Source organism: Clostridioides mangenotii TR (assembly GCF_000498755.1).
Lineage (GTDB): Bacteria > Bacillota > Clostridia > Peptostreptococcales > Peptostreptococcaceae > Metaclostridioides > Metaclostridioides mangenotii_A.
Genome location: NZ_AXUS01000022.1, coordinates 1 through 57,671, shown reverse-complemented (window position 1 = coordinate 57,671; position 57,671 = coordinate 1). Strand labels below are relative to the sequence as shown.

Genomic DNA, 57,671 nt, shown 5'->3' with positions numbered 1-57,671 from the left:
TAATGATCGATGCAATATCTAGACTTATTCCTGGAGTTTTAAACCAAAATGAATCTTTTGAGGAAGAATCTTTCAAAGATGACTTACTTGAATATCCACATTATACAAGACCTAGGGAGTTTAAAGGTTTACATGTTCCAGATGTATTGCTATCAGGAAATCATAAAAATATAGATGAGTGGAGAAAAAACGAGTCTATAAAGATAACCAAAGAGAGAAGAGAAGACTTGTACAAGAAGTCTTTAAAACGATAGAATCCACAAATTATAAAAATTTTATATAAATTATTTTTAATTGCAAATATTTCTAATAAGAGTATTTATTATCGTAAAACGCTTGTAAATAGGTACTTTATGTAGTATAATATAAAATGTTGAAAATACGGGCGTTCCTCTGTTTACAATGGTCAAGTAGTTAAGAACGTCTATGATATCAGGAGGAAGAAAGATGAACGAATTATTAAAATCATTAGAGCAAGAACAGTTAAAAAGTGATATCCCTAACTTTGGACCTGGGGACACTGTAAAAGTACACGTAAGAATAATAGAAGGTAAAAGAGAAAGAGTTCAGATATTCGAAGGTGTAGTTTTAAAGAGACAAGGTGGAGGAGCAAGAGAGACTTTCACAGTTAGAAAAATATCTTTCGGTATTGGTGTAGAAAGAACTTTCCCAGTTCACTCTCCAAAATTAGAGAAGATAGAAGTAACTAGAAAAGGTAAAGTTAGAAGAGCTAAACTACATTACTTAAGAGGTAGAGTAGGTAAAGCTGCTAAGATAAAAGAAGCAAGAAGATAATTTTAGAGGCTTTACTTTAAATAGGGGGGACTGATTTTTCAGTCCTTTTTCTGTTTTAATTGATAGAGTAATGTTTAATTAATAAGCTTTTAGTATAGATATTATTTATATAAATAGGAGTATTTAACGCTTCTAAACTTACGAGGAGGTAGTAAGATGTCTAAAGATTTCGATGAGTATTTATTGGACGACAACCTGCATATAAACTGGTACCCTGGGCATATGAAAAAGACGAAGGAATTGGTTCAAAACAACTTAAAGCTTGTTGATGTGGTTGTGGAGCTTTTGGATTCGAGAATACCGTTTAGTAGTAAAAATCCAGAAATAGATGAATTAGTAGGAAATAAACCAAGAGTAGTTGTTTTAAACAAGATAGATATGGCAGATAGAGAGAAGACAGATAGATGGATCAAGTACTATGATAAATTAGGTATAAAAGCTATTCCTGTAGACGCTATGAAGGGAACTGGAATAAACAAAATCATAGATGAGTGTAAAAAAGCGAATAAGGAAAAAATGGATCACCTTATAGAAAAGGGAAGAAGAGAACGTGCTGTTAGGCTTATGATAGTAGGGGTTCCTAATGTTGGAAAATCGTCGTTAATAAATAAGCTAACAGGAAGAAGAAGCACTCAGACAGGAGACAAGCCTGGAGTTACAAAAGGTAAGCAATGGGTGAGGTTAAAAGGAAACTTAGAACTTTTAGATACACCAGGAATCCTGTGGCCAAAATTTGAAGATCAAGAAGTAGCTCTGAATCTTGCTTTTAGTAGAGCTATAAAAGATGAAGTGTTAGATGTAGAGACTTTAGCACTTAGACTTATTGAAAAACTTATGTTAATAGAGCCTGAAAAGCTTAAAGAAAGATATAAATTAGATTCATTAGGGGAAACACCTATTGAGACTATGGATATGATAGGTATAAAAAGAGGATTTAAAGCTGGAAAAAATGAGTTGGACTACACGAGAATAGCGACTACAGTTTTAAATGAATTTAGAGAGGGAAAAATAGGAAAAATAACTCTTGAAGATGTAAACGATATTAAAAATATGTAAAAAGTATATAAAAAATTTAAAAAATATATAACAATTTAATACGAACAGTATAGTGTAGAAGTTAAGGCAATTTTGTCTTAACTTCTATTTTTATAATTTATTATATTATTAAGACAAAAAATTTTATAAAAAAAATTTAAAATGAAAATTTTCATACTTAAAATGCTATTGGGAATTTTTTAACAATTCAAAACCTTCTTGACACTTTAATTTCAAAACTATATAATAATCTTAAAATGTTAAGAAAACGTTAACTAGTTAAATTGATATTAATACAATTAACAAAATTGACTGTTTTTTAATAAACGCATTTATAATTATTAAACTTACTTAAGGCAACTTAAGTACAAAAAAAGAGGAGGTTTACAATGGAAACGACCAGTGTAAGGGGAAAAGACGTAATAGTTTTTGGATTTGCTTTATTTGCAATGTTCTTTGGAGCAGGTAACTTAATATTTCCACCGTATTTAGGAATTATAACAGGACCAGAATGGTTGACAGGATTTATAGGATTTACACTAGCAGACGCAGGGCTAGCTTTATTGGCTGTAATGGCTACTACAAGGTTTAACGGTGATGTAAACAAAATGTTTGAAAGATGTGGTAAGAAACTAGGTATAGCTATAGCGTGTGCAGATATCCTATGTATAGGACCTTTCTTGGCTATTCCGAGAACAGGTGCAACAACGTTTGAAATGGGTATAACTCCACTATTTGGAAACTCAATTCCAGTATTAGCATTCTGCATAGTATTCTTTGTATTAACTTATTTACTTACGATAAAGCCATCAAAAGTTGTTGATATAGTTGGTCAGTTCTTAACACCAGCATTATTTATAGCACTTACAGTAATTATAATTAAAGGTATAGTTGATCCAATAGGTCCAATTATAGATAAGCCGATGATAGATGGTGTATTTGCAGAAGGTATAGGTCAAGGTTACCAGACTATGGATGCGTTTGCAGCTATTGCTCTAGCATCTGTACTTATAGTATCTTTAAACGAAAAAGGATATAAAGGGTCAAAAGTTAAATTGAAAGCAATACTTATATCAGGTATAGTTGCATGTGTTGGTCTTGCTCTTGTCTATGGGGGTCTATGTTTCTTAGGGGCTACAGTATCTTCTATGAATGATGTAAATGCAGTTCAAACTCAAGTTATAGTTAATATAACTTTCCAATTACTTGGAAGCGTTGGTAAATCAATACTTGCAATTGCAGTTGCACTAGCTTGTTTAACTACATCTATAGGTTTAACTTCAGCGACAGGACAATACTTTGCAAAGCTTACAAATGGAAAAGTTACTTACGAAAAAGTAGTTTTAGCTGTTTGTATATTCAGTGCAGTAGTTGCATCTATGGGTGTAGGAAATATTATAAAATTAGCTTCTCCAGTACTTAGTGTGGTTTACCCACCTTCTATAGTACTCATAATATTGGCATTCTTTACTGAAAAAATTAAAAATGATAATGTATTTAAATTCTCGGTTTACATGTCTCTTGTAGTAAGTATAACGACTGTGTTAACTACTTATGGAGTTAATATACCGATAGTAAATACTTTACCATTTGCTCCTCTTGGATTTAACTGGGTTGTACCTGTTATTATAGCTGGTATAATAGGAAACTTTGTTCCGTCTAAGAGTCAAAAAAGAGCATATGTAATAGAGGAAGCGTAAATATACAGATGCATAATAGTTTAAGAATTAGCGATTGAGTCTAATTAAATAAAAGATGATTTCTCAAGTTAGAAATCATCTATTTAATTTATATAAATAATGAAAAACCTAAAATATAATAGGCTACTTTTAATTACTTTGTATTTTAATTACTTTGTAATAAAAGGTAGCCTTATTAATTGGGAAGTTATATTAAATTAATTAACAGCCTTAGCCGGTAATACGTTATTAGCACTGTCATTAGTAGTCAATACGTCTTTAACACAGCCTAAACTTATGCTGACGATATTATCAACTGCTGTAGTAGTGAAATAACCGATATGGTGAGTAAATAATACATTTTCCATACTAAGCAATTTCTTTATTTGCGGATCAGTTAGATCGTGGTGAGGAATTATTTGGTTTAAGAAAGCCCCCTCAGTCTCAAATGTATCTAGAGCCGCACCACATATGATACCGTTTTCCAGAGCGTCGATTAAATCATCAGTATTTATAATTCCGCCACGTCCGGCATTTACTATAAATGAGTCCTTTTTCATAAGTTTTAGATTATCTTTATTTATCATGTGTTTTGTACCTTCAGTAAGCGGTGTATGAAGAGAAACAACATCTGCTTCTTTAAGAACCTCTTCTAAAGTATTTTTATAAGTTAAAATATCTTTTAAAGAATCGTTTTCGTATGCATCATAAGCGATTACATTGGCTCCTAAACCTTTAAATAATTTAGCAGCAGTAGAACCTATTTTACCAGTACCAACTACACCTACAGTTATTGATCTTATCTCTCTAGCTATTAGATTAGCTGACCATCTGAAGTCACCAGCAGATACATTTCTGTTAATTAGGTGCATATTTCTAAGAAGATTCATTGTTTGTGTTACAGCTAACTCTGCAACAGAGTTTGGAGAATAAGCTGGAACATTAGTAATTATAAGTTCGTTTTTTATAGCATGATCTAAGTCGATCATATCAACTCCAGCTGTTCTTGAAGCTATTTGTTTTATGCCAAAATCTTTTAACTTCTCGTAAACTTCTATTTCGTTGATCGGATTAGTTTGTTGGATAGAAATTCCATCATACCCTTTTGCTTTATCTACAGTTGCAGCAGATAAACCTTCAGCAATCGTGTCAACTTGAATTTTGCTTCCATTTTCCTCAACCCACTTTGATATTGCTGGTAATTCATGTTCACGTGTACTAAACATCAATATTTTCATATTAAAGCCCCCTTATTGTTTTGATAGACAAGCAATCATACAATTCAATTAAAAATATAAACGTAATAAATACTTAAATAGAAACTATATAGACATATGATTTATGCTTTATCTATTTATTAATATTTTTTTAATGATTCTAAATGTAGTTTCTAAAAACTTAGAATCACTATTTGAAAAAATGCACATTGCTAATAACTAGCACATTGGAAAAATAAAAAATTAACCAAAAATGTGATTTGATGATTACATAATAGCATGTAGTTGTTAAATTTACAACAAGATAAATGTTAAATATTTCAACAATATATTCTAATATATGTAAACAAAAAATCTATATACTGGAAAAATATTGCATGATGCAAGACTAAACTGGTCTTTTGCAATGAATATAGATTTTATACCGATATTTAAAAAAACCTTAAAACCCACGAGAATGTGTAAAAATTAACGATATCTATAGAAAATACCAAGTTGGCACGTTAAATGCTTAACAGTATTGTGAGTAAAATAAAATTATAGCTCAAAATATAAAAATTTTATTTTTAAAAAGTTCTTAATTACAAAATTCAGTATTATATAAATTTAAACTATGTAGGAGGTTGGGTCATGGAAAACAATGGATTATTAAAAGGTGTAAGAGTTGTAGAGCTTTCAAGTTTCGTTGCAGCTCCTTGCTGTGCTAAGCTACTAGGAGACTGGGGAGCAGAGGTAATAAAAATTGAGCCACTTGGTGGAGATGGCATAAGAGTTATGGGTGGAACTTTTAAATCGCCATATACAGATGAAGAAAATCCAATGTTCGAACTTGAAAATGGAAATAAAAAAGGTATAAGCGTAAACGTTAAAACAAAAGAAGGGGTTGAAGTACTTCACAAACTGCTAGAGAAATCAGATATATTTGTTACTAATGTAAGAGAGCAGGCTCTTGCAAAAATGGGTCTTACTTACGATCAACTTAAAGATGCTTTCCCAGGACTTATTCATGCACACATATTAGGGTATGGAGAAGAAGGTCCATTAAAAGATAAACCAGGATTTGACTATACAGCATACTTCGCTAGAGGTGGAGTTAGCCAGTCATTAATGGAAAAAGGAACTTCACCATGTAATACAGCAGCTGGATTTGGTGATCACTATGCAGGTATATCTCTTGCAGCTGGAATCATGGCAGCTCTTTATAAGAAACAAATAACTGGTGAAGGAGACAAAGTAACAGTAAGTTTATTCCACACTGCACTTTATGGAATGGGAATGATGGTTACTACATCTCAATATGGAAATGAAATGCCAATATCAAGAGCAGAGCCAAACAGTCCACTTATGACAACTTACAGATGTAAAGACGATAAATGGATACAACTTGCTCTTATCCAATACAATAAATGGCTTCCTAAATTCTGTGATGTTATAAACAGAAAAGATATTATGGAAGATGATAGATTTAACGATATAAGTGTAATGCCACTACATGTAAATGAAATGGTTGAAATAGTAGAAAAGGCAATGCTTGAAAAAACTCTTGATGAATGGTCAGTACTTTTAGATGCAGCAGACCTTCCTTTTGAAAAAGTTCAAAGTTGTGAAGATCTACTTACTGATGAACAAGCATGGGCAAACGATTTCTTATTTAAAACTACTTATGCAAATGGAAACGAAGGTGTACTTGTAAACGGACCAGTTAAGTTTAAAACTATGGGAATAAAAGAGTACTCACCAGCTCCAAGAATAGGAGAGCATACAGAAGAAGTGCTTAGAGAGTTAGGATACAACGATGATGAAATATCAGCTATGGTAAGCTCACAAGCTATAAAAGTAGATGCTGTAAAAGAATTAGTCTAGATTTATAAAGGAGACATGAAAAATGTACACAATGGGATTGGATATAGGATCGACTGCATCTAAAGGACTAATTTTAAAAGATGGAAAAGAGATCACGGCTTATTCAACAATTCCTTCAGGTACAGGAACTAGCGGGCCTGCTAGAGTTCTTGAAGAGTTGTTTTCAAAGCTAAATATAACTGAAGGTGATATCGAAAACACTGTAGTGACTGGTTATGGTCGTATGAAATACGCAGATGTTCATAAACAGATAAGTGAGCTGAGCTGTCATACAAAAGGCGTAAAGTTTTTAATACCTACAGTTAGAACAGTGATAGATATTGGAGGTCAAGATGCCAAAGCTCTTAAATTAGATGAAAATGGGGTAATGCTTAACTTCTTGATGAACGATAAATGTGCTGCAGGTACTGGTAGATTTTTAGATGTAATGGCTAAGATTGTCGAAGTAGATGTATCTGATCTTGGTAATATATCGATGAAATCTCAAAAAGAAGTACCTATAAGCAATACTTGTACAGTATTTGCTGAGTCAGAAGTTATATCACATTTATCAAACGATATAGCTATTGAAGATATAGTAGCGGGTATTCATACTTCAGTGGCTAAAAGGGTTGCCAGTTTGGTAAAGAGAATTGGCGTTAAAGAAGATGTAGTAATGGTTGGGGGAGTAGCTAAAAATCCAGGTGTAGTAAAGGCTATGGAAAAAGAATTAGGAACAAAGATAATAGTTCCAGAGATACCTCAACTTACAGGTGCCTTAGGGGCAGCTATATATGCTTATAATGAAACAAAAAAATAATAATAAAGAGGGATGAAAATGTCTGAAAAAAAAGATGCTAAAACAGTAATCAATGAGCTCTTAGCTGAGCAGTATGCAAATGCTTTTAAAGCAAAAGAAGAAGGTAGACCAGTTGGTTGGGCAACTTCAGTATTTCCTCAAGAATTAGCAGAAGTTTTCGACTTAAACTTATGCTATCCAGAAAACCAAGCAGCAGGAGTAGCAGCTAAAAAAGAATCTTTAGAGTTATGTGAAAAAGCAGAAGCGGAAGGATATTCTATAGACTTATGTGCTTATGCTAGAACAAACTTTGGTTTCCTAGAAAAAGGAAAAAGCGATACTTTAAACATGCCTACACCAGATTTTTTACTATGCTGTAACAACATATGTGACCAAGTTATCAAATGGTATGAAAATATCTCAAAAGAGTTAAAAATACCTATGATAATGGTAGATGTTCCTTTTAATAATGAAGATCATGTTACAGAAGAGAGAATTGAATACATTAAAGCTCAGTTTGAAGAAGCTATAAAAGAGCTTGAAAAAATATCAGGTAAAAAATTTGACCCTAAAAAATTCGAAGAAGTTATGAAGATATCTTCTGAGAATGGTAGACTTTGGAAGTACTCAATGAGTTTACCAGAAGGTTCTGATCCATCTCCAATGAATGGATTTGATCTATTTACTTACATGGCAGTTATAGTATGTGCAAGAGGTAAAAAAGAAACTACTGAAGCATTTAAGATATTGATAGAGGAATTAGAAAGCAATAAAGAGAACAAAGTATCTTCATTTAGAGGTGAAGAAAAGTACAGAATAATGATGGAAGGTATACCTTGTTGGCCTTCTATTGGATATAAAATGAAAACTCTAGCAAAATACGGAGTAAATATGACTGGTAGTGTTTATCCACACGCATGGGCACTTCAATATGAAGTTAACGACCTAGATGGAATGGCAAGAGCGTACAGCGGAATGTTTAATAATGTCAACCTAGATAAAATGACAGAGTTTAGAGTTAACTCTCTAAGAGATGGTAAATGTGATGGAGCTTTCTATCATATGAATAGAAGTTGTAAACTAATGAGTTTAATCCAGTACGAAATGCAGAGAAAAACTGAAGAAATAACTGGTATACCATCAGCTGGTTTTGACGGTGATCAAGCAGATCCAAGAGCGTTTACAAAAGCACAATTTGAAACTAGAATACAAGGTCTAGTTGAAGTTATGGATGAGAGAAAAAATCTTAATAGAGGTGAAATATAATGGAAGCTATTTTATCTAGAATGCAAGAAGTAGTTGATAATCCAAATGAGGTAATCAAAAAATTTAAAAAAGAAACTGGAAATAAAGCTATCGGATGTTTCCCAGTATACTGTCCAGAAGAAATAATACATGCAGCTGGAATGCTACCTGTAGGTATATGGGGAGGACATACTGAATTAGATTTAGCAAAACAGTACTTTCCAGCATTTGCCTGTTCAATAATGCAATCAGCATTAGAATTTGGACTTAAAGGGGCTTACAACGAACTTTCAGGAGTAATAATTCCAGGAATGTGTGATACATTAATATGTTTAGGCCAAAACTGGAAATCAGCAGTGCCACAAGTTCCTTATATAGCGTTAGTATATCCACAAAATAGAAAATTAGAATCAGGTGTAAAATATCTTGTAAATGAATATAAAAATATTAAAACTAAACTTGAAGAAATATCTGGACATGAGATAACAGAAGAAAAATTGCAAGAAAGTATAGAAGTGTACAACGAGCACAGAAAAGTTATGCAGGAATTCGTTGAGCTATCTCCTAAATATTCTAATACTATAAAACCTTCAGTTAGAAATTTAATTATAAAAAGTGGATTCTTTATGAAAAAAGAGGAGCATACTGATCTAGTTAAAAATCTAATTGCAGAATTAAACAAAAAGCCAGTTGAAGAGTGCACTGGAAGTAAAGTAATACTTACTGGTATATCTCTGGATTCAAAAGATATATTAGAAATATTAGAAGAAAACAATATGACTGTTGTAGGAGACGACTTAGCTCAAGAAACTAGACAATTTAGAACTTTAGTTCCAGATGGAAAAGATGCTCTAGAAAGACTGGCTAGACAATGGTCAAACATAGAAGGATGTTCATTAGCTTATGATCCAGATAAAAAACGTGGATCTATGATAGTAGATGAAGTTAAAAAGAAAGACGCTGATGGAGTTGTATTCTGCATGATGAAATTCTGTGATCCAGAGGAATACGATTACCCTGTAGTTAAGAGTGATATAGAGGCTAGTAATATTCCAACTCTATATATAGAAATAGATCAGCAAACTTCAAATAATGAGCAAGTTAGAACAAGAGTTCAGGCCTTCACTGAAATGCTTAGCTTAGCATAAACCATATTTGTAACAATCGAAATCTCTATGCTTAATAAACTAAGACATAAATTATAGGCAAATTTGAAGATAGCTATTATTTATAGAGATTTCGTTTTTAATAATACCTCATATCAAAAATAAGAGAATATAAAAATGGAGGAGACTATGTTATTTAATAAAGAGCAAGAACTTTTAAGAAAAGCCGTAAGAGACTTTGTAAGTAGAGAATTAGCGACATTACCAGAAGAAATAGATAAGACTGGTGAAATGCCGAGAGAGCTATTAGACAAAATGGCACAAGCTAAATACACAAGCTGTACTGTACCTGAGGAATACGGGGGGGCAGGTGCTGGATACGTATCGTATGCAATAATAATGGAAGAACTTAGTAGAAGATGTGCTTCTACTGGAACTTATGCAACTGCAGCAGCATCTCTAGTATCTTTACCGATACTTAACTATGGAAATGAAGAACAAAAACAAAAATATTTAAGAGGTATTGCATCAGGTGAAATGATAGGTGCATTTGGTCTTACTGAGCCAGGAGCTGGATCTGATGCTTCAGCACAACAAACTACAGCAGAACTTGATGGAGATCATTATATATTAAATGGTAGAAAAACATTTATAACAAATGCTCCTATATGTGACGTTGCTATAGTAATAGCTGTTACAGATAGATCAAAAGGATTAAAAGGAACAACAGCATTTATAGTTGAAAGCAAATGGGAAGGTTTCTCTTGCGGAGCTCATGAAGATAAAATGGGTATCAGAGGAACTCAAACTTCTGACTTAATATTTGAAAATGTAAGAGTACCTAAAGAAAATCTTCTAGGAAGAGAAGGTATAGGATTTAAAATAGCTATGAATACTCTTGACGCTGGTAGAATAGGAGTAGCTGCTCAAGCTCTAGGGATTGCTCAAGGGGCGCTTGATGAAGCTATAAAATACACAAAAGAGAGAGTTCAATTTGGAAAAACACTTTCAAAATTCCAAAATACACAATTTACTTTAGCTGATATGGAAACAAAAGTAAGTGCAGCTAGAGGGCTAGTTTACGATGCAGCACAAAAGAAAGATGCTGGAATAGAAATGACTAAAGAATCAGCGATGGCTAAATACTATGCAGCTGAAATTGCCAATGAAGTAGCGTACAAAGCGCTTCAATTACACGGTGGATACGGATTTATAAAAGATTATCCAATCGAGAGAATATACAGAGACGCTAGAATAATGTCTATATACGAAGGTACATCAGAAGTTCAAAAAATGGTAATCTCTTCAAGTATTTTAAAATAAACTCAGCATTTTAAAATAATTTATACTAGTTAAATGGAGGTAAAGACTTTGAAAATATTAGTTTGCGTAAAACAAGTTCCAGATACTAATGAAGTTAGAATAAACAAAGAGACGGGGACACTTATAAGAGATGGTGTTCCAAGTATACTAAATCCTGACGATGCAAATGGATTAGAAGAAGCTCTAAAATTAAAAGATAAACACGAGGGTTCAACTATAACTGTAATAACAATGGGACCTCCTCAAGCAGATTTTATGCTTAGAGAGTGTTTAGCTATGGGTGCTGACGAAGCTATACTGCTTAGCGATAGAGCATTTGGAGGAGCTGACACTTGGGCAACTTCAAATACTATAGCAGCAGGTATCAAAAAAATCGGCGACTACGATATAGTATTTGCAGGAAGACAAGCGATAGATGGAGATACAGCTCAAGTTGGTCCACAGATTGCTGAAAAACTTGATATACCTCAAGTCACTTATGTACAAGATTTCTCTATAGATGGAGATACAGTTACAGTTCAAAGACAGTTAGAAGATGGATATGAAGTTATAAAAGTTAAAAAACCAGTTCTTTTAACAGCTGTCAAAGAATTAAATGAACCAAGACATATGTCTGTTGATAAAATAGTAAAAGCATTTAAAACAGAAGTAAAAGTTTGGTCAATAGATGATTTAGATGTAGAAAAAGAAGAAGTAGGATTAAAAGCATCACCAACTAAAGTATTTAGATCGTTCACTCCTGACCCAAGAGGTAAGGGAGATATACTTAGAGGCAATCCAGAAGATATTGTCAATACAGTACTTGTAGGACTAAAACAAAAGCACATTATATAAGTTGGAGGTTAAGATGGATACAAAAATGAATGAAACTATAAAAGACTTTAGCTCATACAAAAATGTTTGGGTATTTGCGGAACAAAGAAATGGTGAAATAACACCAGTTGTTATAGAGTTACTAGGTGAAGGAAGAAAGTTAGCTGATGAAATAGGAGTAGGCCTTTGCGCTATACTACTTGGAAAAGATATCGATGGCTTAGCCAAAGATTTAGTTGCTTATGGGGCAGATACAGTTTACACTGCTGATGATGCACTTTTAGAAAAATACACAACAGATGCTTATACAAAAGTTATAACTGATGCAATAAACGAAATAAAACCAGAAATAGTTCTTTATGGAGCTACACATATAGGAAGAGACTTAGCACCTAGAATTGCATCGAGAGTAAGTACAGGCTTAACTGCAGACTGTACTAAATTAGAAATAGATCCAGAAGATAAAAAACTAAAACAAACTCGTCCTGCTTTTGGTGGAAATATAATGGCTACAATTATATGTCCTAATACAAGACCTCAAATGTCAACAGTTAGACCAGGAGTTATGGATAAAGCAGATAAAGATACTTCTAGAGATGGTAATATAGTTCCAATCGCTTTCAATATTAGCAAAGATGATATAAGAGTAGAAGTAATAGAAACAGTAAAAACAAAGAAAGATCTAGTATCTTTAACAGATGCAAATATAATAGTATCTGGTGGACTTGGAATAGGAGGTCCAGAAGGATTCGATATGTTGAAACAGTTAGCCGACAAATTAGGTGGTGTAGTTGGAGCATCTCGTGCAGCTGTAGATGCTGGATGGATAGATCACTCTCACCAAGTTGGACAGACTGGAACTACTGTTAAACCAAACCTTTATATAGCTTGTGGTATATCTGGAGCTATACAGCATTTAGCTGGGATGCAGTCTTCTGACTTTATTATAGCTATAAATAAAAATGAAGTGGCTCCTATACTTGATGTAGCAGATTATGGAATTGTTGGAGATGTTAAAGAGATAGTTCCTCTTCTTATAGAAAAACTTGATAGTGTTGACGATTTAGTAGCGCTTGTTAATGCTTAGAATTTGATAGAATATGTATAAAATTTATACTTTATAGGTAGGCCTAACCCAAATAATCCTTGTATATAAGAAGTTTTATTATTATATACAAGGATTATTTGATTCAGTTTCTAAATATATAGTTAATCAAATACAAGCTAAGTATTTACAATTAATTATATAAAAAACATAATAAAATATAGTAAATTCGACAAAATAACAAATTTAATAATAAATTAACAGTAAGAGCAAATATAAACATTTTAACGTGCTATAATATTGTTAAGTCTTAAAAGTTGTATTATATATTTCAACGGTTGATGTAATTTACTAATTTAGGAAGGGCTGAATAAAGTGTACAATGATTTTAGAGGCTTTATTAATCATTTAGAAAATCCAGCAATTTTATGCAGAGAAACTGGTGAAATACTTGAATTCAATGCACAGATGAAAAAGATTTTTAATTTTGTAGATGTGGACAAGCCATCGAATATAGGCGAATTAGACAGTACTTTTAATGGTAATGATTATTTTTCTAGCAATAGAAAAAAGTAAAACTTAGAGATTTAAATATGTTTGTAGATGTATACTCAATTAGAGACTATAAAAATGAGATCAAGTACATTTATCTCTTTGAAAAATCAATTATAACAGATAGTGTTGTAGAGGATATTATTGAACATATTGATGAGGTTATTGTTATATTCAATAAAGATGGTGTTATTGAAAAAATGAACAGTATTTGTGATGAGATATTACCTTTTAGAAGAAAAGATGTTCTGGGACGAAATATAAACAAGTTGGTTTATATGGGAATGGTAGAAGATCCAATAATTCTGAATATGTTAGATATTAAGAAAAAAACATATAAAAATATAATTTATCCTGGTGGAAAAGTAATAGCGTACACTGCTGTTCCTATATGTGATAATAAGGGAAATGTAAAGGGCGGAGTTCTTACAGGTAGAGATATATCTAGGGTTATAAATCTAGAATCACATGCCAAACACCATGGAGTAGTTGTAAATTCAGAGTACATAAGTAAAAGTAAAGTTATGGAAAATATTAAAAATGTTGTCAAAAGAGCTGCAGCTTCTGATTCATCGATATTTATAACAGGTGAATCTGGAGTAGGCAAGGAGATAATAGCTAGAGAGATATGTAAGTATAGCCCTAGAAGAGATAACCCATTTATAGCGATTAACTGTGGTGCGATTCCAAATGAGTTGCTAGAATCAGAGTTCTTCGGATATGAAGAGGGATCGTTTACTGGAGCTAAAAAGAGTGGAAGAAAAGGATTATTTGAACAAGCTAATGGAGGGACTATCTTCTTAGATGAAATAGGTGAGTTGCCACTTCAAATGCAGAAGAAGCTACTTAGGGTAATTCAAGAAAACACTATTACCAGAGTAGGAGGAAGCAAACCTATAAAAATTGACGTAAGATATGTTAGTGCTACAAATATTTCGAATGAAGATCTTCACGACAACTTAAAATTCAGACAAGACTTATACTACAGGCTTAGTGTAATTCCAATAAAAATACCGCCATTAAGAGAGAGGAAGGAAGACATAGTTCCTTTGGTAGAACATTTTTTGGAGCTGTACAATGGCAAATACAATAGAGAGATAGAGATTTCTCCTGATGTAATGAATTTATTAAATGAACATTCATGGCCAGGTAATATAAGAGAGTTAAAGAATATAATAGAAAGGTTTATAGTATTGTCAGTTAAAAATACTATAGGCGAAGATGAGTTTAACATGCTTTTAGATCTAGACAACTTATCGGAGGAAAACGATTTGACATCGCCGATCGTTATCAACGGTATTGTAAATCTAAATGATGCTTACAAGATAGTAGATCAAATTATAATACCTCGAGCTATTGATAGGTATGGCTCTATTACTAAGGCATCAGAGAAGATAGGAATAGATCCTTCAACAATACACAGAAAGATAAAAAGTGGACATATTAGTCTTTAGAATAATAGATCATTTTAATAGAGCAATACAAATTTTCGCGTTCTCGTGTTCTACTGATATTTTTGATGTATAACAAAATGTATATAGATACGAAAATATTATAAATTGTACAAATTTTGGAGTAAATTATAAATTAAAGGTATTTTAAAGAATTGTGCGAAAAATTTAACAAAAGAAATATAAGCTGCATAAATTTATTGACAAATACTTCGACAAAACATTATAATATTACACATGATCCTTAAGCTTGGCTTATGGATCATGGTATTATTTATAAAAACCAAATTAAGTAATGAGGAGGAATTTTATGGGTGGTAAACGAATGAAAGATATGATGGTAGTAGGATTTGCTCTGTTCGCTATGTTCTTTGGTGCAGGAAATCTTATATTCCCTCCATATCTAGGAGTTCTAGCGGGTACGCAGTGGTGGATCGCATTTTTAGGATTTGTTTTTGCAGACGTAGGACTAGCGTTACTTGCAGTATTAGCTGCGACGAAATTCAATGGAAATACGGAAGAGATGTTCAAGAGAGCAGGAAAAGGTTTGGGGATATTACTAGGTTGTGCCATAGTAATATGTATAGGTCCACTTTTAGCTATTCCTAGAACAGCAGCAACAACATATGAGATGGGTATTGTGCCAATCTTTGGAAGTGGATTTAGTCCGATTTTATTCTCGGTTATATTCTTCACTATAACTCTATTTTTAGCGATAAGACCTTCAAAGGTTGTAGATATAGTTGGACAATATCTTACACCAGCACTACTTGTAGCTTTAGCAATACTTATTATAAAAGGTATCTTTGCACCACTTGGTGAAATCAGGAACAGCACCTTGATAAACGGAGTATTTGCAGAAGGTATAGCACAAGGTTATCAAACTATGGATACGCTTGCAGCGATAGTATTCTCTACTGTTATTATACTTTCGGTAGTTGGCAAAGGTTATACTGAAGAGAAGGACAAACTAAAGATGACTGTAGGATCTGGAGTAGTAGCAGCTATAGGTCTTGCTCTTGTATATGGCGGTCTTGCATACCTTGGAGCAACAGTTTCTAAAGTATATGGTCAAGACATAGCTCAGACAGAGTTAATAGTTAGCATCACAGCCTCTCTACTTGGAGATACTGGTAAAATACTATTGGCGTTAATAGTTGGACTAGCATGTCTTACAACAGCTATAGGGCTATCATCTGCAGCCGGTCAATATTTCTCAGATATAACTAGAGGAAAGTTAAAATATGAGTATATTGTTATATTTGTCTGTGTGTTTTCAGCTATAGTTTCAAATTTTGGAGTAAGCACAATTATAAAATTTGCAGCTCCAATATTAAGCATAGTATACCCAGCTACACTTACTTTAATAATACTATCTTTATTTGGCGATAAAGTTAAAAACGATAATGTATTCAAGTGTTCTACATACATGGCGTTACTAGTAAGTGTCCTAACAGTTGCTACAGACTATGGAATCAATGTTCCATTTATAAATAGTTTACCATTACATGAAATAGGATTTAACTGGGTAGTACCTGTTCTAATTGCAGGAATAATTGGAAGCTTAATTCCTTCTAAAAGCTCTTTAGCTAAATCCAATTAAACTAAGTGAAATAAGATAATTTATTATAATCGTCGATACTAAAAGTATTGACGATTTTTTTACCTTATATAGCTTCATATTACACTTTTTACAAGCTAATTTGAACATATATAACAGATGTTTAAAATAGTTAACACAAAGTTAACCTTTTAACACAATGTTAACGCTATATGACAATACTCCCGTAAAATTACATGATATAATATTATTGCCACGAAAAAGCAAGAAAATATTCAAAAAAACTCAATATTAATAAATAGTGCTAAAGTTAGAGCTTTGGTTTCGGTTTATCATAATCTTGTAATACTACTTATAGTCTTAAAATATCTGAAAATTTTGAGAGTATAGTATTATTTATAAAAAATAAAGAAGTAATAGGGAGGAAATTTTGTATGGGTGGTAAACAAGTAAAAGACATGATGGTAGTAGGATTTGCACTATTTGCTATGTTCTTCGGTGCAGGAAATCTTATATTCCCACCATATCTAGGTGTTTTAACTGGTCCTCAGTGGTGGATATCGTTTTCAGGATTTGTTTTTGCAGACGTTGGTCTAGCACTATTAGCAGTAATTGCATTAATTAAGTACAATGGTAACGCAGAAGAGATGTTATCAAGATGTGGTAAGAAATTAGGTATCTTAATGGGAACAGTTATAGTTATATGTATAGGGCCTCTAGTAGCAATTCCTAGAACGGCTGCATCTACATATGAAATCGGTATATTACCGACAATAGGACCAGGATTTAATCCAATATTATTCTCAATAATATTCTTTGCGATTACTCTTGTTCTATCAATAAGACCTTCAAAGGTTGTTGATATAGTTGGTCAATATTTAACACCAGCGCTATTAGTAGCATTAGCTGTACTTATAATTAAAGGTATAATAACTCCACTTGGAGATATCAGACCGGATTCATTAATTGATGCAACGTTTGCAGAAGGTATAACTCAAGGATACCAGACTATGGATGCTCTTGCGGCAATTATCTTCTCATCAGTAATAATACTATCTGTAATTGATAAAGGTTATACTGAAGAAAAACAAAAATTCAAGATGACAATAGGTTCTGGTATAGTTGCTGCCGTAGGTCTATTCTTAGTATATGGTGGTTTAGCTTATCTAGGAGCTACAGTTTCTAAGCAATACGGTGCAGACGTAGCTCAAACAGAGCTAGTAGTTAAAATAACTGCTGCCCTATTAGGAAACGGTGGTAAAGTGCTTCTAGGACTTATAGTAGCCCTTGCATGTCTAACAACTGCTATTGGACTTGCTTCAGCAGCAGGACAATATTTTGATGACCTTACTAAAGGAAAATTAAAATACGAGTATGTAGTAATATTTATATGTGTATTCTCAGCTATAGTATCTAACTTTGGTGTTAGTACAATAATAAACTTTGCAAGCCCAATTCTTAGCATAGTTTATCCTGCTGCAGTTACAATGATAATACTTTCGTTATTCACTGAGAGCATCAAAAATGACAATGTGTTTAAATTTGCTACATATATGGCATTGTTAATAAGTGTTCTTACATTAATGGCTGACTCTGGAATGAGTATTCCAATTGTAAAGAGCTTACCATTTGCACCGCTTGGATTTAACTGGGTTGTTCCAGTTGTTGTAGCTGGAGCTATAGGTTTCTTTGTTCCAGACAAAAGTACAAAAGCAGCGGTATAGTAAGGTCATAATCAAGTAATAAAAACAAATAGCAATATATAAATAGTAAAAAATAAATAGTATAAATAAAATAGTATAATTTAGATCGTCGGTACAAGTTGTATCGGCGATTTTTTTTGTTTTAAAAAATACTACTTATATAATTATATTTGAGATTGATTGTTAAATCAATAAAAATTGATAATTATGTATATTTAATTAATAAAAACTATTATTTATTTTCTGATTTATGAATGACTTTCGTTCATCTTATGCTTTGATTCTATACTTTAAGAACAAATGCATAAACTGGTATAACGAAATCTTAACGAATTTAACATACAATTAACGCTAAACAACAATATTCTCCAAATAAAAAATGATATAATGTTGCTAAGATAAAAAATAGACTTAGGCAAAATAAAGAGTATATCTATACAAATATAGTAGTCTAAACCTTGTGAAACAGTCATTACAAATGTCGAAACAGTTATCTTTTATCAAAAAGTATCAATATATTTGTAAAAATTACCATGAGTGAGTATTTTACTTATATGGTATTTTTTTATAAAATATTGAATTTAAAGAATTTAGATAAAAATATAAAAAAAGAAATTTAAATTGCAAAAAACGACAAAAATGTTCTTTTAACTCTATTTAATGCTACTCAATCCTTAAAATTAGAGGATTGGAGTATTAATTATAAATTTAAATGGTAATAAGGAGGAAAATTTTATGGGTGGTAAACAGGTAAAAGATATGATGGTAGTTGGATTTGCTCTATTTGCAATGTTCTTTGGCGCAGGGAATCTGATATTTCCACCGTTCCTAGGTGTATTAACCGGAGCTGATTGGTGGATTTCATTCTCAGGATTTGTTTTTGCAGATGTAGGTCTTGCACTACTTGCAGTAATCGCATTAATTAAGTACAGTGGTAATGCAGAAGCAATGTTATCAAGATGTGGTAAAACTTTAGGTATTATAATTGGTAGTGCAATAGTAATCTGTATAGGGCCTCTAGTAGCAATTCCTAGAACGGCGGCTTCAACTTACGAAATAGGTATATTACCAACGATAGGACCAGGATTTAATCCAATATTATTCTCAATAATATTCTTTGCGATTACTCTTGTTTTATCAATCAGGCCTTCAAAGGTTGTCGATATAGTTGGTCAATACCTTACTCCAGCATTATTAGTAGCTCTTGCAGTTCTAATTATTAAAGGAATAATGACTCCGCTTGGAGATATTAGACCAGATTCACTTATCGATGCAGCATTTGCGGAAGGAATCACTCAAGGGTATCAGACCATGGATGCTCTAGCAGCGATTATCTTCTCATCAGTAATAATTCTTTCTGTAATAGATAAAGGATATACTGAAGAAAAAGAAAAGTTTAAGATGACGATAGGTTCTGGAATTGTTGCAGCTGTAGGACTGTTCTTAGTGTACGGTGGTCTTGCTTATCTAGGAGCTACAGTTTCTAAACAGTACGGTGCAGACATTGCTCAAACAGAATTAGTTGTTAAGATAACTGCTGCTCTGTTAGGAAATGGAGGAAAAATTCTTTTAGGCGTTATTGTAGCTCTAGCATGTCTAACAACTGCTATAGGTCTTGCTTCAGCGGCTGGACAATACTTCCACGACCTTACTAAAGGAAAATTAAAATACGAACATGTTGTTATATTTGTATGTGTATTCTCAGCAGTAATATCTAATTTCGGGGTTAGTACAATAATAAACTTTGCAGGTCCTATACTTAGTATAGTTTACCCTGCGGCTGTAACAATGATAATTTTATCGTTATTTACTGATAAAATAAAAAACGATAATGTATTTAAATTTGCAACATATATGGCACTATTAATGAGTGTTCTTACTGTTGCGATAGACTATGGATTCAATGTTCCATTTATAATGAATTTCCCTCTGGCTCCACTTGGATTTAACTGGGTAGTTCCAGTAGTAATTGCAGGAGCGATAGGATTCATGGTTCCTTCTAAAAGCTCTGCAGTTAGTAAGTAATTTAATTACAAAAAATGGTAATATATTTACAAAAATCAAAAATCGTTGGTACTCAGCTGAGTACTAGCGATTTTTATGTTTTTTCCAAAAATACTAGCCTTTAATATAAAAAATTAAATAGTATAATATAAGTATGAGTTTAATATACAATGTGACAGTGAAAAATAAAATATATAAAACTTTAAACAAAAAATGTTTTAGATTAACGAAAAGGGTTATTAATTAGATGTAGAAATTTTTTGGAGGGTGCTTATGAATCAGATAATAAAAAGAGACGGAACGACAGAAGTATTTAGCAAAGACAAAATAGAAGATGCAGTATATAAAGCGAGTTTAAATAGCGAAAAAGGTGCTGATCGAGAAATTGCGATTGAAGTTGCTGATAAAATAGATAAAGAATACGCGCAAGGTGGACAAAATCCATCAGTTGAAGAAATACAAGATTTAGTTGAAGTTTTACTAATGGAGACAGACAGAAAAGATATAGCAAAGCACTATATATTATATAGAGAGAAAAGATCTGAAATAAGAAAGAAATCTTGGGAGTTGGACGAGCTTCAAAGTTCTATTTGGAAAAACAAATACAGATTTAACAATGAAAACTTTGATCAATGGATTAACAGAATATCAAATAAAAATCCTAGAATATCAAAACTTATTAGACAGAGGAAGTTTTTATTTGCAGGAAGAATTTTAGCCAACAGAGGTCTATATAAAGCTGGTAAGAAGGTTACATACTCAAACTGTTATGTTATAGAGCCGCCACAAGATAGTATAGAAGGAATATTTGATACAGCTAAAAAACTAGCTAGAACTTTTAGTTATGGTGGAGGTGTTGGAATAGATATTTCAAAACTTAGACCAAAGGGCGCTTTGGTAAATAATGCCGCTAAGCATACTACTGGAGCTGTTTCATTTATGGATCTATACAGTTTAACAACAGGTCTTATAGGTCAAAGGGGCAGAAGAGGAGCCTTATGATTTCTATGGATGTAAGCCATCCTGAGATTGAAGAGTTTATAGATATAAAAACGGATTTAGAAAAAGTAACTAAGGCGAATATATCAGTAAAAATTACAGATGAATTTATGAAAGCTGTAAAAGAAAGAAAACCATTTGATTGCACATTCCATGTAGATACTACTGGTGAAACTGTAGTTAAAACTATGGATGCGTATAATTTATTCAACAAGCTTGTAAAAAATAACTGGGATTATGCAGAGCCGGGAATTCTTTTCTGGGATAGAATAGAAAACCACAACTTTATGAGTGAAGATGAGACATTCTCATTTGCAGGCGTTAATCCATGTGCTGAGGAACCACTTCCTAGTGGAGGAAGTTGTCTACTTGGATCTATAAACCTTTCTGAGTTCGTTATACAGCCTTTTGGTGATCATGCTACATTTGATATGAACAAACTAAAATCTTGCGTTAGAGAGTCTGTTATAGCGTTAAATGATGTACTTGATGAGGGGTTAAACCTACATCCTCTTGAAGAACAAAGAGAGAGTGTAGGAAAATATAGACAGATAGGTTTAGGGGTTATGGGGATCGCCGATATGCTTATTAAGATGAGCATGAAATACGGTTCTGATATTTCAATTAAATTATGTGAAGATATAGCTAAGACTATATTAAATGAATCAGTTAAACAATCGGCTTTAATAGCAAAAGAATACGGTCCATTTAGCGAGTATAAATACGATAAAATATCTAAATCAAAATTCTACATTGACAACTTAGATGATGAAGCTAAAGAAATGGTTGAAAAGTACGGTCTTAGAAACTCTCAACTGCTTACAATACCACCAACAGGATCTATATCAACTATGATTGGTATAAGTGGAGGAATTGAGCCGATATTCAACCTATCATATATAAGAAAGACAGAAAGTTTGCACGATGAGGATGTATACTACAAAGTTTACACTCCAATAGTAAAAGAATACATGGATATTAAAGGAATTACAGAGGAAGAAGATTTACCTGATTTCTTTGTAACTGCAATGAATATAGATTATAGTGGCAGAATAAAGATGCAAAAAGTATGGCAGGAATATGTTGATGCTTCTATATCGTCAACAATCAATATACCATTTGAAACTACTGTTGAAGATGTATTCAATATTTATATGGATGCTTGGGAAGCAGGGCTTAAAGGAATCACAATATTTAGAGATGGATGCAAGAGAAGTGGTATACTTATAAATGAGAAGCCAGAAAAAGACTCTAAAGATAAAAAAGGATCTAATAATGCTAAAGAAGAGTTAGCTTTAACTGTTGAAGAAGAAAATGTAGACCTTGTAAACGAAGAAATAGGTCAAAGTGAAAAATTTGTTTGCCCTGAATGTGGTAATGAAGGAATAGCTAACACAGGCGGATGTAGTATATGTCTAAAATGTGGTTACAGTGCTTGTAGTTAATACTAAATTTACTTTTGCTAGCTACTATGATTATTGGACAGGCAAACTTCATATAAGGAGACGTCATGGATAAGAAAAGTGTAAAAGAGATTAAAGAAGAAATAGAAAATTTAGAAGTAAGTAGATATATGGAATACATAGATATACTAAGATCAGATAATAGAAAATCAGTACAAAATTTAGCTCTTAAGCTAGCAAAAAAACTTGATAAAATTAGAGCCGAAGACGAAAGGCTAGAAAAAATAAATATATTTGAAAATGAAGGCTACAACAAAGGCTACCTGTATATAGGTGGTATAGATGAAGCCGGGAGAGGTCCTCTTGCAGGGCCTGTCGTGGCTTCTGTAGTAGTTTTCGGTAAAGATACAAAAATAGAAGGAATTGACGACTCAAAGAAACTAAGTGAATCAAAAAGAGAAGAGCTCTTTGAAATAATAAAAGATAAGTCTCTAGACTATGGAATTGGGATAGTTAATAACGAAGAAATAGACAGAATCAATATTTTGAATGCTACTTATTTAGCAATGCAAAAGGCAATAAATTGCTTAGAAAAAACTCCAGACTACCTGCTTGTAGATGCTGCACATATTCCAGGGATTGATATAGACCAAAACTCCATTATAAAAGGGGACTCGAAGTCGATTTCGATAGCCGCCGCTAGTATAATCGCAAAAGTGACAAGAGATAACATAATGTATCAGTATGATAGAATGTACCCAGAGTATGGATTTAAATCACATAAGGGGTATGGTACTAAAGAACATTATGAAGCCATAGATAAAAATGGTATTATTTCTATACATAGAAAGAGCTTTTTGAAAAAGTACTTTAAATAGTTAGAATTTTGTTATAATATTAAGTTAGCAATTATAATTATTGGGGGTTACGAGATGGATTACAAAGATGTTTTAAAGACTGCAAGAGAAAATTTTGATGGAACTTGTAGAGTCTGTAAGGATTGTAATGGTGTTGTCTGTGCTGGCGAAGTGCCGGGTATGGGAGGTAAAGGAAGTGGATCTTCTTTTATAGAAAATAGAAAAAGCTTAGAAGAAGTTAAAATAAATATGAGAGTTATACACAATGTAACTAATCCAGATACATCTATAGAACTTTTTGGTAAAAAGATGGATATGCCTCTATTTGCAGCTCCTATAACTGGGACAACTATAAATATGGGTGGGAAAGTCACAGAAGAAGAGTATATAAATGGTGTTGTAGAAGGCTGTAAAAATAGTGGAATATATGCTATGGTAGGAGATACAGCGGTTGATGCTTTCTTATTAGAAAATCTTGATACTCTAAAAAAACACAATGGCGATGGAATAGTATTTATAAAGCCTTGGGAAAATGAAAATATAATAAGTAAGATAAAACTAGCTGAAGAAGCTGGTGCATTTGCTGTTGGTGTAGATATAGATGCTTGTGGGCTAGTCACACTTTCTCTATACGGAAAAACTGTAACGGCAAAGACTGTTGATGAGATCAAAGAGCTAGTAAATTCTACAAAACTACCTTTTATATTGAAAGGCATAATGACTGTAGAAGATGCTTTAATGGCAGTAGAAGCAGGGGTTGATGCAATAGTAGTTACAAATCATGGAGGAAGAGTATTGGACTGCACACCTGGAACTGCGGAAGTGCTTCCTAAGATAGCTGAAGCAGTAAAAGGAAAAGTTAAAGTACTAGTAGACGGTGGAGTTCGAACTGGGGTTGATGTTCTAAAGATGATAGGTCTTGGGGCAGATGCAGTTTTAATAGGAAGACCTTTTGCAACAGCTTCATTAGGTGGAGCAACTGAAGGGGTAAAAACTTATGTAAACAACCTAAAGTCAGAGTTAAACAATGCAATGGTGCTTACAGGTTGCCAAAAAGTAGAAGATATAGATTCAAAAGTAATATACAAGTAGATCAAAATAATATTATTTAATAATAGTATTATCAAAATATAATTTTAGATTTTATTTTTGAGGAGGTATTTGTATGAATGAGAAATCTTATAAAGTAGCCTTAGATGAATTAAAGACTTTTGTAACAGAAAGAAAAGAAATGGTAATAAAGGCAGAAGACTGTATTGACAGATATATTATTGATAGATCATTGCCTCTAGAGTACAAAGACAAATGTGTTGAATGGCAGCAAGAGTTATCTGATGTCATTGAAAAACAATTGCTAGAAGCTAAAGAGTTAGCTGAGGTACTAAGTTCAAAAATAAATAATTAAGTGATAGAGAGATTTGTAAAAATAAGAGGGGTTGTATTTATGATTAATACAGCCTCTCTTATTTGTTATTTATAAGCATATTATTGAGATTATTAATCTATTTTTAAAGAATTTAATTTCTTGCGAAATCCCTTAGCTTAAAGCTTCCAGCAGTTATAAATACAAGCCCTATAAGAAGTATTGATATTAAATTCATCAAGATGTTGTTTGTTGACGTCAACGCATCTATTGTCCAGTAAAATGGAGTAAATTTAGCTAAGTTATTAATAATATCGGAATTAAACGATGGTATTATTTTATTAATACAAAGGGCGATACTGACTATAGAGTAGAATATGGCAAACATATTCATAGAAGCTAGATTTGATTCAGTTTTAAAAATTCTAACCATAAATATTACAAACCCAGTTGATGTAAAACAGTTTGCTAGTACAAGAGCAAGCATATTTAGATTTAATTCTACACCTATAATTATATTCAATAGAATTAGTAAAATGGAGTAAACAATTGCTTGTATTGTAAAAATACTAAAAAACAAACTGAACATTATTTTGAGATTTTTATTTTTAGTAGATAAAAGCCTAGTAAGAACATTTGAATATTTTAACTCTATAAGATCCTTTGATAAAGCGGTTGTCGATATATACATCATATAACAGATCATAAATACAATTAAAAAGGAACTGTCTGGAATAACTGATTTTTTTTCGACTATATGTGAAGTTATTTTGTTGTCTAGAATGCCAGGAGCTACGAGTTCTTTTAATGTATCATTTATATACGATTCAATCTCAGTTTCTGCAAGTAGACTCCCACTTCCTTTAGAGGTTTTTATACATTCTACTTTAGGTTTATTCTGTTTGTTTATATTTTTAGAAAAATCATTATCAAAAACAAATACTGCTGAAACTTCATTTTCTTTAAGAAGCTTTACCGCTTCTTCTTTTTGGTCTAGACTAAATATATTCTTCTCGAGATTCAATTTTCTAATCATACCTGATTCATACTCTCCGTTTTGATCTGCGACAATAGCGATTTGAGAAAAAATATTGGAGTCGCTTAAATCGTGACTTAGAAAATTTACACCTAGCACTACTACAAACGGCATCAGAGCCATAGAAACAAGTATAGAAGGATTTTTTATATATCTTTTTACATTTGCAAAAATAAGTTTAATTGTACTCATTATATCTCCCTCCAATTAAATTTTTCTTTTACAACTGTTAGAACTATTAAGACAAGCGATACAATAATACAGGTATTTACAGTAGTACTTATATTTGCGTAGTTATTGTATAAATTAAAATCACTAAACATCTCATTTATTAGGTATGTTGGTGATAAATTAGAAAACTTATCTATTAATGTATCAGAAAAACCGTTAAGCATTCCCCCAAATACAACCTCTAGTATTAATAGAAGGTATGTAAGGACAGATCCAATCCTCTTTGGAAAAACTGATGAAATGAAGCTTGATAATGTAGCTACAAATAGTGAAGCTACAGCAGAAAGCCAAATTACAACAGCAAGATTGCCTTTAAAAGTAATACCTAAAAATCTATAAAACATTATATAAAGTGTTAAGAATATAAAAGAATACAGAAATATTGATAGTGTATTGTGAAATAGAAGTTCTACTCTTGATACTGGCAGTGAGTAAGTTCTCTTATATAAGCCTGTATACTGATCTAGGTGAGCACTTACAGCATTTGACATAATCATCATTATAACTAAAAACCCCAATAAAGATAATGCGTAAAATTCATATGAATTTGGCATTATGTCTGGCTTTATATATTCAGTATCTAAAGCTTTTTTATTAAATATTTGTTCGAAATTGTAATTATCAGTAGCGTTCACTTTGTTTAGATAAAGCATTTCATGGTAGTTATCTAAAACGCCGCTTATTATAGTAGATTTATCTCTATTTTTATCATCAATTTCTTTAATGTATATATTACTTGGAGTTTTACTTTCTACATTACTTGAATAATCACCGGGAATTAAAATTTCTATGTTTGAATCTTTTTTATTATTGACTATATTTACTAATCCATTTAAATCGTTTTTTATATAATTTTTCAGATTCTCGGAATAAGTAGTGTTGTCTTTGTCGACTATATTTACATTGAATTTCTCAATATCGGCTGGACTATTAAACATACTATCAGTTATAGTGCCCATAAACCCAGCTAGAAATAGAGGTAGGAGCAAGAGCGTAGCAATATACATAATAAAGTTATTTTTTATTCCTTTAAAAAAGGTTTTAATAGAAATATAAATTTTCATATTATTACTCCTGTTCTTGAGTTTTAAATTTTTTACCTGTTAGATTTAAAAAGACATCTTCAAGACTTGGTTCGTTGTACGAGATTTTAATTATGCCTGAGTCGTTATTTTCTATAATGTTTAAAGCACTTGTCAGTTCGAAATTTTTATCTATCATAAATGATAGACTATAGCCAGTATTTTCTTTTAGTGAAACAATTCCTTTTGTTTGTAAAAGCTCTTCAATAAGAGTTTTAGTTATATTTTTTAACTCTAAATCTAAAACACTATTTGATGATACCAGAGATTTTAGATAGACTTTATCTCCAAACGCAACTTCTTTTCCTTCGTCTATTATAAAAACCTTTGAACATAGATTTTCTACCTCTTCAATGTAGTGGGATGTATATATTACAGTTGTTCCTTGTTCTTTAGAAATCTTTTTTACAAATTTGAATATTTGATTTCGCGATTGAGTATCCACACCAACAGTAGGTTCATCTAGTATTAATATTTTTGGATGATTTAGTAGTGCAATAGCTATATTAAGCCTTCTTTTCATACCACCAGATAGCTTTTTGACCTTCTTTTTCTTTACATATTCAAGGCCGGTGATCTTTAAGGCTTCATCGATTCTTTCGTATAGATCTTTTCTGTTTAAACCATAAAATACCCCAAAATATTCCAAATTATCAAAAGGAGTTAGATGTTCCATTATAGCTAATTCTTGTGGAACAAGACCTATAATAGATTTGGACTTTATCGAGTTTGTTCTTAAATCTAAACCATTTATCTCTACCTTGCCGCTATCGGGAAGCATAAGGTCTGAAATGATACTTATAAGCGTAGATTTTCCAGCCCCATTTGGGCCAATTAAGCCAAAAATTTCACCTTTTTCTACTGATAAACTTACATTGTCTAGTGCTAATTTATCTTTAAATCTTTTAGTGATATTGTTTATTTTTAAAATATTCATTAAATCACTCCCTTAAATTTTGTTTATGTTTATAGTTTAAATTAATTCTTAGACTTTATCTATTACGAAAAGTCATAWAAAAAATGACTTAAGTCATTTTTTATAAGTTCTATTGGATTTTTAATTTTATCTATACTACAATTTTATTTTTGAACGCAAATATCGCAAGTTGAGTTCTGTCTCTTAGCTCTAACTTTCCTAAGATGGTGCTGATTTTATTTTTAATCGTTCCCTCTGATAAAAATAAAATTTTACTTATCTCTTTATTGCTAAGACCTTCTGCTACTAACTTGATTATATCCATTTCTTTATTGCTTAAGTTTAGCTTATTAAGCACATCGTTACTTGGTACAGATTTCTCTGTAGATATAATTTTCTCTGCGATATCTTTAGCTAGTACAATATTTCCAAGATTAGAAGATCTAATACCCTCATGAATTATTTCATCAGAGCTGTCTTTAAGAAGATATCCAGACGCTCCATAGCTCATGGCATCTTTAATATAGTCATCATCGCTAAAGGTTGTCAAAATAAGTATGTTAATTGACTTGTCGAACTCTTTGATAAGTTTTGTTCCTAAAACCCCTGAGCAAATTTTCATTCTTATATCCATTAGAACTAAATCGACTTCATTGTTTTTACAAAATTCTAGAGCTTCATATCCATCACCTACATCGCCGACTATATCTAAATCGTCGTATGAAGATAGTATTATTTTAAGACCTTGCCTAATAAGTTTTTCATCGTCAACTATGAGTACTTTAATTTTATTCAATAAATCCGCCTCCAAATATTCTAGGTACTGTAGCTTTAACTGTAAATCCACCTTGAGAGTTTAAAAACTCTACCTTACCATTTAATTCGTAAATTCTCTCATTTATACTATTTATTCCATTGCCCTTGTCAATTTTGATGCAACCTATACCATTGTCACTTATGGTTGTAATAACATCGCTTTTATTAAACATAATGTAAATTTTTACTTCACTAGCCTTACCGTGGCGTAAAGAATTGGAGAGCGACTCCTGGATAACTCTATATAAAGTTATTGATTGCTTTTGAGATAGAGACCAAGTATTTTTGGATATAGTGAGTTTTACATCACAGTCTGTGAGTTTTTTGAAATTTTCTACTAATTCTTTTATCTTAAATAAATTCTGATAATTTTCGTACTCATCGGGTTTTAAATCAGTAACAGCATACCTAACTTCTTGAAAGCTCTCTTTTACAAATTCTCTAAGCCCAGAAACTAGTTCTGCCACTTCGGGTATGTCTTTTAATAATTTTTCAATAGCGCCTAGCTGAATTATAGTTGTAGACAGAGAGTGACCAACACTGTCGTGGATTTCTCTTGATATTCTATTTCTTTCTTTCAAAATAGCTAGTTGTTCTACAGAACTCGCATATACTTCTAAATCCTTGTTATTTCTTTTCAATAAATCCTTGGATATCTTCAAATTTTCATTTATATTTAAATATTTTATTTTAGAGAGATATTCACTATTTATATATTGGCACAATACTAAAACAATAGAATAGATAAAAAATGACTCTAAAGCGTAAAAATACGAAGTCTTATAGCTTAGGTATACCCCTAAGATTAGCGATGCTATAAATAATGTGTATTTGTAATTTTTATCGATAAAGAAAGAGATATCTACAATTAAAGGTATTAAAAATAAAGTATTAAAGTTTTTGATATAAAAGCTTAATATAATCAACAAAATAAATTCTAAAAACATTGAAATAAACAGAGGAACTTCCTTGTCCTGAAAGTTAAAGAATCTAACTTGATTGTTTATAACTATAATAAATAATAAAACTATTACAATATCTGGAGCTTGGCCCAATTTTGATAGTGAAAAAGCTATTATCATAACAAGGCATATGTACCTTATATAAATAATTAGTTTGTTTTTTGTAAATATAATAAACCACCTCCTATAATATATTTAAAACTACAAAACTACATTATTTAGTTAATTATATCTTACAGAATCGTAAATAGTCTATAAGTTATTGAATTGTTAACTATTATAAACTTATATGTAAAAAATCTCTTAACTGTAAAGCTGAATACTTACTACAAGTGATGACGATAATTAAAATAATTAAAATATTTTGAATCGGAGATGGTGTAGATTGAAAAGTAAAGCTTCAAACAAAGAGAAAGGCGATTTTGGAGAGGTTGTGGCATATGAGTATTTGACTAAAAATGGCGCAGAGATACTAGAAACAAATTTTTCTAGCAACTTTGCAGAGATAGATATAATAGCTAAGTTAGATGGGCAGTTGGTCTTTGTAGAAGTTAAATCTAGGACTAGTCTAAAATTTGGTTATCCTTCAGAATCCGTTGACCTAAAGAAGAGAAGAAAGATCATACAGCTAGCACAATTCTACATTTCAAAAAATAATTTATTCGAAATACCTGTGAGATTTGACGTAATCGAAGTGTTTTTAATAGAGACAAAACTTAGACATATAATTAATGCCTTTTAATAAATGTGAGGAGAGTGTTTATGTTAAGCATTGTGAATTCAAGTAATTTAATAGGTATAGATAGTTTTTTAGTAAAGGTAGAAGTCGATATAACAAATGGGATACCAAGTTTTCATATTATAGGACTTCCAAGTACTGAAATAAAGGAATCCAGAGAACGAGTAAAGTCGGCAATTTTAAATAGTGGTTATAAATTTCCAAGCTCAAGAATAGTTGTAAATTTATCGCCAGCAGATTTAAAGAAAGAAGGAGTATTTTTAGATCTATCCATATGCGTTGGTATATTGAGAGGAAAAATTAATACTGAAAATAAGTTTATCGAAGAAAGTTTGTTTATAGGTGAGATATCTTTAGATGGTAGTATAAAAAAAGTAAGAGGAATACTTCCGATGATACTTGGAATAAAAAAATACAGTATTAAACGAGTTTTTATTCCTGTAGGCAATCACAAAGAGAGCAGTTTTATTGACGGTATAGATATTATACCTGTAAAAAATTTGAGTGAATGTATTGAGATATTAAATAATTTACATAAGATTAAAAAATGTAAATATAAAGATTTAGATTTAAAAATTTATCCAAATTATTCGCAAGAAGGAGAAGATATATATGAAGAAGACTTTTCAGATATAAAAGGTAACTACTTTATAAAAAGAGGTGCAGAAATATGTGCATCAGGAAATCACAATATGCTTATGATTGGGCCTCCTGGCTCTGGAAAGACAATGTTGGCTAAAAGAATAAGAACAATACTTCCAGATATAACAAAAGATGAGATGATAGAGGTCAGCAAGATATACAGTGTACTTGGGTTGATAGATCCAGACAAAGGGTTAGTTGATAGAAGACCATTTAGATCTCCACACCATACAGCGACTAAACAAGCGCTTGTAGGTGGTGGAAGTGATGCAAAACCTGGTGAAGTAACACTAGCACATAGAGGAGTGCTTTTTTTAGATGAATTAGCAGAATTCGATAGGAAAATATTAGAAACTCTAAGACAACCTATAGAAGAGAAATACATAAATATATCGAGGCTTAAAAACTATATAAGATACCCATGTAATGTGCTTTTAGTAGCAGCAATGAACCCTTGTCCGTGTGGTTACTACATGTCAAACACTGAATGTAGGTGTAGGAAGTATGAAGTGGATAGATATCACTCTAGAGTTTCCGGACCGCTCTTGGATAGGTTTGATATTTTTGTTGAAGTAAATCAAGTTTCTTTTGAGGATTTTAACGACAATAGAAAATATGAGAGCTCAGATGTAGTAAAATCTAGAGTAAGTAAAGCAAGAGAAATACAAAAATTTAGATTTAAGGGAAGCGATATTAAAGCAAATAGCGAAATAAAATCTTCTTATTTAAATAAATATTGCAATATGAATATAGATGCTGAAGTAGCCTTAAAAGCTATTTTTAAAAAATATAATTTGAGTAATAGAAGCTATACTAAACTTTTGAAGATGTCTAGAACTATAGCGGATTTAGAGGGCAAAGAAAACATTGGTTATGAGAATATTATAGAGGCTTTTTCATTTAGAAAAGCCTTTTATAACTATTTTAAATAATAACTTTCTGAGGTGTGTACAATGGAAAAGAGAGATATGTACTTAATGTTAAAATCTATTGCATGTGTGGGAAATATAGCTATTGAAAAGATCGAAGATAAATTAGGTGATTTGGAAATTTTATTCGACTTATCAGAGAAAGAAATATACGATTTAGAAAATTTAAACTTGAATATTAAAAAAAATATAGTAAAATATAGAAGTCGAGCATATTTAGATGAACTAAAGGAAAACTTATATAAAAAGCAAGTTGAGTTTATCTGCTCTAAAGACGAACTATATCCAAAAAAATTAAGAAACACATACAACAATCCAAAAGTACTTTTTTATAAAGGGAATTTAGAGATTATAGATAATACTATGAATATAGCTATGATAGGATCCAGAAAGCCTACATATTATGGAATTAACTGTGCTAGAAAGATAAGCAGGCAGTTATCAGATGTGGGTATAAATATAGTAAGTGGTCTAGCTATGGGAATTGATTCGTATTCACATTTAGGATGTATTGAAGGAAGATCGAAGACTATTGCTGTTTTGGGATCGGGGTCGACAATCCTTTGCCTAAGAAAAATATAGGTTTAGCGAATAAAATAATTGAAGATGGTGGATTACTATTGTCAGAGTACAATGTAAATTCATCTGTAAAGTCGTGCAATTTTTACAGTAGAAATAGAATTGTAAGTGGGATAAGTGATGGAGTTGTCGTGGTAGAAGCAGCTAAAAAAAGTGGATCGCTTATAACTGTAGATTTTGCTCTAGAACAAGGCAAAAATATATTTTCGGTACCTGGTAATATAAATTTTGACCTAAGTAAAGGTTGTAATAAAATTATTAAAGAAGGTGCAAAATTAATAGAAGATATAGAGGATATTTTAGAAGAGTACAATATAAAAGCAATTAGCGATCAAAAAAAAATATTTGATGTAGATAATTCAAGTTTAAATGCGGATAGTAAACACATTGTATCCTTAATAAAAAAAGAAGGAAACTTGCATATAGATAAAATTTGTGATTATACTGGTATAGATATAAAGTCAGTAAACATAATTTTAAACAAATTACAGCTTGAAGACATAATTTTAGAAATGAATAATAATACATACAGTTTGAATGTATGATATAAATAGATGGATGGGGGTGTTTGTTTGTGGCTAAATCACTAGTTATAGTTGAGTCACCTGCAAAAGCAAAGACTATAGAAAAATTTTTAGGAAAAAGCCATTATACAGTAAAAGCATCAGTTGGACACGTGAGAGACTTACCTAAAAGTAAATTAGGAGTAGATATAGAAAACAACTTTGAACCTGGTTATATTAATATTAGGGGAAAAGGCGATGTAATTAAGGAACTAAAAAAAGAAGCAAAAAAAGCAAAAAAAGTATATCTCGCGACTGACCCCGATAGAGAGGGAGAAGCTATATCTTGGCATTTAGCACATATACTGAGTTTAGAAGAAGATGATGAATGTAGAATAGAGTTTAATGAGATAACAAAGGATGCAATAAAGAAAGCGATTAAACAACCTAGAAATATAGATCTAGATCTTGTAGACGCACAACAAGCTAGAAGAGTTTTGGATAGACTACTTGGATACCAAATAAGTCCAATCCTTTGGCAAAAGGTAAGAAAAGGTCTTAGTGCTGGTAGGGTGCAGTCTGTTACAACAAAACTTATTTGTGATAGAGAAAAAGATATAAAAGCTTTTATTCCAAAAGAATACTGGACAATAGATCTAAATGCAATAACTGAAAAGGGTGAAGATATCAACTTTAAGTTCTACGGTAGAGATGGAAAGAAGTTGGATCTCGAAAACGAAGAAGTAGTTAATGAAATACTTAAAGCAATCGAAAATAAAGAGCTTGAAGTAGCTAGTATAGAATCTAAGTCTAGACGTAAATCAGCTCCTAAGCCATTTACAACGAGTATGTTGCAACAGGAAGGTGTAAATAAACTGTCTTTTACAACTAAAAAGACCATGATGATAGCTCAAGAACTTTATGAAGGTGTAGATATAAAAGGCGAAGGAACTGTCGGTCTTATATCATATATAAGAACAGATTCAAAGAGAATCTCTGATGAAGCTAAAGAAAAAGCAATGGACTATATCCTAGATAATATAGGAGAGAACTATTATAAGAATGAAACTAAGAAAAAAGAAGTAAAAGAAGGCAAGAAGGTTCAGGATGCCCATGAGGCGATCAGACCAACTTCTGTTGAAAGATCTCCAGATAGTGTAAAAGATTCTCTTACTAAGGATCAATTCAAGCTTTACAATTTAATCTGGAGAAGATTCGTGGCAAGTCAAATGGAGGACTCTGTTTTCGATATACTAAATGTTGAGTGTTATATAGACAATATAATATTTAAGGCTACAGGATCTAAAATGAAATTTGACGGTTACACAAAAATATACAACTTCTCAGACAGGGAGGATAGAATCCTCCCAAGTATCAGTGAAGGTGAAATATTAAAAGTTGATGAAGTACTACCAGAGCAACACTTTACACAACCGCCTGCTAGATATACAGAGGCGAGTTTAGTTAAGACTCTTGAAGAATTAGGAATCGGTAGACCTAGTACTTATGCACCTACAATTGCAACGATCCTCAATAGAGAGTACGTTGAGAAACAAGGCACTAGTTTACATCCTACTGAACTAGGAATAATAGTGACTGATATTTTGGAGAATAACTTCCAAAAATTTATTGATGTAGATTATACAGCCGATATGGAGAGAAAGCTGGATACAGTAGAGGAAGGAAAGACCGAGTGGAAAGAAGTCGTTTCTGAATCTTACGAGCCGCTTAAAGAAGCCATAGAAGTTGCTATAGAAAATATTGAAAAAGTAAACATGGATGAAGAAATAGATGAGATATGTGAAAACTGCGGATCTAACATGGTAATAAAATACGGTAGATTTGGCAAATTTATTGCATGTAAAAATTATCCAGAGTGCAAAACATCAAGACCCCTTGTAAATAAAATAGGCGTTAAATGTCCAAACTGTAAGGATGGGGATATAATTCTCAGAAAGTCTAGAAAAGGGAAAGCTTTTTATGGATGTACAGGATATCCAGATTGTGACTTTGTTTCATGGAATAAACCTTCAGGAGATATTTGTGAAATTTGTGGGTCATATATGGTTGAAAAGGTTACAAAATCTGAAACTAAGATAGTTTGTTCAAATAAAGAATGCAAGGCTGTAAAAGTAGTTTCTGAAGATGAGAAAGAATAAAATAATGAAAAAGATTGAAAATTTTAAAAAATGTGAAATTTAGCTTGAAAAAAATTATAATATATGATACTCTTTCAAGTGTACAGATAAAATGATGAATTTAAGCTTAAAATATGAAAATAAAAAAGGTAAATAAATGGCCTAGATTTCATGAGGAGATGATTAGATGGCAAGTGAGGTTCTACAAAAGACGAGAAAGATTAATAAAATTTTACAGACAAGTGGCGGTAGCAATGTATCTTTCGATTTACTTTCAAGAGCATTAGGGGAAGTGCTTAGTTCTAATGTTTATGTTGTAAGTGCGAAGGGAAAAGTGCTTGGTCTTTATCTTAATGATGCGGAAGATAGTTCAGTTATTGAGGATGAAATGACAAAGCAAAAGAAATTCCCAGATGAGTATACTGAAAACTTGCTGTCTGTAACAGAAACTCAAGAAAATATAACTGGAGACGTTTTATTAAAGATTTTCCCGCTAGAACATAACAGAGTACACAAATACTCTACTGTAGTACCAATACTAGGAAGTGGTCAAAGATTAGGTACAGTAGTTCTTTCGAGATACGAAGAGTTATACAATGATGACGATTTAGTTGTGTCAGAATACAGTGCGACTGTTGTAGGGCTTGAGATTCTTAGAGCTATCGGTGAAGAGCTAGAAGAAGAGATGAGAAAGAAAGCAGTAGTTCAAATGGCTATAGGAACATTATCATACTCTGAATTAGAAGCCGTTGAGCATATATTCGACGAGTTAGATGGAAGAGAAGGATTATTAGTAGCGAGTAAGATTGCAGATAGAGTTGGTATAACTAGATCTGTAATAGTTAATGCGCTTAGAAAGTTTGAGAGTGCTGGAGTGATAGAGTCTAGATCTCTAGGAATGAAAGGTACTCACATAAAAGTTCTTAATGATAAACTTATTGAAGAACTTAAAAAGCTTAAAAATGATCAATAAGCAATAAGTAATATGCACTTAATAAGGTATCTATATTAATAGATACCTTTTTTAATAGAGTTTAATAAAAAATATATGATAATATTGTAATGTACAGATAAAAGGGAATAAATTTTTGAAATAGAGGAGATGGGACTTATGCCTTTAGCCGATAAAATTAGACCTAATACACTTGATGATGTAGTAGGACAAAGACATATAATAGGACAGAGGAAAGTACTGACAAAGATTTTAGAGTCGGGTTTTTTACCTAATATGATTTTTTATGGACCTCCTGGTGTTGGTAAGACTACAGTGTCTGAAATTATCGCAAAAAAGAGCAACAAGGGTTTTTACAAAATAAATGCGACAAACTCTTCGCTTGAAGATATAAAGAAGATAATAGCTAAGTTAGATGAAATCGACAATATAAACGGAATACTCCTTTACATAGATGAGATACAGAGTTTTAATAAAAAACAACAGCAATCTATCTTAGAATTTATGGAAAATGGGCGGATTACTCTTATAGCCAGTACAACAGAAAATCCATACCACTATGTATATAAGGCATTGATAAGTAGATCTACAGTGTTTGAATTTAAGCCGGTAGAAAAAGAAGAAATACAAAGAGGGCTTAAAAGAGCGATTGATATTTTAAAAGAAGATAGTTTTATAGAAATTGAATATACTGATGAAGCTTTGGAAAGTATAGCAGATATATGTGACGGAGATATGAGAGTTGCGCTAAATACTTTAGAAGTTGCCGTTTATTCGACTAAGCCGAATCGAGATAATATTGTAAAAGTTGATTCAGAGGCTGTCAAAAGATCTAGTTTAAATAAATCTCTAAACTTCGATAGAGATGGAGACAGCCACTATGATATTCTAAGTGCATTTCAAAAATCAATAAGAGGAAGTGATCCTCAAGCTTCTGTTCACTATCTCGCTAGGCTAGTTAAAGGTGGAGACCTTATTAGCCTATGTAGAAGACTTCTTGTAATCGCATGTGAGGATGTAGGGCTTGCCTATCCAAATGCAATAGTAGTTGTTAAGGCTTGTGTAGATGCGGCTATGCAGCTTGGATTTCCTGAAGCTAGAATACCTTTAGCTCAAGCTACAGTGCTACTTGCTACATCTCCTAAATCAAATTCAGCGTACCTGTCTATTGATAGAGCATTGGAAGAATTGGACAATGAATATGTAGGAGATATACCTTCTTATTTAAAAGGATCCGGGAGGTATTCAAACAATGGTGGTGAAGTGTACAAATACTCCCACGATTACGAAAATCACTATGTAAAACAGCAGTATTTACCAGATGATATTAAGAATAGTAAATACTATATTCCTCAGGAAAACAAAACTGAAAAAGGTATAAAAAACCATCTTGACTTTTTGGATAAAAAATGAAAAATTCAATGTTGACAAATTTACTAGGATATAATAGAATAAAGAAGAAATCAAATCATACTGTTTTAGTATGATTTAGTTTTCATTATACAGAGGTGATGAAATATGAAGCTATCGACAAAGGGTAGATATGGTCTAAAAGCTATGTTTGTCTTGGCCTTAGAGCAGGACAAGGGGCCTATACCTCTAAAACTAATAGCAAACAGGCAGAATATATCTATGCAGTATTTAGAGCAAATATTTTCTGCACTTAAGAAGGCGAATTTAGTGAAGAGTGTTAGGGGAGCACAAGGTGGATATCTATTAGCTAAGAATGCAAAGGACATAACTGTAGGTGATGTCTTAAATGTCTTAGAGGGTCCAGTGTCTATATCAGAGTGTATGTTGGACGAAGATATATGTGAAAACTCAAATACATGTGTAACTAAAGGAGTCTGGGAAAAAATTAAGAAGGGTATAGAAGACGTTACATACTCTATAACACTTCAAGACATGTTAGATGATAATGTAAAGAATAAGCAAGAAAAAATATAGAATAAAATTAAAAGATTTGGAGATGAATTTGATGGAAAAAAGAAGATTATATATGGATTATTCAGCTACTACTCCTGTAAAACAAGAGGTTGTGGATGCTATGCTACCTTATTTTACAGAGTACTTTGGTAACGCATCTAGTTTCCACACATTTGGTAGAGAGGCCAAAGAAGCTCTAGACAAAGCTAGAGAGCAAGTTGCTGATCTAATAAATGCTAAACCAGGTGAAGTGTACTTCACAGCTGGTGGTAGTGAAAGTGATAACTGGGCGCTAGAAGGTGTAGCTTTTGCCAATAGAGAAAAGGGTAATCATATAATCACTACGAAAATAGAACATCATGCTATACTTCATACTTGTGAATACTTAGCTAAACATCATGGATTTGAAATAACATACCTTGATGTAGACAGCGAAGGTAAAATAGATTTAAAAGAGCTTGAAGATGCTATAAGAGATACTACAGTACTTATAAGTATCATGTTTGCCAACAATGAAATCGGTACTATTGAGCCGATCAAAGAGGCATGTGCAATAGCTAAAAAACACGACATATTGTTCCATACTGATGCAGTTCAAGCTGCTGGTAATATTCCAGTAGATGTTAAGGATCTTGATATAGATTTAATGAGTATGTCATCTCATAAGATCTACGGTCCAAAAGGTGTTGGGGCTATATATATAAAAAGAGGTGTAAAACTTCACAATCTAGTTCATGGTGGAGCTCAAGAAAAAGGTAAAAGAGCTGGTACTGAAAACATCCCAGCGGTAGTTGGATACGGAAAAGCTGCTGAAATAGCTAAACAGAACTTACCAAATCATATTGAGACTCTAACTAGACTTAGAAAGAAACTTATAGATGGAATATTAGAAGCGATACCATTTACAAGAGTTAACGGTAGTTTAGATGACAGATTGCCAGGAAATGTTAACTTCGCATTTGAGTTTATTGAAGGAGAAGGAATACTTCTATTATTAGATATGTTAGGAATAGCTGGTTCAAGTGGATCTGCTTGTACATCAGGATCATTAGATCCATCACATGTACTATTAGCTATAGGATTACCACATGAAATAGCTCATGGATCACTAAGACTTACAGTAGGTGATTTTACAACTGATGATGATATAGATTACATCATAGAAAATTTACCAAAAGTTATTGAGAGACTTAGAAGTATGTCTCCATTATATGATGATGCAAAAAGAGCAGGAAGAGTAAAATAGCAAACAATATAAACTATATATAGATAAATTGATTGGAGGAACTCATTATGCAACAATACAGCGATAAAGTTATGGATCATTTCTTAAATCCAAGAAATATGGGTGAAATAGAGGGAGCAAGTGGTGTAGGTGAAGTTGGAAACCCTACATGTGGAGATATAATGAAGGTTTATCTTGATATAGATGGCGATACAATAAAAGATGTTAAGTTCAAAACATTTGGATGTGGATCTGCTATAGCAAGTTCATCAATGGCGACTGAGATGATAAAAGGTAAAAAAATTAAAGAAGCATTAGAATTGACAAATAAAGCAGTTGCAGAAGCGCTAGATGGATTACCACCAGTTAAAATGCACTGTTCAGTACTTGCTGAGCAAGCGGTAAAAGCGGCTTTGATAGATTACGCTAAGAACAATAATATAGATATACCAGAGCTTGATGGATATGTAATAGACGATGCTCATGATCATGAAGTACCAGAAGAAGAAGACTAAAAAAGAATATTTATAACCGTAAAGGCTGAAACATCTGATTTTAATTAATACAAGAACTCTTGTTATTTCAGTTAAAATAATGTTTCAGCTTTTACGGTTTTGATCTGTAAAGAAGTTTTTGTTATACTGCTATTAAGAGGTGAACTTATGAAGAAGAAAGTAATGATAGGTATGAGTGGCGGAGTAGATAGTTCTGTTGCTGCATATTTACTAAAAGAACAAGGATACGACGTTGTCGGTGTAACTATGAAATTATGGCAAGATGACGATGAAGAGATAGAGCTTGAGGGGGGATGTTGTTCTCTTTCAGCTGTAGAAGATGCCAGACGTGTTGCAAATAATATAGGTATACCGTTTTATGTATTAAATTTTAAAGAGGTATTTAAAGAAAAAGTTATAGACTATTTTGTGAACGAGTACTTAGATGGAAAAACTCCTAATCCATGTATTGCTTGTAATAAATATATAAAATTTGACGAATTCTATAAGAAAGCAAGACAAATAGGATGTGACTATGTAGCTACTGGTCACTATGCAAAAATAGAAAAAGACGAAGAAACTGGCAAATATTTGTTAAGAAAATCAGTTACTGACAAAAAAGATCAGACATATGCTTTATATAATTTGACATCTGAGCAACTAGAACACACTTTACTACCTATTGGTGACTATGAGAAGGATAGGGTAAGGGAAATAGCTAAAGAAATGGGAATGCTAGTGTACAATAAACCAGATAGTCAAGAAATATGCTTTGTAAAAGATAATGATTACGTTAATTATGTAAAAAATCATACAGATAAGAGTATTGAAGAAGGATATTTTGTAGATACTAAAGGAAATATCTTAGGAAAGCATCAAGGAATTATACACTATACAATAGGTCAGAGAAAAGGCCTAGGCATTGCATTTGGAAAGCCAATGTTTGTAGTAGATATAAATCCAAAGAACAATACAGTAATCTTAGGAGACAATGAAAATCTATTTAAAACAGAACTTATAGCTAGAGATGTAAATCTAATATCAATAGGTAAAATAGATGAGCCTATGAGGGTTGAAGCAAAAATCAGATACAGTGCAAAGCCATCACCAGCTACAGTCTACAACAATGGAGATGGAAGTATAAAAATAGTATTTGATGAACCACAAAGAGCTATAACCAATGGACAATCAGTAGTTATGTACAATGGAGATATTGTTGTCGGCGGTGGAATAATAACTAACGAGTAGAGCTGTTAAGTATAAAAATAAAGTTTTACATCACAACAGTATTGATTAATTTCATAAAATTTAGTATATTAGTATAATAGTATATTTATTAAAATTTAAAAACTAGCTTTGACGAGGAGTAGTAGATTATTTAAGTTCTAACAGAGAGAGGGAATGGTGGAAGCCCTTAGAATGTATCAATCGAAGCAGTCTCTGAGCTACAAGTTTGAACTAACAGTAGAATTTGTCGGTAGTCACGTTATAACTGAGGTTTTCCGAAGATACTACAATTTTTGTAGTAATTAGGGTGGTACCGCGATATAGTCGCCCCTATAATTATTAAATTATAGGGGCGATATTTTATTTTAATCAATTAAAATGATAAGAATGGTATTTTTAAGCAAAAAAGTATTTTAAATTATAATAATTTATGAAATTAAAAATTAATTAGGAGGAAATTGTATGGAAAAATTAGGTTTAAATCAAATAAGAACAAAATTTTTAAATTTCTTTGAATCAAAAGATCACTATGTAGTAGAAAGTTATCCTTTAGTACCAAACAACGATAAGAGTTTGTTGCTTATAAATGCGGGGATGGCACCTCTAAAGAATTACTTCTCTGGAGTAGAAGTGCCACCTAGCAAGCGAATGAGCACATGTCAAAAATGTATAAGAACTGGAGATATTGAAAATGTCGGAGTTACTGCAAGACATGCTACATTCTTTGAGATGATGGGTAACTTTTCATTTGGAGATTATTTTAAAAGAGAGTCTATTAAATGGGGTTGGGAATTTGTAACTGAACACTTAAACATACCTCAAGATAAGATATGGGTTACGGTTTATGAAGAAGATGATGAAGCTTTTGAGATATGGGAAAAAGAAATGAACTTCCCAAAAGAGAGAATAGTAAGACTAGGTAAAGACGATAACTTCTGGGAAATAGGAGTAGGTCCTTGTGGACCTTGTTCAGAGATTTATTTTGATAGAGGGGAAGATTACGGTTGCGATAATCCAGATTGTAAACCAGGATGTGACTGTGATAGATATCTAGAATTCTGGAATCATGTTTTCACTCAATTCGATAGGGACGAACAAGGAAACTACAATTTACTTGATAATAAGAATATAGATACTGGTATGGGACTTGAGCGTATGGCTTGTATTATGCAAGATGTTGACACAATATTCGAAGTTGATACAATAGGTTATATTTTAAATACTGTTGAAAAACTTACAGAAACTAAATACGGAGTAAATCCAAAGTCTGATATGTCTATAAGAATAATTACAGATCATATAAGAGCTGTAAGCTTTATGATAAGCGATGGAGTACTTCCATCAAACGAAGGAAGAGGTTATGTTCTTAGAAGACTTCTAAGAAGAGCTGCTCGTCATGGGAAGCTTTTAGGCGTAACTGATTCATTCTTGTTCAGACTAGTGGATGCTGTAATAGAAGTTAGTGGAGAAGCTTATCCAAACTTACTTGAAAAAGAAGGATACATCAAAAAAGTAATAAGAATAGAAGAACAGAAATTTAGCGAAACTATAGATCAAGGTACAGAAATACTTGCATCTTACGTTGAAGGACTAAAAAAATCAGGTAAGACTGTATTAAATGGAGAGAACGCGTTTAAACTATACGATACTTACGGATTCCCAGTAGATTTAACTAAAGAGATACTATCAGAAGAAAACTTAACTCTAGATGAAGACGAGTTTAATAGAGAAATGGAAGAACAAAAAAAGAGAGCTAGATCAGCTAGAGGAAATATGGAAGGCGAAGGATGGAAAGAGGATCCAATATCTAAATTAAACGAAACTATAGATAGCGAATTTGATGGATATGACGATTTAAGCTTAGATGGAACTGTAGAAGTTCTTGTTAAAGAAGGCGAGTTAGTTGATTTTGCATCTAAGGGAGATAGTATAATAGTAGTACTTGATAAGACTACATTCTATCCAGAAGGTGGAGGACAAGTAGGAGATGAAGGTCAAATAAAAGCTGACGGAGTTGTTGTAGAGGTTGAGGAAACTAAGAAAGGTGCAAACAACAGCATAAAACACTTCGGTAAGGTTTTAGAAGGCGAAATAAAAGTAGGAAGTAAAGTTAAGACTTTCGTTGATAAAGAAATTAGAATGGCATCTGCAAGAAATCACAGTGCTACTCACCTACTTCACAAAGCCTTAAAAGATACACTTGGAGACCATGTTAATCAAGCTGGTTCGTTAGTTACTCCAGATAGACTTAGATTTGATATAACACACTTTGAGCCTATTTCAAAAGGGGAACTTTTAAAAATAGAGAAAGAAGTAAATGAAGCAATTTTATCGTCATTGGATGTAAAATGTGATATTATGGATATTAAATCAGCAAAAGAAAAAGGAGCTATGGCATTATTTGGCGAAAAGTATGATAATGAAGTTAGAGTAGTTTCTATGGGTGATTATTCATCAGAGTTATGCGGTGGTACTCACTTAAAAAATACTTCACAAATAGGGCTATTTAAGATATTATCTGAAGGTGGAGTAGCTGCAGGGGTTAGAAGAATTGAAGCTATAACTGGCAGAGCTGTTTACAAATACATCTTAGACAAAGAAAATGACATACAAGATATATGTACTGTACTAAAGACTAAAGAAGATAATATTTCTCAAAGGGTTGGAGCTATTTTAGAAGAAAATAAAAGCTTAGCTAAAGAACTACACGATGTTAAGTCTAAAGTAAGCTTACAGTCAGCTGACGTAATTTTAGATTCAAAAGTTGATATAGAAGGAGTAAATCTGATAACTTATAAATTTGAGAATACAGATATGGAAACACTTAGGGAGACAGCAGATAATTTAAGGGACAAATTAGGCTCAGGAGTTGTAGTTTTAGCTAATACTGCAGATGATAAAGTTAACTTCGTAGTAACAGCTACTAAAGATGTTATAAACAGAGGTATTCACTCAGGTAATATAGTTAGAGAAGTTTCAAAAATAGCTGGCGGCAAGGGTGGAGGTAGACCAAACATGGCTCAAGCTGGTGCTAGTGATGTTACTAAGGTCGATGAAGCCTTAAACAGCGCAAGTGAAGTTGTTAGAGGGCAAATTAAATAACAGCAATTCACTTTAAGGAGGTTTTTATTTTGGAAAAAGATTTAGACTATACAATGAAGTTTGAAGGAATTAACGAAGAGAAGTTGAGTGTTAGTGAGACTATTGACTTTGTTCATAAAGCTTTAGTTGAAAAAGGGTACAATCCAATAAATCAAATTATAGGATATTTACTTTCTGGAGACTCAAGTTATATAACAAGCTATAAGAATGCCAGATCTGTAATTAAACAATTTGAGAGAGATGAAATCCTTGAAGAAGTTATAACGCACTATTTGAATAGAAAGTAGGTTAAACGATGAAAAGAAAGATTGTATCTTTGATGGCAGTAGTTATGATACTGTTAGTCACAGCGACTCAATATGGATTTGCTGAGGAGAAAGGTAAGGTTGTGTTCATAAATATGAATAGATCTAACCTAGTGAGTATGCGCAAGGTACCGACTTTGAAAAAAGAGTTAGACAATCGAGGATATATTGCGCTTATGAATATCAGAGGAGACAAGGGGACTAATGATAGACGTTCGTATGCCAGCATGGGTGCAGGTGGTAGAGCAAATGTTACCATAGATGAAGATGTAATTGACTTTGGTAATGTAAGCAAAGAAAATGCAAAAATATTTGAATCTGCTACAGGAAAAAAAGCTAAAGGCATAAACTACTTAAATGTAAATAGATCAATTAATGATAACTTTGAGAATGGGGAATTTGGGTCTACTCTGGGGAAAATGGGTCAAACTCTATCTGATAATAATCTTAAGACAGCAGTTATCGGAAACTCAGACACAGTAGAAAATGGGGAAACTGTTAAAAACAGGGACCTATGTCTTCTTGCTATGGATGAGTACGGTAGAATAGATATGGGAAATGTAGATGATATAAATATCAAGGATACTAGTATGCCATATGGATTATCTACTGATTACGAAAAACTTACAAACGAAACAAAAGAATACTATTCAAAAAGCGATGCTATTTTTGTAGACCTTGGCGATGCTTATAGATTAGACGCTTATAAAGGCAGCTTAAACGAAGATACTTATAAATCAATGAAAAAAATGTAGATAAAAAGATTGATAAGTATTTAAAAGAAGTTTTTAGCATGGTTGGTGAAAATGATGTAGTCTATGTAGCAAGTGGATTTCCAAGCAATTTAGACTACAAAAACAAGAGAAGACTTTGTCCAGTAATAAAATTTGAAGGTAAAGGAAAAGGACTTCTTACATCATCTACAACTAGGCAAAATGGAATAGTTGCCAATTTGGATATAGGTGTTGACATCCTTGATGAATTTGGGATCAAAAGTGATTCTATGGTAGGCAGATCTTCTAGCAATGTCGATATGGAAGATAACGTTGAGTACATACTTGGAGAGTATGAAAAGATAGTGTCAATATCCAATATAAGAGGTACTATAATCAACATATTTGTAAGTGTAGTTTCTGTATCGTGGATTATAGCGACAGTTGCTATACTGTTTAGAGACCGCTTTAAACATAAAGAAAAAGTATTCAATGTGTTAAAGGAGTTAATAAAGTTAGGTATAATAATGCCACTGTCGTTTATGATTGCACCTCTACTGAATTTTAAAACTCCTATAGGAATACTGCTTGGTATATTTGCTGTAGCAGTGGGACTTTATATTTTAGGAAGAGTGTTTATTAAAGATGACCTAAAGCATATGGGATTCTTTGCAGGTGTAACAATAGCGCTTATTGTAATAGACTCGATGTTTGGAACTTTTATGATGAAGAACAATATTATGAGTTACGATGCCATTGTCGGAGCTAGATATTATGGCGTTGGTAACGAGTATGAAGGTGTAACAATAGCCAGTGCAATATTTGCATTGTCAGTTCTAATGAATTACAAGAAGATTCCAAAGTGGTCAGTAATCGTAGTAAGTTTGATAATACTAATAACAAGTGCATATCCATCTATGGGTGCAAATGTTGGTGGAGCAATCTCTGAATGTGTAGCCTACTTATTATTTATACTTCTGATTTACGATGTAAAAATCGACTTTAAGAAAGTAATACTTTTAGGGTTGTCAGCAGTAGTAGTGGTAGCTGTATTTGCATTCTTAGATCTTAAAACAGGATCGGGTTCTCACTTAGGGGCATTTGTTCAACAGATTATGGTCAATGGACCTGGTGAGATAATACAGACATTTGTTAGAAAGATTCAGATGAATGTTAAGCTAGCTCAGACTAGTGTATGGGTAAATATACTGCTTGCAGGAATAGCTATAATAGCTGTGTTAATATTTAGACCATCAAAACACTTTAAAAAAGTTATGGTAGACTATCCAATAATATTTAAAGGATTTATATCGTCGATGGTAGGATGTATAATTACTTTATTGGTAAATGATTCAGGAATAGTAGCAGCTGCTACAGCTTCGATTTATATACTAATACCTATTGTGATAATAAGCATAAATATGATAATATTTAATAAAGAGAATATAAGCAAGATGTAATATTTAAGTTAGTCGGGGTTAATGCCCTGACTAATTTATTTTAATAATAAAAAATAAAAATTGGTAAAGCTTATAATGTTAACATGTAATATAAGGATATAAGTTATTAGGAGAAATAAAATAATGTTAGATGGAAGAATTATGGGGCTCGATATAGGAGATAAGACCATAGGGGTTGCTGTAAGTGATCTAATGGGATTAACTGCACAAGGAATAAAAACAGTTCATAGAGTTGGAAAAAAGAAAGATATAGAAGAGCTTAAGAAAATTATTGCTGAAAGACAAATTAACAAGATAGTTTCTGGCCTTCCGAAGAATATGAACGGGGATATAGGGCCACAAGGGGAAAAGGTAATGAAATTCTGTGAGCTTTTAAAAGAAGAAACAGGTTTAGAAGTAGACCTTTGGGATGAGCGTTTATCTACAGTTGCGGCAGAAAGATCTCTGTTAGAGGGTGATGTAAGTAGAAAAAAAAGAAAAAAAGTAGTCGATATGCTTGCGGCAGTGATTATCTTACAAGGGTATTTAGATTTTAAAAGACATTAGTATAGTAAGTGTATGTATTTAACTATATAAAAAGACTAAGGTTTTTAGCCTTAGTCTTTTTTAGGTGATTTAGATTTAAATCATTTTAATCCCGAGATAGGAAAGTTTTAAATATTTATACAAAAATAGAAATTGCAATTAAAGCATACAGTACTAATACAACTACAGCAAATATGAATGTAACAAAACCTGCTCTATTCCATGTTTCCTGAATAGCTAAAAATGTTTCTATATCTTTATCAGTTTTATTCCAAGCCCATTCATTACCTTTAAAGCCGCAAACAAATACCCATATAAGATTCACAAATGGTATTAAGCATATTAAAGGCAAATAACTCTTATTTCCAAATCCCCAAAGTATACTGTGCATAAATGCTCCCCAGTTCCATCCCTGAACTCGTTTTAAATCATCCTGTTTTTCAAATTGTATATTATTATCCATAATATTCATCTCCCTAAAATTAATAAAAGTGCTAGTTAAGTTTAACTTTATATATTAAATTATGCAAGAGTTTTTAAATGATGATTAATTAAAAATTTTATTTTAAGATATAAGGAGTAAGGAATAATGAATATATTACAATAAATATCAGGCAGTATACGTTTATATTAAACGTCTTCGGGTAATAATAATAGCGTATATTTATACATATTAGGAAATAATATGTTGGTAGAGGATATTACAAGAATATTTAGATTATAAAAGAAATTAGTTAAATGATTGTAAAATTGTATCTTAATGATATATAATAGATACAATAATATTTATACGAGGTGAGATCATGGAAGATAACATAATAAGTTTAATTGACGAAGATGGCGAAACTAGCCAATTTGAAATAATATTGACTCTTGAAGCAGAAGGGAAAGAATATGCAATTCTTATGCCTGTAGATGATGATGAAGCGGAAGAAGCTCTTATCTTTAGAATAGATCAAGACGATCAAGGGGATATATTACTACCAATAGAGAGCGATGAAGAATATGAAACAGTAGTAGCAGTATACGATACTCTAATGGAAGAAGAAGGTTTAAACTTCGACGACGAACAGTAGAGGTATTGACAAATATTGCTTAATAATCTAAAATAATAGGTAATAAAGATTATCAACTGAAAACGAGGCGATATTATGTTGAATACATTCGATGTATTAAAAGATAGGTTGAAAGAAACTGGATTTAAAATTACTCCTCAAAGAAGAGCTATAGTTGAAGTTTTAATTAAAAACGATTGTTCACACCTGAGCAGTGAAGAAATCTATGATTTAGTTAGGAAAGATTGTCCAGAAATAGGGCTTGCAACTGTTTACAGAACAATGCAGCTTCTAGATGATATTGGTGTGATATCAAAACTTAATTTAGACGATGGCTGTATAAGATACGAAATTAATTTACATGATGAAGATTCTCACAATCATCATCATCTGATATGTAAAAGTTGTGGGAAAATAATAGAAGTAAAAGAAGATTTGCTGGATAATATTGAAAAAGAAATTCAGGAATTATATAAATTTAAAATTGTAGATCATGAAGTCAAATTTTATGGTTTATGTGAGTCTTGTAAAGAGTAATTTAAAAAATAGAGGATATTATGTATTTGCTCAGATTTTATTTGAATTCTAGCCAATACATGATATCCTCTATTTTTATTTTATTATTTATTTTGGATTATAATTTATAAATTGATAGTAGAACTATAGCAATTAGAATGAGTATAAACAGGTACTCGGCAAAATTGCTAAATTTTCCTCCCACTTTTAAAAATCCAAGAGATATTTTTTTGTCACTTATTGGATAAAATAGTGGGACACCTTGTTTCGTGAATAAATCTCCCATAAATATATGGCTACCGTATCCAATAGTTCCATAAATAGATAAATAGTCCAGTCCAGAAACCAATTCAATCTGCTTTAGTATAAAGTAGATCATAATTACTGCGAACAAACTATGGGAAAAGCTTCTATGTTTAAGCCATGGAAAGACTGCGAAAATTAGTGCAAACATAACAAAATATATTTGAACGTTTATAAAATACAAAGAAATAGCTAACAATATAAATATTAACGATAAAAAAACTTTTCTGATAAGTGTATGAGTGATTTTTGCCTCAATTATTATTATAGCGACAAATGTTATTATAGCACTTATATAGAAGTTTTCATTTATATTTATAGAGATAAAAAAAATAAGTACATTCACCAAATAAATAAAAATTTTATATATATATCTAGATATATCGTTTTTAAATATTAGTTGTGATATAGATGAATTAGGTTGGTCTAAATCAGGCAAAATTGAAAAAATAGTGGCGACCAAAATACCGACTATCGAAATAGGAATTTTAAATATTAATGATGTCTGTATGGCAGTTAAAAAGCCGATTGCACCATGAGATTTACCGCGCATAAAACCTCCTAATTAGTAACTTTATAGTATTTAGAGAATATCAGAATTAGATAATTTTGTCAAAATAGTACAGTATATGTATTTTAAATATGGCTTAAAATAAAATACAAACTATGTTACAATGTAAGTAACTGGTAAAGAGCGTGTGATTTGATATTAATGTAATTTTAAAATTAAATAGACAGAAGGAGATGATACAATTGATCAAAAAAAATGCCAATAAGATCAAGGTAATGGCCTTAGGCGGACTCAATGAGATCGGTAAAAATATGACTGCGATTGAGTATAAAGATGAAATAATTGTGATCGATGCGGGACTGAGCTTCCCGGAAGATGAAATGTTAGGAGTGGATATCGTAATCCCAGATATCACTTACCTTGTGAAGAACAGGGACAAAGTTAAAGGGATATTTATTACACATGGTCATGAGGATCATATAGGAGCACTTCCTTATATACTTAAGAAGATAAACGTACCCGTATATGGATCTAGATTAAGTGTAGGGTTGATTCAAGTTAAACTTAAAGAGCATAAAATGAATAATATCAAAATAACAACGGTTGCCCCAAGAGAAATAATAAAAGCAGGATGTATGGATGTCGAGTTTATTAAAAATAATCATAGTATACCAGATGCCTACTCCATAGCTGTACACACAGATCAAGGGATAATATATCATACTGGAGACTTTAAGGTAGACTTTACTCCAATAGATGGCGATGTTATGGACCTACACAGACTCTGTGAGTTAAGCAACGAAGGAGTTCTTTTAATGTTGGCGGATAGTACCAATGTGGAAAAACCAGGATTTACTATGTCGGAGAAATCAGTAGGTGTTGGTTTAGACGATGTATTTGCAAAATCTAAAGACAGCAGGATAATTGTAGCTACATTTGCTTCAAATATTCACAGACTACAACAGATAATATACGCAGCTGAAAAATTCGGTAGAAAAGTCGCAATGTCTGGTAGATCAATGGTAAATGTATTTGCAGTTGCTAAAGAACTTGGATATCTAGAAATATCTGACGACATGATGATTGATTTAAATGATATATCTAAGTATGAAGACAAAGAATTAGTAATAATAACTACTGGTTCTCAAGGAGAGCCTATGTCAGCTCTTGCAAGAATGGCGTATTCAGAGCATAAAAAGGTTGAAATCAAAGATGGAGACGTTGTTGTAATGTCTGCTCATCCAATACCAGGAAATGAAAAGCTGATTTCAAAAGTAATAAACCTTTTATTAGAAAAAGGTGCATCTGTTGTTCACAGCGATGTAGCAGATATACATGTATCTGGACATGCTTGCCAAGAAGAATTAAAGCTTATTCATACACTAGTTAAGCCAAAATACTTTATGCCAGCTCATGGTGAGTATAGAATGCTAAAAACACACGCAAATTTAGCAAAACAACTTGGTATGAATGAAGATAATATATTTATCATGCAAACAGGAGATATACTTGAATTAGATAAAAATTCAGCTAAAGTTGAAGGAAGAATTCAAACAGGAAATGTATTAGTTGATGGATTAGGTGTAGGAGATGTTGGAAACATAGTTCTTAGAGATAGAAAACACCTGTCTGAAGACGGTTTAATGATAGTAGTGGTTACTATATCAAAAGACGAAGGAAAAGTTCTAGCAGGGCCAGATATAATCTCTAGAGGATTTGTATATGTTAGAGAATCAGAAGATCTTATAGGTGGAGCTAAAGATATAATTAAAAATGTACTTTTGGAATGCGAAGAAAAGAACATTAAAGAATGGGCTTACCTTAAAAATAATATAAAAGAAAATCTAAAGGATTACTTATACCAAAAAACAAAGAGAAATCCTATGATACTGCCAATAATAATGGAAGTTTAATTTTTAAGATTTTCTTAAATAGGAAAACACGAAAAGTTGGATATTAGATATGCTATACATGTTGGACAAAGATCGTCTAAAAATGCGCAGCATATCTAATATCCAACTTTTTCGCTATGATCTGTTAAGAATGAAGAGCTTAAAAAATAAGACTTCTTCAGACCGCGGAGTGGCATTGATATGTAGTATGAGATTACGTAAATAAGCATAGAAAATATGAACTGATCATGTAGACAAGTAGCTGTCTAGAATGCTCAGTTCATATTTTCTATGCTTATTTGCTTTTCTATTCTAAGAGAGAGATTATTTTTTATAAAACTTCTTTAGGTCGTAGAGTGGCATTCATATGTAGCATGAGATTTCCTATGCTAAATTACTAAGCAATTTTTTTGAGATAGTATAAAAATAAACCTAGAAATGCACAACATATCTAAATCTAACTTTTTGCGACTTCAAAATTTTAGTTTTTATGTGAGAAAATACCATAGTAATATTTAGGAATTTGCAAAAGCTATTTATGTAACTGATTTTTGTAAATATAAATAATTTTTGGAGGTGTTTTCTTTGGAGAAAAAAATTATAGATAATAATGCAAGACGTGCTTTGAAACAGGTAAAATTGGAAATTGCAAGTGAATATGGTGTGGATAGAGATTTTGTTTTAGATGCTTTGGAAAATGCTGCTACTGGTGGAGTTTTGGAGGGGTATTTTGGAAAATTACCTTCTGTAAATAATGATAATAAAACTAATGGCAAGCTTAGGGAATAAAAAAACCTAAAATAGAGAAAATAATTGTAAATATATATAAAGAGGTGAGAAAGATTGAAAAAATAACTAGTATGTTATTGGCGATGATGATTGCACTTACCCCTGTTCGATTTTCGTATGCTAACAATAATGATAGTGAGAAACAAAAGACTGAACTTGCTTCTAAATCGGCTATTCTTATGGATGTTGGAACAGGTAAGGTTCTCTATGAAAAAGATTCCCATAAAAAGCTTCCACCTGCTAGTGTGACTAAGGTTATGACTATGCTGCTTACGGTTGAGGCTATTGATGAGGGAAAAATAAAGCTAAATGACAGTGTTCAAATAAGCGAAAATGCTTCTAGTATGGGAGGTAGCCAGATATTTTTAGAGCCTGGTGAAACTCAGACAGTGGATGATCTTTTAAAAGGTATCGCGGTTGCATCAGCAAATGACGCTTGTGTTGCAATGGCAGAACATATTTCTGGAAGTGTTGAGGAGTTTGTTAAGGAGATGAACTCTAAGGCTAAAGAATTAAATATGAAGGATACAAATTTTGTTAATACAAACGGTTTACCTGTAGATAATCACTACACTTCGGCAAATGATATAGCAATTATGTCTAGGGAATTATTAAAGCACGATATGATAAGCAAGTTCCTAACTACTTGGATGGATAAAGTTGTTGTTGGAAAGAAAAAGGTAGAAGTTGGTCTTGCTAATACTAATAAAATGATTAAACATTTTAACGGAGCTACAGGCGTAAAGACTGGATTTACTAAAGAAGCTAAGTATTGTCTTTCAGCATCGGCTAAAAGAGGAAATACCCATTTAGTTGCGGTAACGTTAGGAGCTGAGACTTCCCCAGAAAGATTTGGCGACGCATCTAGTTTACTTAACTACGGTTTTGCAAACTACGAGAGTGTAAAGATAGCTAATAAAAACGATAGAGTCGGAAAACTTAATTTAGATAAGGCTGATGATAATAAAGTTGACTTAGTTGTAAAAGATGACTTAACTGCTTTAGTCAAGAAAGGTGAATCTAAAGATTTTAAAAAGGTAATTAAACTTGAGCAAAATCCAAAACTTCCTATTAAAAAAGGAACGGTTTTAGGAAAAGTTCAGATAATCAAGGATAATAAAGTTATAGGTGAAGTCGATCTTATAAATACTAAAGATATTAAGAAGGCAAGTTATCTTCAAATGCTTCAAAGAATCATAGAAAATATGATATAATAGTATAATTGTTAAATTAAAAAAGAAGTCTGATGGCTTCTTTTTAATTTACTTCATAATTTAGATGTAATTTAATAACAACTTTGATTAAACTACAATAAATTGATATAATGAGGAATATAAAAAATTAGGAGAGAGATATATGGGATTAGGAAACTTTGATATAACTACACTGATAAATTCAGTTGTTGCGATAGCCATAGCGATATCAGTCCATGAATTTGGTCATGCTTTTGCGGCCCATTTACTTGGAGATGATACAGCAAAAGATGAAGGTAGAATGTCTTTAAATCCAATGAATCACGTTGACCCAATTGGAATATTGATGTTGTTTATTTTTCATTTTGGATGGGCAAAACCCGTTCCAGTAAATCCGAATAACTATAAAAATTATAGAGTTGGTAACTTTATAGTTTCTATGGCTGGTGTTGTGTTTAATATATTAACTGCTATACTATGTTTAATTTTAATGAATTTTATAAAGGTATATTATGTTGTAGATATTTTGAATTTAACTATTATGTACTGTATGGGATTGGCTGCATTTAACTTACTTCCAATACCTCCACTAGATGGATGGGGAGTTTTAGCATCGTTTATACCAGATAGATTTAGCGAGTACATGTATCAATTTGAAAGAGTAGGTTTTTTTGTGCTTTTGATAGCACTTGTAACAGGCTTATACACTGTGGTGCTAAATCCTATATATAGTGTTGTTTTTTCAATAGTGACGTTCTTTGCAGGATATAGATAAAGAGGTAATAAAATGGAGTATAATTTTCAATTACAAGTATACGAAGGTCCTCTGGATCTTTTGTACGATTTAATAACAAAACATAAAATAGAGATAAAAGATATATCGATTGTGGATATTACAAACCAATATATTGATTATTTAAAGATGATGGATAAGATGGACTTGGAAGTCACTAGTGAATTTATAGCAATGGCATCAAAGCTTCTTGAAATAAAGTCAAAATTCTTATTGTACAATAAAAAGAGGATGAAGAAGATCCTAGGATAGACCTTATGGAACAGTTAGAAGAATATAAAAAATTCAAAGAGGCATCGTATGAAATCAATAAAAATATAAGGCATATAAATGATATATTCTATAGAAATCAACAAGAAATAGTGTCAGACGAGAATGTTTCTTTTGAAGATATAACCTTAGAAGATATAATGAAAATTTTGCCCAATATTATAAGTTCTAGAAAAATTAAAGATACTGCAGATGAAATTGATGATAAACTAGATAAACTTATAAACTACAAAATAGTTCCTATTGAAGAAAAGTCTAAATACATAAGAGAGCTTTTGCAAAAAACAGATGAAGCTAAGTTTTCGAAAATTATTGATGGATACGATATAAATGAAGTGGTAGCTACATTTTTATCTTTGCTCGAGTTAATAAAAGTAAAAGAGGTAGTTGTAGAGCAAGATTTTTTATTCAACGATATTTTAATAAAGAAAAAGCTGGAGAATTAGATTATGAGACGTGAAGAGATAAAATATATAATAGAAGCGGTTATGTTTGCATATGGTGATCCTATCACTTTAAGAGAGTTAAATATCATAATCAATGATGAATTATCTCCTAAAGAGATAGAGATTATGCTAAATGATTTAATAAATGAATACAGGGAAAAAGATAGAGGGCTGCAAATAATCAAGTTAGAAGATAAATATCAAATGTGTACAAATACTAAATATGCAAATTTTATAAGCAAAATTATAGAACCACAAAAGAAAAAAAGTCTGAGTCAGGCGACACTAGAGACGCTTACAATAATAGCATATAAGCAACCTATAACCAAACTTGAAATAGAAAATATTAGAGGTGTTAAATGTGATAAGGCTGTAAGTACTCTTTGTGAAAATTATTTGATTGTAGAGGCTGGAAGGCTTGAAAAAATAGGAAGACCTATTATATATAAAACTACCGATGAATTTTTAAAGACATTAGGAATTGAAAAGCTAGAAGATCTTCCACCTTTAGAGCAGTATAAATTAAATGAATAAGCAACATATTTTGGAATTATATAAAAAACTTAAAAGATAATTAGAAAGTCTTGAAAATAATGTATATTATTTTTCAGGCTTTTTTTATTTTTAGATTTTAAGTTTTTATATAATATTAATAAATTTTGTGCTATATTTTATTGAAAAGAGTATAGTTATTAGTTTTTTGATGATAATATAGATATGAAACTTTTTGAATTATATGGAGTCAGCGGAACAACTTTAGCAATAGTTTTAGCTTTTACACTTATATTTATAATTTCTATTTCCTCTATAAATGTCATTATATATTCAAAGATAAGGAATGAAGATGTAGTTATAAATTTAAATGTAAAATTTCTATTTAATTTAATAAATATAAATAGACAGATTTACCCAGCCGAAGATAAAGAAAATAGAGAGAAGGGGAAAGCGAAGTATAAGGATAAAAATTTATTGCTGGCCGACGACATTTTAAGTTTTTACTATTTATTAAGCAAGGTAAAATTAGTGGAATTTTACTCAAATATAGAGTTTGGAAATACAAATATACAGTTTACATCATTTATATTTATACTTATAAATACTGTATACGGTAATATTATCAATCTTATAAAGTCTAAAAAATTATATTTAAATGTAGAGCCAAACTATTTAAAAGATTACTTAGTTGGCGATGTTAAGGTACATTTAAAACCAAGGATAAAGGATTTAATTTATTTAGGAAAAACTCTTTACAGTATATATAAGAAAAATAAAGGCGAATTTAGGGAAGGTGATAAAGGTGAGAGCGACAGGGTCGATCAAGAATCTTATGGAGACAACTGTTGAAACCATTAAAGGTTCTATAGATGCAAATACTATTGTAGGGGATCCAATTCAGACTGAGAGTACTGTAGTAGTCCCTATTTCTAAAGTAACAATAGGATTTGGAATTGGTGGTGGAGAGTACTCTAAAGGGTATGATAAAAATAAAAAAGTAGAAATCGATTTAAATAACAATGAAGAAAGAAATGATACAAATTTTGCAGGTGCAAGTGCAGGTGCAATTTCAATTCAACCAGTTGCCTTTGTTGTAGTTGAAGATGGCGAAACACGACTTATGAGTATGGATAGCAGTGTAAATTTAGTAGACAATATATTGAACATAACACCAAAGGTATTAGAGAAAATTCAAAATATGTCTAAAAACAATAAAAAAGACTGCGATAAAAAGGGAAAGAAACATCATAAAAATAAAAGATAATATAATATAATATTAATTTATAGGAAAAAGATATTTAAAAAATGAGCGATTGATTATAGAGTAATCAATCGCTCATTATGGTTTAGAATTAAATATTAAATCATTAATCCTAAAAGTTGGAAATTTAAGAATATATTGAAGTTTATCTTACCTACCTTTTAGATTTAATTCATCATTTATAGCAATAGGGATATAAATGATACTTGTAACTATACAGAAAATAAGTATACTAAACGCATTATAGTTCAAAAATGCGTAAGGGTAATTTGAATTAGTTAGTGTGTTCAATATAAATAAAAGAGGAAAATAAAGTGTACATGCAATTAAATTATCCTTAACTGCGGAACTGTTTATTTTAAATTTCCTTACCTCTGTCATGTATATTAAACTATATATGATTAAACATTTAGTAAATAAAAATAGGCTAGATTCAATGCTAAAAAAAGTTGTATCTGGATCTCTAAAGAACCAGATTCGCCGAAAGTGGATACAATACTCCAGGAAAAAACACATTAAATAGGTGGTATTTCTTTAATATGAAGATAGCAAAAGCCAAGTATACTACTATAAAGCTAATTCCTATAGGCATCGAAGCACCTACACTGTACTCTTTTGAGAAAGTTTTAACCATTTGATCCAAAACTACAGAAGAAATGAGTAAAACAGAAAGAATCTTTTCAATAAAATAGCTGTATGGCAGCATGTTTTTTATTAACTTAGGACAAAAAAGTAAAAATAGAGCAAATAAAAATATTACTACTAGATGATTGCCAGAAAAATGGCACATATCGAACATGTTAACGATCCTCCCTCTAAACACTTAATTATATATGTATATTCACTAAGACGT

At 31.7% G+C, this 57,671-nt stretch carries 51 protein-coding genes, 3 pseudogenes and 1 other annotated feature (1 of these 55 running past the window's edge); of the genes and pseudogenes, 45 read left to right on the top strand and 9 right to left on the bottom strand.

Annotated features, from left to right (window positions below):
• From trmD to brnQ (T473_RS0111690), 4 genes are all read left to right on the top strand, one after another.
• Positions 1 to 254: the end of a tRNA (guanosine(37)-N1)-methyltransferase TrmD gene (trmD, locus tag T473_RS0111705; protein WP_024622066.1), read on the top strand. It extends 442 nt beyond the left edge of the window; only the last 254 of its 696 coding nucleotides appear in the window; its start codon lies beyond the left edge, outside the window; the stop codon is at positions 252 to 254.
• Positions 255 to 447: 193 nt separating this feature from the next.
• Positions 448 to 795, top strand: a complete 348-nt coding sequence (rplS, locus tag T473_RS0111700; RefSeq protein WP_024622065.1) for a 50S ribosomal protein L19 — start codon at positions 448 to 450, stop codon at positions 793 to 795.
• A gap of 156 nt (positions 796 to 951) precedes the next feature.
• A complete protein-coding gene (ylqF, locus tag T473_RS0111695; protein WP_024622064.1) occupies positions 952 to 1,851 on the top strand; it encodes a ribosome biogenesis GTPase YlqF in 900 nt (299 codons plus the stop codon).
• A 368-nt stretch (positions 1,852 to 2,219) separates the two neighbouring features.
• Positions 2,220 to 3,530: a branched-chain amino acid transport system II carrier protein gene (brnQ, locus tag T473_RS0111690; protein ID WP_024622063.1), complete on the top strand. Its 1,311-nt coding sequence runs from the start codon at positions 2,220 to 2,222 to the stop codon at positions 3,528 to 3,530.
• A gap of 197 nt (positions 3,531 to 3,727) precedes the next feature.
• Here brnQ (T473_RS0111690) and T473_RS0111685 read toward each other — a convergent pair whose 3' ends face one another.
• On the bottom strand, positions 3,728 to 4,747 hold the full coding sequence (locus tag T473_RS0111685; RefSeq protein ID WP_024622062.1) for a D-2-hydroxyacid dehydrogenase: 1,020 nt from the start codon (positions 4,745 to 4,747) through the stop codon (positions 3,728 to 3,730).
• A 609-nt stretch (positions 4,748 to 5,356) separates the two neighbouring features.
• Here T473_RS0111685 and T473_RS0111680 point away from each other — a divergent pair.
• The 16 genes and pseudogenes from T473_RS0111680 (at position 5,357) to T473_RS0111610 (ending at position 24,834) form a co-directional block, all read left to right on the top strand.
• Complete coding sequence (locus T473_RS0111680) at positions 5,357 to 6,589, top strand: CaiB/BaiF CoA transferase family protein (RefSeq protein ID WP_024622061.1); 1,233 nt, start codon at positions 5,357 to 5,359, stop codon at positions 6,587 to 6,589.
• Between the two features lie 22 nt (positions 6,590 to 6,611).
• Positions 6,612 to 7,388 carry an acyl-CoA dehydratase activase gene (locus T473_RS0111675; RefSeq protein WP_024622060.1) on the top strand — a complete coding sequence of 259 codons (777 nt, stop codon included), beginning with the start codon at positions 6,612 to 6,614 and terminating at the stop codon, positions 7,386 to 7,388.
• 18 nt (positions 7,389 to 7,406) lie between these two features.
• Positions 7,407 to 8,633, top strand: coding sequence for a (R)-2-hydroxyisocaproyl-CoA dehydratase subunit alpha (gene hadB / locus T473_RS0111670; RefSeq protein ID WP_029791743.1), 1,227 nt, complete (start codon positions 7,407 to 7,409; stop codon positions 8,631 to 8,633).
• Complete coding sequence (hadC, locus tag T473_RS0111665) at positions 8,633 to 9,760, top strand: (R)-2-hydroxyisocaproyl-CoA dehydratase subunit beta (protein WP_024622058.1); 1,128 nt, start codon at positions 8,633 to 8,635, stop codon at positions 9,758 to 9,760. The genes hadB and hadC overlap by 1 nt, the downstream gene beginning before the upstream one ends.
• A gap of 147 nt (positions 9,761 to 9,907) precedes the next feature.
• The gene (acdB, locus tag T473_RS0111660) at positions 9,908 to 11,041 is read left to right on the top strand and encodes a putative isocaproyl-CoA dehydrogenase AcdB (RefSeq protein WP_024622057.1); all 1,134 of its coding nucleotides are present in this window, start codon (positions 9,908 to 9,910) and stop codon (positions 11,039 to 11,041) included.
• A 48-nt stretch (positions 11,042 to 11,089) separates the two neighbouring features.
• Positions 11,090 to 11,875 carry an electron transfer flavoprotein subunit beta gene (gene etfB, locus T473_RS0111655; protein ID WP_024622056.1) on the top strand — a complete coding sequence of 262 codons (786 nt, stop codon included), beginning with the start codon at positions 11,090 to 11,092 and terminating at the stop codon, positions 11,873 to 11,875.
• 25 nt (positions 11,876 to 11,900) lie between these two features.
• Positions 11,901 to 12,941: an electron transfer flavoprotein subunit alpha/FixB family protein gene (locus T473_RS0111650; RefSeq protein ID WP_024622055.1), complete on the top strand. Its 1,041-nt coding sequence runs from the start codon at positions 11,901 to 11,903 to the stop codon at positions 12,939 to 12,941.
• Positions 12,942 to 13,274: 333 nt separating this feature from the next.
• On the top strand, positions 13,275 to 13,475 hold the full coding sequence (locus T473_RS19250; protein WP_242825932.1) for a hypothetical protein: 201 nt from the start codon (positions 13,275 to 13,277) through the stop codon (positions 13,473 to 13,475).
• 17 nt (positions 13,476 to 13,492) lie between these two features.
• Positions 13,493 to 14,905, top strand: a complete 1,413-nt coding sequence (locus tag T473_RS16765) for a sigma-54 interaction domain-containing protein (RefSeq protein ID WP_242825931.1) — start codon at positions 13,493 to 13,495, stop codon at positions 14,903 to 14,905.
• Between the two features lie 307 nt (positions 14,906 to 15,212).
• Positions 15,213 to 16,505: a branched-chain amino acid transport system II carrier protein gene (brnQ, locus tag T473_RS0111640; RefSeq protein WP_024622054.1), complete on the top strand. Its 1,293-nt coding sequence runs from the start codon at positions 15,213 to 15,215 to the stop codon at positions 16,503 to 16,505.
• A gap of 392 nt (positions 16,506 to 16,897) precedes the next feature.
• Positions 16,898 to 18,187 carry a branched-chain amino acid transport system II carrier protein gene (brnQ, locus tag T473_RS0111635; protein WP_024622053.1) on the top strand — a complete coding sequence of 430 codons (1,290 nt, stop codon included), beginning with the start codon at positions 16,898 to 16,900 and terminating at the stop codon, positions 18,185 to 18,187.
• A 714-nt stretch (positions 18,188 to 18,901) separates the two neighbouring features.
• The gene (brnQ, locus tag T473_RS0111630) at positions 18,902 to 20,191 is read left to right on the top strand and encodes a branched-chain amino acid transport system II carrier protein (RefSeq protein WP_024622052.1); all 1,290 of its coding nucleotides are present in this window, start codon (positions 18,902 to 18,904) and stop codon (positions 20,189 to 20,191) included.
• Positions 20,192 to 20,443: 252 nt separating this feature from the next.
• Positions 20,444 to 22,614: pseudogene (locus T473_RS16760) on the top strand (adenosylcobalamin-dependent ribonucleoside-diphosphate reductase).
• Between the two features lie 65 nt (positions 22,615 to 22,679).
• Complete coding sequence (locus T473_RS0111620) at positions 22,680 to 23,450, top strand: ribonuclease HII (protein WP_024622051.1); 771 nt, start codon at positions 22,680 to 22,682, stop codon at positions 23,448 to 23,450.
• Between the two features lie 54 nt (positions 23,451 to 23,504).
• Positions 23,505 to 24,521, top strand: a complete 1,017-nt coding sequence (locus T473_RS0111615; protein ID WP_024622050.1) for an alpha-hydroxy-acid oxidizing protein — start codon at positions 23,505 to 23,507, stop codon at positions 24,519 to 24,521.
• Positions 24,522 to 24,594: 73 nt separating this feature from the next.
• Positions 24,595 to 24,834, top strand: coding sequence for a hypothetical protein (locus T473_RS0111610; RefSeq protein WP_024622049.1), 240 nt, complete (start codon positions 24,595 to 24,597; stop codon positions 24,832 to 24,834).
• A 112-nt stretch (positions 24,835 to 24,946) separates the two neighbouring features.
• On the opposite strand, the gene T473_RS0111605 is transcribed toward T473_RS0111610, so the two are convergent.
• From T473_RS0111605 to T473_RS19245, 5 genes are all read right to left on the bottom strand, one after another.
• Positions 24,947 to 26,020, bottom strand: coding sequence for an ABC transporter permease (locus T473_RS0111605; protein WP_029791741.1), 1,074 nt, complete (start codon positions 26,018 to 26,020; stop codon positions 24,947 to 24,949).
• Positions 26,020 to 27,123, bottom strand: a complete 1,104-nt coding sequence (locus tag T473_RS0111600) for an ABC transporter permease (RefSeq protein ID WP_024622047.1) — start codon at positions 27,121 to 27,123, stop codon at positions 26,020 to 26,022. The genes T473_RS0111605 and T473_RS0111600 overlap by 1 nt, the downstream gene beginning before the upstream one ends.
• A 4-nt stretch (positions 27,124 to 27,127) precedes the next feature.
• Entirely contained in the window at positions 27,128 to 28,078 is a 951-nt protein-coding gene (locus T473_RS0111595) for an ABC transporter ATP-binding protein (RefSeq protein ID WP_024622046.1), read from the bottom strand.
• Between the two features lie 130 nt (positions 28,079 to 28,208).
• A complete protein-coding gene (locus T473_RS0111590; protein WP_024622045.1) occupies positions 28,209 to 28,853 on the bottom strand; it encodes a response regulator transcription factor in 645 nt (214 codons plus the stop codon).
• A complete protein-coding gene (locus T473_RS19245) occupies positions 28,846 to 29,514 on the bottom strand; it encodes a sensor histidine kinase (protein ID WP_242825930.1) in 669 nt (222 codons plus the stop codon). Before T473_RS19245 ends, T473_RS0111590 begins: the two co-directional genes overlap by 8 nt.
• 706 nt (positions 29,515 to 30,220) lie before the next feature.
• Here T473_RS19245 and T473_RS0111580 point away from each other — a divergent pair.
• The 14 genes and pseudogenes from T473_RS0111580 (at position 30,221) to ruvX (ending at position 47,315) form a co-directional block, all read left to right on the top strand.
• Complete coding sequence (locus T473_RS0111580) at positions 30,221 to 30,577, top strand: YraN family protein (RefSeq protein WP_024622044.1); 357 nt, start codon at positions 30,221 to 30,223, stop codon at positions 30,575 to 30,577.
• A 20-nt stretch (positions 30,578 to 30,597) separates the two neighbouring features.
• On the top strand, positions 30,598 to 32,148 hold the full coding sequence (locus tag T473_RS0111575; RefSeq protein WP_024622043.1) for a YifB family Mg chelatase-like AAA ATPase: 1,551 nt from the start codon (positions 30,598 to 30,600) through the stop codon (positions 32,146 to 32,148).
• 21 nt (positions 32,149 to 32,169) lie between these two features.
• Positions 32,170 to 33,269: pseudogene (gene dprA, locus T473_RS20160) on the top strand (DNA-processing protein DprA).
• A gap of 29 nt (positions 33,270 to 33,298) precedes the next feature.
• The gene (topA, locus tag T473_RS0111565; RefSeq protein ID WP_029791739.1) at positions 33,299 to 35,386 is read left to right on the top strand and encodes a type I DNA topoisomerase; all 2,088 of its coding nucleotides are present in this window, start codon (positions 33,299 to 33,301) and stop codon (positions 35,384 to 35,386) included.
• A gap of 166 nt (positions 35,387 to 35,552) precedes the next feature.
• Positions 35,553 to 36,338 carry a GTP-sensing pleiotropic transcriptional regulator CodY gene (gene codY, locus T473_RS0111560; RefSeq protein ID WP_024622042.1) on the top strand — a complete coding sequence of 262 codons (786 nt, stop codon included), beginning with the start codon at positions 35,553 to 35,555 and terminating at the stop codon, positions 36,336 to 36,338.
• A gap of 138 nt (positions 36,339 to 36,476) precedes the next feature.
• Complete coding sequence (locus T473_RS0111555; RefSeq protein ID WP_077065791.1) at positions 36,477 to 37,730, top strand: replication-associated recombination protein A; 1,254 nt, start codon at positions 36,477 to 36,479, stop codon at positions 37,728 to 37,730.
• Positions 37,731 to 37,835: 105 nt separating this feature from the next.
• On the top strand, positions 37,836 to 38,264 hold the full coding sequence (locus T473_RS0111550) for an RrF2 family transcriptional regulator (RefSeq protein WP_029791738.1): 429 nt from the start codon (positions 37,836 to 37,838) through the stop codon (positions 38,262 to 38,264).
• Positions 38,265 to 38,295: 31 nt separating this feature from the next.
• Positions 38,296 to 39,489, top strand: a complete 1,194-nt coding sequence (gene nifS, locus T473_RS0111545; protein WP_024622040.1) for a cysteine desulfurase NifS — start codon at positions 38,296 to 38,298, stop codon at positions 39,487 to 39,489.
• Between the two features lie 47 nt (positions 39,490 to 39,536).
• Positions 39,537 to 39,983, top strand: coding sequence for a Fe-S cluster assembly scaffold protein NifU (gene nifU / locus T473_RS0111540; protein WP_024622039.1), 447 nt, complete (start codon positions 39,537 to 39,539; stop codon positions 39,981 to 39,983).
• Positions 39,984 to 40,130: 147 nt separating this feature from the next.
• Positions 40,131 to 41,210, top strand: coding sequence for a tRNA 2-thiouridine(34) synthase MnmA (gene mnmA, locus T473_RS0111535; protein WP_024622038.1), 1,080 nt, complete (start codon positions 40,131 to 40,133; stop codon positions 41,208 to 41,210).
• Between the two features lie 99 nt (positions 41,211 to 41,309).
• Positions 41,310 to 41,524: a binding site (T-box leader), on the top strand.
• A gap of 127 nt (positions 41,525 to 41,651) precedes the next feature.
• Complete coding sequence (gene alaS / locus T473_RS0111530) at positions 41,652 to 44,291, top strand: alanine--tRNA ligase (protein WP_024622037.1); 2,640 nt, start codon at positions 41,652 to 41,654, stop codon at positions 44,289 to 44,291.
• A gap of 29 nt (positions 44,292 to 44,320) precedes the next feature.
• Complete coding sequence (locus tag T473_RS0111525) at positions 44,321 to 44,578, top strand: IreB family regulatory phosphoprotein (RefSeq protein ID WP_024622036.1); 258 nt, start codon at positions 44,321 to 44,323, stop codon at positions 44,576 to 44,578.
• Positions 44,579 to 44,586: 8 nt separating this feature from the next.
• Positions 44,587 to 46,769 (top strand): annotated as a pseudogene (locus T473_RS20255) (hypothetical protein).
• 123 nt (positions 46,770 to 46,892) lie between these two features.
• Complete coding sequence (gene ruvX / locus T473_RS0111515; RefSeq protein WP_024622035.1) at positions 46,893 to 47,315, top strand: Holliday junction resolvase RuvX; 423 nt, start codon at positions 46,893 to 46,895, stop codon at positions 47,313 to 47,315.
• A gap of 115 nt (positions 47,316 to 47,430) precedes the next feature.
• On the opposite strand, the gene T473_RS0111510 is transcribed toward ruvX, so the two are convergent.
• On the bottom strand, positions 47,431 to 47,757 hold the full coding sequence (locus tag T473_RS0111510; RefSeq protein ID WP_038300552.1) for a hypothetical protein: 327 nt from the start codon (positions 47,755 to 47,757) through the stop codon (positions 47,431 to 47,433).
• 340 nt (positions 47,758 to 48,097) lie between these two features.
• Here T473_RS0111510 and T473_RS0111505 point away from each other — a divergent pair, with 340 nt between their 5' ends.
• Positions 48,098 to 48,370: a DUF1292 domain-containing protein gene (locus tag T473_RS0111505; protein WP_024622034.1), complete on the top strand. Its 273-nt coding sequence runs from the start codon at positions 48,098 to 48,100 to the stop codon at positions 48,368 to 48,370.
• A gap of 75 nt (positions 48,371 to 48,445) precedes the next feature.
• The gene (locus T473_RS0111500; protein WP_024622033.1) at positions 48,446 to 48,886 is read left to right on the top strand and encodes a Fur family transcriptional regulator; all 441 of its coding nucleotides are present in this window, start codon (positions 48,446 to 48,448) and stop codon (positions 48,884 to 48,886) included.
• Positions 48,887 to 48,983: 97 nt separating this feature from the next.
• Here the strand turns inward: T473_RS0111500 and T473_RS0111495 are convergent, their stop codons facing one another.
• Positions 48,984 to 49,721, bottom strand: coding sequence for a metal-dependent hydrolase (locus tag T473_RS0111495; RefSeq protein ID WP_024622032.1), 738 nt, complete (start codon positions 49,719 to 49,721; stop codon positions 48,984 to 48,986).
• A gap of 191 nt (positions 49,722 to 49,912) precedes the next feature.
• Here T473_RS0111495 and T473_RS0111490 point away from each other — a divergent pair, with 191 nt between their 5' ends.
• The 9 genes from T473_RS0111490 (at position 49,913) to T473_RS0111455 (ending at position 56,821) form a co-directional block, all read left to right on the top strand.
• Positions 49,913 to 51,592, top strand: coding sequence for a ribonuclease J (locus tag T473_RS0111490; protein ID WP_278246363.1), 1,680 nt, complete (start codon positions 49,913 to 49,915; stop codon positions 51,590 to 51,592).
• Between the two features lie 564 nt (positions 51,593 to 52,156).
• Positions 52,157 to 52,360, top strand: coding sequence for a CD1290 family small acid-soluble spore protein (locus T473_RS0111485; protein ID WP_242825925.1), 204 nt, complete (start codon positions 52,157 to 52,159; stop codon positions 52,358 to 52,360).
• Between the two features lie 44 nt (positions 52,361 to 52,404).
• Positions 52,405 to 53,574: a D-alanyl-D-alanine carboxypeptidase family protein gene (locus T473_RS0111480; protein WP_038300551.1), complete on the top strand. Its 1,170-nt coding sequence runs from the start codon at positions 52,405 to 52,407 to the stop codon at positions 53,572 to 53,574.
• Between the two features lie 142 nt (positions 53,575 to 53,716).
• Positions 53,717 to 54,328: a site-2 protease family protein gene (locus tag T473_RS0111475; protein WP_024622028.1), complete on the top strand. Its 612-nt coding sequence runs from the start codon at positions 53,717 to 53,719 to the stop codon at positions 54,326 to 54,328.
• 12 nt (positions 54,329 to 54,340) lie between these two features.
• Positions 54,341 to 54,598, top strand: a complete 258-nt coding sequence (locus T473_RS19220) for a segregation and condensation protein A (protein ID WP_242825924.1) — start codon at positions 54,341 to 54,343, stop codon at positions 54,596 to 54,598.
• 5 nt (positions 54,599 to 54,603) lie between these two features.
• Positions 54,604 to 55,062, top strand: coding sequence for a segregation/condensation protein A (locus tag T473_RS19215; RefSeq protein ID WP_242825923.1), 459 nt, complete (start codon positions 54,604 to 54,606; stop codon positions 55,060 to 55,062).
• 3 nt (positions 55,063 to 55,065) lie between these two features.
• Positions 55,066 to 55,596 (top strand): SMC-Scp complex subunit ScpB, encoded by a 531-nt coding sequence (scpB, locus tag T473_RS0111465; protein ID WP_024622027.1) that lies wholly within the window; start codon positions 55,066 to 55,068, stop codon positions 55,594 to 55,596.
• 183 nt (positions 55,597 to 55,779) lie between these two features.
• The gene (locus T473_RS0111460) at positions 55,780 to 56,406 is read left to right on the top strand and encodes a hypothetical protein (RefSeq protein WP_024622026.1); all 627 of its coding nucleotides are present in this window, start codon (positions 55,780 to 55,782) and stop codon (positions 56,404 to 56,406) included.
• Positions 56,360 to 56,821 carry a spore germination protein GerW family protein gene (locus tag T473_RS0111455; protein WP_024622025.1) on the top strand — a complete coding sequence of 154 codons (462 nt, stop codon included), beginning with the start codon at positions 56,360 to 56,362 and terminating at the stop codon, positions 56,819 to 56,821. The genes T473_RS0111460 and T473_RS0111455 overlap by 47 nt, the downstream gene beginning before the upstream one ends.
• 460 nt (positions 56,822 to 57,281) lie before the next feature.
• On the opposite strand, the gene T473_RS18130 is transcribed toward T473_RS0111455, so the two are convergent.
• Positions 57,282 to 57,617, bottom strand: a complete 336-nt coding sequence (locus T473_RS18130) for a hypothetical protein (RefSeq protein ID WP_051365916.1) — start codon at positions 57,615 to 57,617, stop codon at positions 57,282 to 57,284.
• Positions 57,618 to 57,671 lie beyond the last annotated feature (54 nt).

What these genes read in the sequence shown, in the direction of transcription:
- rplS (WP_024622065.1), top strand. Translation starts at nt 448, where the DNA reads ATGAACGAATTATTAAAATCATTAGAGCAAGAACAGTTAAAAAGTGAT.
- ylqF (WP_024622064.1), top strand. Translation starts at nt 952, where the DNA reads ATGTCTAAAGATTTCGATGAGTATTTATTGGACGACAACCTGCATATA.
- brnQ (WP_024622063.1), top strand. Translation starts at nt 2,220, where the DNA reads ATGGAAACGACCAGTGTAAGGGGAAAAGACGTAATAGTTTTTGGATTT.
- T473_RS0111685 (WP_024622062.1), bottom strand. Translation starts at nt 4,747, where the DNA reads ATGAAAATATTGATGTTTAGTACACGTGAACATGAATTACCAGCAATA.
- T473_RS0111680 (WP_024622061.1), top strand. Translation starts at nt 5,357, where the DNA reads ATGGAAAACAATGGATTATTAAAAGGTGTAAGAGTTGTAGAGCTTTCA.
- T473_RS0111675 (WP_024622060.1), top strand. Translation starts at nt 6,612, where the DNA reads ATGTACACAATGGGATTGGATATAGGATCGACTGCATCTAAAGGACTA.
- hadB (WP_029791743.1), top strand. Translation starts at nt 7,407, where the DNA reads ATGTCTGAAAAAAAAGATGCTAAAACAGTAATCAATGAGCTCTTAGCT.
- hadC (WP_024622058.1), top strand. Translation starts at nt 8,633, where the DNA reads ATGGAAGCTATTTTATCTAGAATGCAAGAAGTAGTTGATAATCCAAAT.
- acdB (WP_024622057.1), top strand. Translation starts at nt 9,908, where the DNA reads ATGTTATTTAATAAAGAGCAAGAACTTTTAAGAAAAGCCGTAAGAGAC.
- T473_RS0111650 (WP_024622055.1), top strand. Translation starts at nt 11,901, where the DNA reads ATGAATGAAACTATAAAAGACTTTAGCTCATACAAAAATGTTTGGGTA.
- T473_RS16765 (WP_242825931.1), top strand. Translation starts at nt 13,493, where the DNA reads ATGTTTGTAGATGTATACTCAATTAGAGACTATAAAAATGAGATCAAG.
- brnQ (WP_024622054.1), top strand. Translation starts at nt 15,213, where the DNA reads ATGGGTGGTAAACGAATGAAAGATATGATGGTAGTAGGATTTGCTCTG.
- brnQ (WP_024622053.1), top strand. Translation starts at nt 16,898, where the DNA reads ATGGGTGGTAAACAAGTAAAAGACATGATGGTAGTAGGATTTGCACTA.
- brnQ (WP_024622052.1), top strand. Translation starts at nt 18,902, where the DNA reads ATGGGTGGTAAACAGGTAAAAGATATGATGGTAGTTGGATTTGCTCTA.
- T473_RS0111620 (WP_024622051.1), top strand. Translation starts at nt 22,680, where the DNA reads ATGGATAAGAAAAGTGTAAAAGAGATTAAAGAAGAAATAGAAAATTTA.
- T473_RS0111615 (WP_024622050.1), top strand. Translation starts at nt 23,505, where the DNA reads ATGGATTACAAAGATGTTTTAAAGACTGCAAGAGAAAATTTTGATGGA.
- T473_RS0111610 (WP_024622049.1), top strand. Translation starts at nt 24,595, where the DNA reads ATGAATGAGAAATCTTATAAAGTAGCCTTAGATGAATTAAAGACTTTT.
- T473_RS0111605 (WP_029791741.1), bottom strand. Translation starts at nt 26,020, where the DNA reads ATGAGTACAATTAAACTTATTTTTGCAAATGTAAAAAGATATATAAAA.
- T473_RS0111600 (WP_024622047.1), bottom strand. Translation starts at nt 27,123, where the DNA reads ATGAAAATTTATATTTCTATTAAAACCTTTTTTAAAGGAATAAAAAAT.
- T473_RS0111595 (WP_024622046.1), bottom strand. Translation starts at nt 28,078, where the DNA reads ATGAATATTTTAAAAATAAACAATATCACTAAAAGATTTAAAGATAAA.
- T473_RS0111575 (WP_024622043.1), top strand. Translation starts at nt 30,598, where the DNA reads ATGTTAAGCATTGTGAATTCAAGTAATTTAATAGGTATAGATAGTTTT.
- codY (WP_024622042.1), top strand. Translation starts at nt 35,553, where the DNA reads ATGGCAAGTGAGGTTCTACAAAAGACGAGAAAGATTAATAAAATTTTA.
- T473_RS0111555 (WP_077065791.1), top strand. Translation starts at nt 36,477, where the DNA reads ATGCCTTTAGCCGATAAAATTAGACCTAATACACTTGATGATGTAGTA.
- T473_RS0111550 (WP_029791738.1), top strand. Translation starts at nt 37,836, where the DNA reads ATGAAGCTATCGACAAAGGGTAGATATGGTCTAAAAGCTATGTTTGTC.
- nifS (WP_024622040.1), top strand. Translation starts at nt 38,296, where the DNA reads ATGGAAAAAAGAAGATTATATATGGATTATTCAGCTACTACTCCTGTA.
- nifU (WP_024622039.1), top strand. Translation starts at nt 39,537, where the DNA reads ATGCAACAATACAGCGATAAAGTTATGGATCATTTCTTAAATCCAAGA.
- mnmA (WP_024622038.1), top strand. Translation starts at nt 40,131, where the DNA reads ATGAAGAAGAAAGTAATGATAGGTATGAGTGGCGGAGTAGATAGTTCT.
- alaS (WP_024622037.1), top strand. Translation starts at nt 41,652, where the DNA reads ATGGAAAAATTAGGTTTAAATCAAATAAGAACAAAATTTTTAAATTTC.
- ruvX (WP_024622035.1), top strand. Translation starts at nt 46,893, where the DNA reads ATGTTAGATGGAAGAATTATGGGGCTCGATATAGGAGATAAGACCATA.
- T473_RS0111510 (WP_038300552.1), bottom strand. Translation starts at nt 47,757, where the DNA reads ATGGATAATAATATACAATTTGAAAAACAGGATGATTTAAAACGAGTT.
- T473_RS0111505 (WP_024622034.1), top strand. Translation starts at nt 48,098, where the DNA reads ATGGAAGATAACATAATAAGTTTAATTGACGAAGATGGCGAAACTAGC.
- T473_RS0111500 (WP_024622033.1), top strand. Translation starts at nt 48,446, where the DNA reads ATGTTGAATACATTCGATGTATTAAAAGATAGGTTGAAAGAAACTGGA.
- T473_RS0111495 (WP_024622032.1), bottom strand. Translation starts at nt 49,721, where the DNA reads ATGCGCGGTAAATCTCATGGTGCAATCGGCTTTTTAACTGCCATACAG.
- T473_RS0111490 (WP_278246363.1), top strand. Translation starts at nt 49,913, where the DNA reads ATGATACAATTGATCAAAAAAAATGCCAATAAGATCAAGGTAATGGCC.
- T473_RS0111475 (WP_024622028.1), top strand. Translation starts at nt 53,717, where the DNA reads ATGGGATTAGGAAACTTTGATATAACTACACTGATAAATTCAGTTGTT.
- T473_RS19220 (WP_242825924.1), top strand. Translation starts at nt 54,341, where the DNA reads ATGGAGTATAATTTTCAATTACAAGTATACGAAGGTCCTCTGGATCTT.
- T473_RS19215 (WP_242825923.1), top strand. Translation starts at nt 54,604, where the DNA reads ATGGAACAGTTAGAAGAATATAAAAAATTCAAAGAGGCATCGTATGAA.
- scpB (WP_024622027.1), top strand. Translation starts at nt 55,066, where the DNA reads ATGAGACGTGAAGAGATAAAATATATAATAGAAGCGGTTATGTTTGCA.
- T473_RS0111460 (WP_024622026.1), top strand. Translation starts at nt 55,780, where the DNA reads ATGAAACTTTTTGAATTATATGGAGTCAGCGGAACAACTTTAGCAATA.
- T473_RS18130 (WP_051365916.1), bottom strand. Translation starts at nt 57,617, where the DNA reads ATGTTCGATATGTGCCATTTTTCTGGCAATCATCTAGTAGTAATATTT.